This window comes from Sphingobium chungbukense, from assembly GCF_001005725.1.
Lineage (GTDB): Bacteria > Pseudomonadota > Alphaproteobacteria > Sphingomonadales > Sphingomonadaceae > Sphingobium > Sphingobium chungbukense.
In genome coordinates, this window is sequence record NZ_LBIC01000005.1 from 1 (window position 1) to 45,000 (window position 45,000).

At 66.1% G+C, this 45,000-nt stretch carries 40 protein-coding genes; 13 read left to right on the forward strand and 27 right to left on the reverse strand.

Annotated features, from left to right (window positions below):
- Window positions 1-893: 893 nt before the first annotated feature.
- Window positions 894-1,754 carry a MucR family transcriptional regulator gene (locus tag YP76_RS11150; protein ID WP_046763703.1) on the reverse strand — a complete coding sequence of 287 codons (861 nt, stop codon included), beginning with the start codon at window positions 1,752-1,754 and terminating at the stop codon, window positions 894-896.
- Window positions 1,755-2,294: 540 nt separating this feature from the next.
- Here YP76_RS11150 and YP76_RS27765 point away from each other — a divergent pair.
- A complete protein-coding gene (locus YP76_RS27765; RefSeq protein ID WP_157035755.1) occupies window positions 2,295-2,513 on the forward strand; it encodes a hypothetical protein in 219 nt (72 codons plus the stop codon).
- On the opposite strand, the gene YP76_RS11155 is transcribed toward YP76_RS27765, so the two are convergent.
- Window positions 2,510-2,785 (reverse strand): HU family DNA-binding protein, encoded by a 276-nt coding sequence (locus YP76_RS11155; protein ID WP_046763704.1) that lies wholly within the window; start codon window positions 2,783-2,785, stop codon window positions 2,510-2,512. The two genes, YP76_RS27765 and YP76_RS11155, sit on opposite strands and share 4 nt — an antisense overlap.
- A 260-nt stretch (window positions 2,786-3,045) precedes the next feature.
- Here YP76_RS11155 and YP76_RS11160 point away from each other — a divergent pair, with 260 nt between their 5' ends.
- Together YP76_RS11160 and YP76_RS11165 are read left to right on the forward strand one after the other, a co-directional pair.
- A complete protein-coding gene (locus tag YP76_RS11160; protein WP_232307515.1) occupies window positions 3,046-4,797 on the forward strand; it encodes a ShlB/FhaC/HecB family hemolysin secretion/activation protein in 1,752 nt (583 codons plus the stop codon).
- 51 nt (window positions 4,798-4,848) lie between these two features.
- The gene (locus YP76_RS11165) at window positions 4,849-5,409 is read left to right on the forward strand and encodes a 2OG-Fe(II) oxygenase (protein WP_046763705.1); all 561 of its coding nucleotides are present in this window, start codon (window positions 4,849-4,851) and stop codon (window positions 5,407-5,409) included.
- Between the two features lie 392 nt (window positions 5,410-5,801).
- On the opposite strand, the gene YP76_RS28240 is transcribed toward YP76_RS11165, so the two are convergent.
- Window positions 5,802-6,221, reverse strand: coding sequence for a hypothetical protein (locus YP76_RS28240; protein WP_198147466.1), 420 nt, complete (start codon window positions 6,219-6,221; stop codon window positions 5,802-5,804).
- A 25-nt stretch (window positions 6,222-6,246) separates the two neighbouring features.
- Between YP76_RS28240 and YP76_RS28245 the strand changes: the two genes are divergently transcribed.
- The 4 genes from YP76_RS28245 to YP76_RS11185 all read left to right on the forward strand — a co-directional run bounded on the left by YP76_RS28245 (window position 6,247) and on the right by YP76_RS11185 (window position 10,895).
- Window positions 6,247-7,269 (forward strand): hypothetical protein, encoded by a 1,023-nt coding sequence (locus tag YP76_RS28245; protein ID WP_198147467.1) that lies wholly within the window; start codon window positions 6,247-6,249, stop codon window positions 7,267-7,269.
- Between the two features lie 154 nt (window positions 7,270-7,423).
- The gene (locus YP76_RS11175) at window positions 7,424-8,542 is read left to right on the forward strand and encodes an EAL domain-containing protein (RefSeq protein WP_046763707.1); all 1,119 of its coding nucleotides are present in this window, start codon (window positions 7,424-7,426) and stop codon (window positions 8,540-8,542) included.
- 53 nt (window positions 8,543-8,595) lie between these two features.
- The gene (locus YP76_RS11180; RefSeq protein WP_046763708.1) at window positions 8,596-9,813 is read left to right on the forward strand and encodes an autotransporter outer membrane beta-barrel domain-containing protein; all 1,218 of its coding nucleotides are present in this window, start codon (window positions 8,596-8,598) and stop codon (window positions 9,811-9,813) included.
- A gap of 92 nt (window positions 9,814-9,905) precedes the next feature.
- Window positions 9,906-10,895 carry a ParB/RepB/Spo0J family partition protein gene (locus tag YP76_RS11185; protein WP_046763709.1) on the forward strand — a complete coding sequence of 330 codons (990 nt, stop codon included), beginning with the start codon at window positions 9,906-9,908 and terminating at the stop codon, window positions 10,893-10,895.
- A 6-nt stretch (window positions 10,896-10,901) separates the two neighbouring features.
- Here the strand turns inward: YP76_RS11185 and YP76_RS11190 are convergent, their stop codons facing one another.
- The 19 genes from YP76_RS11190 to hutI all read right to left on the reverse strand — a co-directional run bounded on the left by YP76_RS11190 (window position 10,902) and on the right by hutI (window position 29,741).
- Entirely contained in the window at window positions 10,902-11,318 is a 417-nt protein-coding gene (locus tag YP76_RS11190) for a hypothetical protein (protein ID WP_157035758.1), read from the reverse strand.
- Window positions 11,319-11,352: 34 nt separating this feature from the next.
- Window positions 11,353-11,775: a TadE/TadG family type IV pilus assembly protein gene (locus YP76_RS11195; protein ID WP_046763711.1), complete on the reverse strand. Its 423-nt coding sequence runs from the start codon at window positions 11,773-11,775 to the stop codon at window positions 11,353-11,355.
- Window positions 11,775-11,957 (reverse strand): Flp family type IVb pilin, encoded by a 183-nt coding sequence (locus YP76_RS11200; RefSeq protein ID WP_046763712.1) that lies wholly within the window; start codon window positions 11,955-11,957, stop codon window positions 11,775-11,777. Before YP76_RS11200 ends, YP76_RS11195 begins: the two co-directional genes overlap by 1 nt.
- A gap of 74 nt (window positions 11,958-12,031) precedes the next feature.
- Window positions 12,032-13,798: a TadG family pilus assembly protein gene (locus YP76_RS11205; RefSeq protein WP_046763713.1), complete on the reverse strand. Its 1,767-nt coding sequence runs from the start codon at window positions 13,796-13,798 to the stop codon at window positions 12,032-12,034.
- Window positions 13,795-14,007 carry a hypothetical protein gene (locus YP76_RS11210; protein ID WP_046763714.1) on the reverse strand — a complete coding sequence of 71 codons (213 nt, stop codon included), beginning with the start codon at window positions 14,005-14,007 and terminating at the stop codon, window positions 13,795-13,797. Before YP76_RS11210 ends, YP76_RS11205 begins: the two co-directional genes overlap by 4 nt.
- A gap of 3 nt (window positions 14,008-14,010) precedes the next feature.
- On the reverse strand, window positions 14,011-14,613 hold the full coding sequence (locus YP76_RS11215) for a tetratricopeptide repeat protein (protein WP_046764068.1): 603 nt from the start codon (window positions 14,611-14,613) through the stop codon (window positions 14,011-14,013).
- 8 nt (window positions 14,614-14,621) lie between these two features.
- The gene (locus YP76_RS11220; protein ID WP_046763715.1) at window positions 14,622-15,485 is read right to left on the reverse strand and encodes a type II secretion system F family protein; all 864 of its coding nucleotides are present in this window, start codon (window positions 15,483-15,485) and stop codon (window positions 14,622-14,624) included.
- A complete protein-coding gene (locus tag YP76_RS11225) occupies window positions 15,485-16,378 on the reverse strand; it encodes a type II secretion system F family protein (protein ID WP_046763716.1) in 894 nt (297 codons plus the stop codon). Before YP76_RS11225 ends, YP76_RS11220 begins: the two co-directional genes overlap by 1 nt.
- Window positions 16,372-17,700: a CpaF family protein gene (locus tag YP76_RS11230; protein ID WP_046763717.1), complete on the reverse strand. Its 1,329-nt coding sequence runs from the start codon at window positions 17,698-17,700 to the stop codon at window positions 16,372-16,374. The genes YP76_RS11225 and YP76_RS11230 overlap by 7 nt, the downstream gene beginning before the upstream one ends.
- Window positions 17,697-18,845 carry an AAA family ATPase gene (locus tag YP76_RS11235; RefSeq protein ID WP_046763718.1) on the reverse strand — a complete coding sequence of 383 codons (1,149 nt, stop codon included), beginning with the start codon at window positions 18,843-18,845 and terminating at the stop codon, window positions 17,697-17,699. The genes YP76_RS11230 and YP76_RS11235 overlap by 4 nt, the downstream gene beginning before the upstream one ends.
- Window positions 18,846-18,847: 2 nt before the next feature.
- The gene (locus tag YP76_RS11240) at window positions 18,848-19,978 is read right to left on the reverse strand and encodes a type II and III secretion system protein family protein (RefSeq protein ID WP_046764069.1); all 1,131 of its coding nucleotides are present in this window, start codon (window positions 19,976-19,978) and stop codon (window positions 18,848-18,850) included.
- Window positions 19,979-20,019: 41 nt separating this feature from the next.
- Window positions 20,020-20,925, reverse strand: a complete 906-nt coding sequence (cpaB, locus tag YP76_RS11245; RefSeq protein WP_046763719.1) for a Flp pilus assembly protein CpaB — start codon at window positions 20,923-20,925, stop codon at window positions 20,020-20,022.
- Window positions 20,926-21,246: 321 nt separating this feature from the next.
- Complete coding sequence (gene hppD / locus YP76_RS11250; protein ID WP_046763720.1) at window positions 21,247-22,284, reverse strand: 4-hydroxyphenylpyruvate dioxygenase; 1,038 nt, start codon at window positions 22,282-22,284, stop codon at window positions 21,247-21,249.
- Between the two features lie 17 nt (window positions 22,285-22,301).
- Window positions 22,302-23,486 carry an amino acid aminotransferase gene (locus YP76_RS11255; protein WP_052757382.1) on the reverse strand — a complete coding sequence of 395 codons (1,185 nt, stop codon included), beginning with the start codon at window positions 23,484-23,486 and terminating at the stop codon, window positions 22,302-22,304.
- Window positions 23,480-24,343, reverse strand: coding sequence for a phenylalanine 4-monooxygenase (gene phhA / locus YP76_RS11260; protein WP_046763721.1), 864 nt, complete (start codon window positions 24,341-24,343; stop codon window positions 23,480-23,482). The genes YP76_RS11255 and phhA overlap by 7 nt, the downstream gene beginning before the upstream one ends.
- A gap of 106 nt (window positions 24,344-24,449) precedes the next feature.
- Window positions 24,450-26,117 carry a urocanate hydratase gene (hutU, locus tag YP76_RS11265; protein WP_046763722.1) on the reverse strand — a complete coding sequence of 556 codons (1,668 nt, stop codon included), beginning with the start codon at window positions 26,115-26,117 and terminating at the stop codon, window positions 24,450-24,452.
- Window positions 26,118-26,209: 92 nt separating this feature from the next.
- On the reverse strand, window positions 26,210-27,028 hold the full coding sequence (gene hutG / locus YP76_RS11270; protein ID WP_046763723.1) for an N-formylglutamate deformylase: 819 nt from the start codon (window positions 27,026-27,028) through the stop codon (window positions 26,210-26,212).
- Entirely contained in the window at window positions 27,025-28,557 is a 1,533-nt protein-coding gene (hutH, locus tag YP76_RS11275; protein ID WP_046763724.1) for a histidine ammonia-lyase, read from the reverse strand. Before hutH ends, hutG begins: the two co-directional genes overlap by 4 nt.
- On the reverse strand, window positions 28,554-29,741 hold the full coding sequence (gene hutI / locus YP76_RS11280) for an imidazolonepropionase (protein WP_046763725.1): 1,188 nt from the start codon (window positions 29,739-29,741) through the stop codon (window positions 28,554-28,556). The genes hutH and hutI overlap by 4 nt, the downstream gene beginning before the upstream one ends.
- 79 nt (window positions 29,742-29,820) lie before the next feature.
- Here hutI and YP76_RS11285 point away from each other — a divergent pair, with 79 nt between their 5' ends.
- Together YP76_RS11285 and hutC are read left to right on the forward strand one after the other, a co-directional pair.
- Window positions 29,821-31,152, forward strand: coding sequence for a formimidoylglutamate deiminase (locus tag YP76_RS11285; RefSeq protein WP_046763726.1), 1,332 nt, complete (start codon window positions 29,821-29,823; stop codon window positions 31,150-31,152).
- Window positions 31,149-31,871 carry a histidine utilization repressor gene (gene hutC, locus YP76_RS11290; RefSeq protein ID WP_046763727.1) on the forward strand — a complete coding sequence of 241 codons (723 nt, stop codon included), beginning with the start codon at window positions 31,149-31,151 and terminating at the stop codon, window positions 31,869-31,871. The genes YP76_RS11285 and hutC overlap by 4 nt, the downstream gene beginning before the upstream one ends.
- Before the next feature lie 36 nt (window positions 31,872-31,907).
- Here hutC and YP76_RS11295 read toward each other — a convergent pair whose 3' ends face one another.
- A complete protein-coding gene (locus YP76_RS11295) occupies window positions 31,908-35,303 on the reverse strand; it encodes an acyl-[ACP]--phospholipid O-acyltransferase (protein WP_046763728.1) in 3,396 nt (1,131 codons plus the stop codon).
- A gap of 24 nt (window positions 35,304-35,327) precedes the next feature.
- The gene (locus tag YP76_RS11300; RefSeq protein ID WP_046763729.1) at window positions 35,328-38,282 is read right to left on the reverse strand and encodes a DUF2339 domain-containing protein; all 2,955 of its coding nucleotides are present in this window, start codon (window positions 38,280-38,282) and stop codon (window positions 35,328-35,330) included.
- A gap of 109 nt (window positions 38,283-38,391) precedes the next feature.
- Between YP76_RS11300 and YP76_RS11305 the strand changes: the two genes are divergently transcribed.
- Genes YP76_RS11305 through YP76_RS11320 form a run of 4 tightly spaced genes read left to right on the forward strand, consistent with a single transcriptional unit; the run spans window position 38,392 to window position 41,697 of the window.
- A complete protein-coding gene (locus tag YP76_RS11305) occupies window positions 38,392-39,003 on the forward strand; it encodes a TetR/AcrR family transcriptional regulator (protein ID WP_046763730.1) in 612 nt (203 codons plus the stop codon).
- A 26-nt stretch (window positions 39,004-39,029) separates the two neighbouring features.
- Entirely contained in the window at window positions 39,030-40,178 is a 1,149-nt protein-coding gene (locus YP76_RS11310; RefSeq protein WP_046763731.1) for a sterol desaturase family protein, read from the forward strand.
- Window positions 40,179-40,222: 44 nt separating this feature from the next.
- Window positions 40,223-40,858, forward strand: coding sequence for a DUF1326 domain-containing protein (locus tag YP76_RS11315; protein WP_046763732.1), 636 nt, complete (start codon window positions 40,223-40,225; stop codon window positions 40,856-40,858).
- Window positions 40,858-41,697, forward strand: a complete 840-nt coding sequence (locus YP76_RS11320) for a DUF2182 domain-containing protein (RefSeq protein WP_046763733.1) — start codon at window positions 40,858-40,860, stop codon at window positions 41,695-41,697. Before YP76_RS11315 ends, YP76_RS11320 begins: the two co-directional genes overlap by 1 nt.
- 14 nt (window positions 41,698-41,711) lie before the next feature.
- Here YP76_RS11320 and YP76_RS28250 read toward each other — a convergent pair whose 3' ends face one another.
- The 3 genes from YP76_RS28250 to YP76_RS11330 form a co-directional block, all read right to left on the reverse strand.
- Window positions 41,712-41,870: a hypothetical protein gene (locus tag YP76_RS28250; RefSeq protein WP_198147468.1), complete on the reverse strand. Its 159-nt coding sequence runs from the start codon at window positions 41,868-41,870 to the stop codon at window positions 41,712-41,714.
- 130 nt (window positions 41,871-42,000) lie between these two features.
- Window positions 42,001-44,220, reverse strand: a complete 2,220-nt coding sequence (gene katG / locus YP76_RS11325; protein WP_046763734.1) for a catalase/peroxidase HPI — start codon at window positions 44,218-44,220, stop codon at window positions 42,001-42,003.
- 148 nt (window positions 44,221-44,368) lie between these two features.
- Window positions 44,369-44,833: an aminoacyl-tRNA deacylase gene (locus tag YP76_RS11330; RefSeq protein WP_046764071.1), complete on the reverse strand. Its 465-nt coding sequence runs from the start codon at window positions 44,831-44,833 to the stop codon at window positions 44,369-44,371.
- Window positions 44,834-45,000: the final 167 nt, after the last annotated feature.

Below are 45,000 nucleotides of genomic sequence, written 5' to 3' on the forward strand. Positions count from 1 at the left end.
GTCCGGTCACAGCTGGTCGACAGCGGATGGATCGAAAAACGATCGGGTTTCGGAATATGTTGTTTCGGTCCTCCCTCCGGACAACAGGCACCAGCCTTTTGCGGACCATGGGGTCAGAAGAGAGAACAAAATGAGAATTGCAGCTATTTGCCGTTTTAAGGCCCAACAGCCCTCGATCGACTGTCCTGTATAGGATTGCTTGTCCCAGCCCTGTTTTGGTGCCCAGTGGCGCTACAGCGGTGCCTAATTTTTTGGCAGGCGAAGCCATATGGCCGGCTGGAAATCGTCGAAAGGGTAGGGGAGGGGCCCAGCAGAGACATGACCGTCCTCGCACCGCGCTCTTAGGGAAGGCAGCGGAGCGGATGGAACGGCCATGCATGGGACGGCTTCGGTGGGGACGAAGCAGGCCGAGGTTCGATTTGCTTGTTGCCATGATTGCCCGATCGTCAGCTCAGGTCCCTCAGATCGTGGAAATCCCCTCGATGACGGAGCTGGCAGGGGAGGGCGACAGATCGTCCTTACTGAAAGGCAGGGGACGGTGATCGGGCTCGTGCGAAACCCCTTCGCCTTACATCCGTTTGGAAACGACGGGCGCAGAAGGGGGGGATGGAGCGATCGCCGGCGCAATCGATTTTCCGAAATGGTCGGCAAAGTCCCCGGCGATCATTTCAAACCGTGAAGACAGCGTGACCCTTGGTTTGTGAATATATCGCCGGGTAATATCGGAAGGGGAAGATGATCCGGTGTCCTTCCCAGATCATGCAGATTACCTCTCGACGCCGAAAGTCGCCATGCCAAAGCCACGGACCGGCCATAGACATGACAACGCCCCGATCACGTCTACGGATCGGGGCGTAATCTCGATCACTCGGCCCCCCGAAAGGGCCGAAACTTTATGCAGCGGTTTCAGGCGTCGTCGTCTTGGCCGGAGGGGCCTTTGCAGCAGGCTTCTTCTTAAGAGCAACCTTGGCCGCAGGAGCCTTTGCAGGAGCTTTCGCCGCCACCGCAGGCTTGTCGGTCCCCTTGGCCGGAGCCGAGGGGGCATCCTTCTTCTCGGCCGTCGGCGTGGCGATGGACAGGCGCTTGCGAGAAGCCGCGGCCTTGGGCGCGGTAGCTTTTGCCGGGGCCTTGGCTTCCGCTGGCTTGGCAGCAGGTGCCTTTGCGGCGGGCGCTGCCTTGGCCACCTTGGCTTTTGGAGCTGGCGCCTTGGCTGCGGCCGGTTTCGGAGCGGCAGGTGTCTTGGCTTCGGCCGGCTTTGCCACAGGTGCGGTCTTTGCCGCAACAGGTGCAGTCTTGGCGGACACCGCAGGCGCGGCGACAGAGGCAGGTTGCGTTGCCGGCTTCTTGCTCACCGGTTTGCGGCCCAGGCCGAGCTTGGTGGCAACTGCGCGGCGCGCTTCGGAATAGTTGGGCGCGACCAGCGGATAGCTTTTGGGCAGGCCATAACGGTCGCGATATTCGGCGGGGGTCAGACCATGACTGGCCAGATGGCGCTTCAGGGTCTTGTACGGCTTGCCGTCGATCATGCTCAAAATATGTTCGGGCGACGACAGGCTCTTACGAACCGACACGGCGGGCGTAAAAGTCGGTGCTGCCGGTGCGGCCGCTTTCGCTGCCGGATCCTCAGTCAAGGCAGACCGCGTTGTTCGAATGAGATCGGCGAGACCTTCGCTTGGAACCGTATTGTTGGAGACGAACGCACTCACCAGTTGAACAGTGAGCGTCGTGATGTCAGGCTGATTATCTTCAGACATTGGCCCCGCTTCCCATATTATGACCGGTAGAAGCTGCCTTTTGCGCGGTTTTGATGCAAATGTAAATCCGAAACACCATTAAATCGGAACAATAGCCGCCATTTATCTGCATGGCGACTGATTTGCTGTACCGGGACGGCACAGGTCGAGCTTCCTTGGCCTGCCGTCCAGGCGGAATTTTCGATCTGGCGCAGCAAGGCCCCGCTCGAAATTTTCAGTTCATCATGTGACAGCGGCTACTGTATTCGGACGGAATTTCCTTTCATCAGGCAAATGGTTGCAGCAATCCAATCTGTCCTGTCGCATGGGCAGACATCACGCTTCTGTTATTGGAAGTGTTATTGGAAGAGATCGGTGCGGAATGAAAATCTATTACAGCGCCATATAAACCATATGGCTCAATGGTGCGACCACCGCATCTTTTCGCGCCCGGCAGTTGAGCTGCATGGGACGGATACCGGAAAAAAAAGGCCGGTCTTTCGACCGGCCTACTGAGTTTTAGGAGAGGATGCCTGAAAGGCACGGGCCAAATGCTCTGTCGTGGACGACATCGCAAATGCGAAACATGTGATCATGATTGCATCGGACGCAATCCATCCGACATCTTTACCGGCGGGGCATGAGGAGGCTCGTGCAGGCCGAACAGATAATGGCGCTCCTCCATCAGCGGAGGGGGCGCCATATAAAAAGATGCCGGGCATTTCGCGTCAGCGCAAATGCCCGGCCTTCCCTTATCGCATTTTTGAAAAAATGCCTTAGCCGTTCAACTGGTCCTTCACGGCCTTGGCCGGGGTGAAGGTCAGCTTCTTGGAAGCTGCGATCTGGATCACGGCACCGGTCGAAGGATTGCGGCCCTCGCGAGCAGGCTGATCCTTGACCTTGAACTTGCCAAAGCCGTTCAGCGAAACTTCGTCGCCCTTCGTCGCGGCACCGGCGATCGCGGCGAAGACGCTGTCGACATACTTACGCGCGTCGGCCTTGGTCAGACCATGATCGGTGGCCAGAGCTTCGGCGAGTTCAGCGTTGTTCATAATCATCTCCCTTTCGTGGACGGATGGTCTTAACCTGTCTGATCGCGCTCAACCAGCCCCTTTGCGACCGATAATCAGGGAAAAACAGCGATAAAATCGCGTTTTTTCGGCTTTTGCGGTCCAAATTCGGACGAACCCGCCGCGCTGGATGGCATTTGCCGCCACGGTCGGCTCATGCGGTTGGACCGAAATGGCTGCAATTGTCGCCGCGCTTTCCTCTTCAAAGCCCCAGTTTGTCCCCTCATGGCCTTTCCGAAAGCTTGCCGAATTCACCGATCCGGTCGCGGTTCCTGGTGAAGGCGCCGTCCTTTTCCCCCATCCTCATGCCGGATCGGGGATGGCATGGGACGATGGACGGTTTGTCGGGAATGGTGAAGGGCATCCTGCTGGCGGTGCTGCTGGGTTTCATGCCCCTCTCCCCGGCGGTGGCGCAGGACAGGCCCTCCGTCCCGGTCATCGATCGCGACCGGAGCGACCGGATCGAGCCGCAAATCGCGCCGCCGGCCACGTCGCCGCTGCCCCCCGCACCTTCGGTCCAACTCGTCCGGCCCAGTCCCGCCGCGGCGGCCGTGCTCCTGACGGCATTGCGTTATGCGGGGACCACGCTTTCCCAGGCACGACTGGATGCCGCGACCGCGCCTTTCATCGGCCGCCCCCTCACCGCCGACGCGATCCAGGATATCGCCGACGCCATCGGCGCGCTTTATGCCGGCAGCGACATCGCGTTCTATTCCGTCTCCATCCCCGCGCAGACGCCCCATGGCGGCGTGCTGACGGTCCGGCTGGTCGAGGGGCGGGTGCGCGACTATCGCGTCACCGGCCTTCCTCCCGGCATGCCCACCGGCCTCATCGCAGCGCATATGCGGCGGCTGATGCGTGATGCGCCACTCCGCAAGAGCAGGCTCGAACGGACGCTGTCCCTGCTCCGCGACATGCCCGGCCAGACGGTCGACGCACAGGTCCGTCAACTGGCCCAGCCGGGCGACCTGCTGATCGACCTGATCGTCAAACGCAAGCAGGTCCGGATCGGACTGCTGCTCGACAATAGCGGCGTCAATAATGTGGTGGACGGCATACAGGCGCAATTGTCGCTGACGATCAACGGTCTCGCGCGTGAGGGGGACAGCACCCGCCTGTCGGGCTATATGCCCTTCTATCCCGACCGCTACCAATATTATGCGTTCAGCCACAGCACGCCGATCCGCAGCAACGGCCTCACCCTTACGGCGCAGGCGGCCCATGTGCAGACCCGGTCGCGAGACAATCGGACACAGGGCGACGCGACGCTCGCCGGACTGTCGTTCAGCTATCCGCTGCTGCGTTCCTACAAGACCAACCTGACGGTCACGGCGTCGCTCGATGGGATCGACAGCCATAATTATTTCCTCGACACCCGGTTCGGCGATTATCGCTCGCGGGTCCTGCGCCTGGGCGCATCCTGGTCTCATGCCGACGCGACCAATGGTCAGGCGCTTTCCGTCGTCGTCAGCCAGGGATTGGACGCGCTGGGTGCCAGACCCTTTGCAGGCTTCTCCGAAACCGGCTTCACCAAAGTCAATCTTCAGGCAGTGGCGGTCAAGCGCCTGACCGGGAAACTGACACTCAAGGCAACGGCGAAAGGGCAATATTCGAAGGATAATCTGCCCGTGACGGAACGCTTCGCGCTGGGGGGCAGGGGAGCAGGCATGGCTTATTCTCTGGGCACCCTGACCGCGGAACAAGCGCTGGCGGGCAGCATCGAAATAGCCTGGTCTCTCCCCGCCCGGTCACCGCTGCTCAAGGAGGCGACGCTCTTCGCGGCGCTCGACGGTGCCCTGGCCCATGCCACGGCGCGTCCCGCCTATGGGCTCGCGGCGCAGGACCATCGACTGGCATCGGCGGGCGGCGGCCTGCGCCTGGGACTCGGCCCGAAATGGCATTTGAGCGCCGAAATCGCCGTTCCGGTCAAGCGGCCCGCACCGTCCTACAGACGCAAGACGCGTTTCTTCTTCGGGATCGGACGGGCGTTCTGATCGCCCTTTTGCGTATGCGCAAAAAGGATCGCAAGGCAGGGAAAACAAGAGATGAACAATATATGGGAGGTCTGGCCTTCGGCACTGACGGAGGCGGAATGCGATGCCATCATCAAACGCGCCGCACTGTACGAACAACAATCGGCGACGGTCGGCTTCGCTCAGGAACAGCGCAGCGATCATGGTTATCGATCGTCCACCATCAGTTGGCTGGACGTGCATCGCGACCGGGATATCGTCGATCGACTGATGCAGTTCGTCCATTCGTCGAACCGGACCAATTTCGGCGTCGACATCTTCGGCCCCTATGAACTGCAGTTCACCGAATATCATGGCCGCGCCCAGGGCAAATATGACTGGCATCAGGATGTCTGGCTGGAATCGGCGCGCCCGTTCGACCGGAAATTGTCGGTGGTGGCACAATTGTCCGATCCCGAAGACTATGAGGGCGGCTCCTTCGAATTTTTTGGCCTTCAGCAACCGGGCGTCAGCTTCGCCCCCAGGGGAAGCATGCTGATCTTCCCCTCCTTTCTCCAACATCGCGTCCTGCCCGTGACCAGAGGGATTCGGCGCAGCCTCGTCAGTTGGATCGAGGGGCCGCGCTGGCGCTGATCGTGCCATGGCCTGGGCTTGCGCTCCGGCGTCGCCCGTCAGTGCCTTTTTTGTTGCAAGGCGCGTCTCTGTTCGTCCATGCCGCGGCAGGAAAAAGCTCCGATCCGGATCAACCCTCCGCCGACCGGCTTTGCTTGATCTCCATGCGATATTGCGGGTCCAGGCCTCCATCAAAGCCGCACCGGCAGCCGATAATCGCGATTTCCCGCATAGCGAAACGCGTTTTGCGCAAACTCTGGTCCCCGTTTCCGGATCATCACGGCGGCAATATTTCCTTCCCGATGCATTGCAACCAGAGCGGTTTCTTCTTGACGAGGCGATAAGGAAGGTCGGGCTTACTCTGTCCCTGTTGCGATCTGTTCGCAGTCAAACAGGGAGTTTTCGATGCCACGTCATGGATCGGTCCGACCGGGTAAGCGCGCACTTCTATGCGCCACGGCGATACCTCTTCTTTTGCTCAGCGCCTGCGCCGATGGCGTCGGCTTCGACATTGGGGCAGGCGGCGGCCATTCGCCGTCGGGTCCTTCCGGCCCCAGCGGTCCTTCCAGTCCCGGCAGCCCCAGCGGCCCGACCGGTCCCAGCGGTCCCACGGGGCCGAGCGGCCCGTCAGGACCTTCCGGCCCGACCAGTCCCGGCGGACCCACTGGCCCTGCCGGTCCGAGCGGACCTGGCGGCCCTACGGGTCCTGCTGGCCCGACCGGCCCCGGCGGACCCAGCGGCCCTGCTGGTCCCAACAGCCCCACCGGTCCATCCGGCCCCGCGGGTCCCGGCGGCCCGACCGGTCCCACCGGCTCCAGCGGCGGTGCCGTCATTGGCGCCTCGGTTGGCAATGTCCCGTTGGTCGGCCCGACCGGGCCAGGATCGCTGGTCGGCGTCAACATCCTTCCCGGCACCAATCCCGCGATGGGCAGTGTGGTCAGGGCCGACTTGCTGACCGGCGACGGCACGGTGGCGCAGATTGCCCTGCCCGCCACGGCCGAAGGCGTCCAGCAAGGACTGGCGCCGGTCGGTGCGCTGGCCGGGACGCTGTTGGGCGCGCCTGTGGGCGGCACGGTGACGCAGCTCACCGACGGTCTCTCGCCCACGGTGGCGACGGTGACATCGGCGGTCGGCCAGATCGGCGCGCCGCTGCTCGATGGCGTGAACGGCGCCCTGTCGCCCGTTACAGGACCGCTGCTGGGCGATAGTGGTGTGCTCGCGCCTGTCACGGGATTGGTGGAAACTGTCGTGGGCGGTGTGACCGGCACATTGGGCAGCGTCGGGGCCGATCCTTCGGCGGCACTCGGCGGGCCGCTGATCGGCGCGAATGTCGGCGGCAATGCGCTGACCGGACCGTCGACCGGCAACACGCTGGTCGGGGTCAACCTGTTGCCGGCGGAGGGCACGGCCGCGTCCGGGCAGTTGGCGACGGTCAGTCTGCTCTCGCAAGGCAATCTGGCCGATGTCGCACTGCCGACCACGGCGACGGGCGTGGAGGCCGGTTTGCAGTCCGTCGGCAATCTGGCCGTCGGGATATTGGGACAGCAGGCGGAAACCGCCGTCAACCAGGTCATCGCTACTACCGCACCCGTGGCTGCCGCCGTCACAGGCGCAGTGGACAGTATCGCCGCGCCATTGCTCGATACCGTCAACAGCCTGGCGCCGACACTGCCGGGTGGAAACGCGAACGGTTCGCCGCTCGCGCCGGTCACAGGTGCGGTCAACGGACTGCTGGGGTCGGGGGCGGGGCAGGGGACCGGCGATGCGCTCGCCCCCGTCACGGGTCTGGTCAACGGCATATTGGCCCCGGCGGCCGGATCGGGAAATACGGCCGCGCCCGTCACCGGCCTGCTGGGCGGTCTGCTGAACGGCGGTAACTGATGCGGGTGCGCGGCTCGACATGGTCCTCATACATGCCGCGCCGCGCCCTGCTGGAGCCCATCCCCCTTGCCCCCGGGGGATGGACGGGGGGCGAGGAGGCAGTGGCGCACTGCCTCCTCAAACCGACCCCGCTTTTCATCTCGAAAGGGAAGTCATGCATCTGCCGATCGTTCGTCTGAACAACGCCCTGCCGGTTCGGACTGCCTATGGCGAACGGGCCTTCCAGGCCGCGCTGGACCATCTGCGCCAAAGGATGGATCGCCATTTCGGGACGGAGGGCTGCCGGGTCGACGGGACCGGGGTCGCGCTGTGCCCGCTTGCCGATCCCTTCGTCCACGCGCCGATGCTCGACAGTTTATGCCTCCTGCTGGAGGCGGAGCCATTCCGTTTCGAAGGGGACGAGATCCTGTTGTCGCTCTCGGCCGGCGCGGTCCACGACGCCATGTTGGACGATGTCGCGCTGCCCGCCGAATGCTACCGCGAGGACATGCAGCTTGCCGTGTCGCTGCTGAAGGCCGTGCGCAGCGGCACCACGCATCTTGCCTGGCGCCCCATTGCCTCTCCGCGCGATCCCGGCGCGATCCTTTATCATGAAGCCTGCTTGCGCCGCATCGGCGAGGACGGCGTGTCGATCGATTGCGCGGAGGCCCATGCCGCGCTCGATCGTCTCGGCCTGACCCATCGCTTCGACCGGCGACTCCTGTCCGACATGGTCGATGCGCTGGAGGCCGATCCTTTCGCCTGCCTTTCCGTCGCCCTCTCGGCGCAGGGCCTGTCGCGCGGTTTGCATGGCGGCGACGGCGGATGGAGCGATCTGCTCGCCCGCCTGAAGCGCGATCGCGGCCTCGCACGGCGGCTCGTGATCGAGATCATCGATCGCGACCGGATGCTCGCCATGCAGGATGTGCAAAGCTGTGTTCGACATCTTCAGGCGCTGGGCGTGCGCATCGCAATCGGGCGTTTCGGAACGGGCCAGGCTTCGGTCGGCGAGTTGATGGCGCTGGCGCCCGATATCGTGAAGCTGGACGGCGCCTTTCTACAAAGGGCGTATGGCGCGCGGATCGGGCATTTGATCGGCCTGGCGCGGACGATCGGTCCCACGGTGATCGTCGACGGCGTCGATTCCGGGCGTCACCTCCAGACCGCGCTCGAGGCGGAGGCGGAATGGGTGGCAGGCGAGCTTCTCGGTCGCTCCCGCTTCCGCCGCGCATCTCGCCCGCCATCGTCCGCGCCCGCCATCCAGACGCCGTCGGGCCTGTCGGCATTTGCCTGACTGACCGGCTTTGCGTGCACGCAAAAACAGAGTCCAAAAAAGGGGAATATCTCTTGTCGAAATGGCCTTTTCCGACCCTGACCGGGGCGATCCTGCTGCTGGGCGCCACGATGCAACCGGCCCATGCCGGTCCCTACACACCCTATGCGACGACCGCAGGCGAAGCGGCGGTCGGCGCGATGGTCGATGCCGGACCCGACTCCGGCAGCGCGTCCGTGGGCGACCGCGCCACCATGCTGGCGTCGATCGATGCCCTGCCAGGCGCCCCTGCTCGTGCCGATGCGCTAGGGCAATTGTCGCCGCGCAGCTACAGCCTGCTCCCCCGTCTCTCGATCCAGGCGATGGACGCCGGCGACCGGGAAATTCGCGCCATGCTGACGGAACGGCGCAGCATCGCCATCGACGCCCTGGCCGCTGTTCCCGCCAGCGGCGACCGGACCATCCACATGATGCTGACGGGCGGCATCCGGCAAGCAACCTATGAGGGGCGCCCCGACCGCCCCAAGACGGACTCCGACAGCCGCTCGCTTCGCTTCGCCATCGATGTCGCACCGGTGCGCGGCCTCATTCTGGGCGCGACATTGGGCATTGACGGCATCGATGCCCGCCTCGACCCGGCGCAGCGACCCCGCATCAGCTTGTTCACCACGAATATCGGTCCCTATGCCAGCTTCAACAACGGCCAATTCTATGCCGATGCGACGGCCTCCTACGCACTCTCCGAATATAAGCTGCGGCGGCAGGTGGGCTGGTCCGGCTTTTCCGACCGGATGGTGGCGCCGGTCGACGGCGATGGCTGGGCCGCATCGGGCGAAGCGGGCGCCATGGTGCGGGCAGGCGTGATCAGGCTTCAGCCCTTTGCCGGCCTTCACTATCGCTATGCCGATGTCAGCGGCTTTCGGGAAAATGGCGGTCCCGCCGCACTGGAAGTCGCCCGTTTCCGCACCCAATCGCTTCGCGGCGCGCTCGGCGCCCGTCTGTCCGCCAATGTGGCGCATGGCGGCTGGACGCTTCGCCCTTCCGTCGAGGCGCAATGGCAGCGCGAACTGCGCAGCCGCCCCGACAGCCGGATCGAGGCGCGCTTCGCCACCCGCGACCTCGCCGTCTTCACCCTCCGTCCGACCCGGCTGGCACGCGACGCCGGTCTTGTGAACGCGGGAATCAGTGCGACCTGGAACAGCCGCACGACCGTCCGCCTCGGCTATGCGGGCGAGTTCAGTTCCGACCGCCATATCCACGCGGCAACGCTGACGGTGGGTCGCCGCTTCTGAAAAGGGATTGCTCCGAAACGGACGTGCTTCCTCACCCCGGCCGTCTCCAAGCCGCTATTGCGTGGACCAGACCACGCAAAAAGGAGTGACCCATGGCCCGCTTCATCCGCGACATATTGGCTGCGCTATCCTATGAGCCGCCAGTCGACAAAGGCCCCGTCGATCAGGAATCGCTCAGCCGCCTCGACCAGCGCCTCGCCCCTTTCGCGGACAAGGGCGCGGGTCCCCGCTCGGCCATGGCGATCCAGCCGGGGGAATGTTCGGTGTGGGACGGCAATCCCCGCGACCAGCCCGGCCTGACGGCGGAAAACTGCCGCTCGCTGATCGATTCCATCGCCAGTGAAGGCGGTAACCGCATTCCCGTGCTGGTGCGCCTCAATCCGCCGGGGTCGGACCGGCCCTATCAGCTCCTGGTCGGCAGCCGCCGGCGCTTCGCGGTCGACTGGCTCAACCATCATGGCCGCCCGGACATGCGGCTGAGCGCGCTGGTCGTCGACCTGTCGGACGAGGAAGCCTTTCGCTTGGCCGACATCGAAAATCGCGAGAGGGCGGACATCAGCGAACTCGACCGGGCGCGCAGCTATCAAAATGCCGTGGACCGTTTCTATGGCGGCGTGCAGTCGCGCATGGCGGAGGCGCTCAACCTCTCCAACAGTCAGTTGAGTCGCCTGCTTGCGCTGGCGCAATTGCCCGAAGAGGTGGTGGGGGCGTTCGCCACCAGGGACGAGCTGCGCGTGCGCTATTCGGAATTGCTGACCCCGCTGCTCCGTCGTCCGGACCAGCGCGGGCGGATGGTCGCGGAAGCACGATTGATCGGCGAGCAACAGCAGACGCTGGCATTGCAGGGCGAACGCATGATCCCGCCCGCCACCGTGCTGGCCCGCCTGCGCGAAGCCGCTACGCCGCACGCGCCGGAGGATGCGCGCGACATCGCCATCATCGCCGGGGGCACGCGCATCGGCCGGGCGAAGGCCAGCCGCAGCGGCGGCCTGACGGTCGATCTCAGCATAGCGGAGGACGCCGATCTGGACGAATTACTGGCCCGCCTGCGCGAAACCATCGTGGCGGTGCGCGGCGTATAGGCCGTCTCATGCCATAAGCTGCGCCGAAAGCAGTGCGACGGCCGCGATCGCCGCCATGTCGGGCCGGGGATCGCCAGCTTTGCGTACACGCAAAAACAGCGCGGCCAGCAGGAAAAGCGCGATGGCCACCCCCAGCATCCGCAGCGCACCGCCAGGATCCAGCCAGGTCGCGCCTGCCGCCAACAGCTTGATATGCCCACCCGTCAACAGACGCAGCCGCCAGCGCAGCGTAATCACTGCGATGACCGACGACAGCAGCATCAGGCAGCCAAGACCGGCCAGCGCCGCTATCATCAAGCCCGGAAGACCCTGCACCAGCCCGGCAAAACCCAACCCGCTCAAGGCGATCAGCCCATAGAAGCGATCCGCCACCATGCGCTTTTCTGAATGCAGCACCAGCACCGGCAACAGCAGCAGGATCATCAGCGCACAGCCGATCAGATGGGATCCGTTCATCTCAATAGCTCCCATTGGTCACGACGATGCTCGCGCTGACGCTGGGCGAAGGCATGGGCACGAAGACGGCATAGCGCATCATCGGACTGCCGCTCATATTATAGCTGACCCGCACCCGGAACGTCCCCGTCGCATCCGGGCCCGCCGTGACGACCGGCCCGCCACCCGCCGCCAGCAACTTGCCATAGCCGTCGATCACCGCCCGCGCCCGGCCCTGCGCCAATGCCGTGCGCTCCGCGGTCGACAGCCCCGCCACGGCGGCGCGCGCACCCTCGACGGCGGCATGGCGCACCCCCATCAGTGCGGCGAAGTAGAAGGAATAGAGCACCACCGCGAAGACCAGCATCAATAGCGCGGGCGCCAGCAGCGCGAATTCCAGTGCCGCCAGCCCCCGCGTGCATGCCCACAGACGGCGCATCCGCATCAGCTCGACGGAATGCTGTTGAACATCGTCGTGAAGGCGGCGCCGAGCTGCGTCTTGAAATTGGCGCCCACCGCGACGATCGCGGCCACCACCACCGCGCCCAGCACCGCATATTCCACGGCGGTCAGGCCCTTTTCATCCCGCGCCAGTTTCGCGATCAGCGATCCCAGAAATTTATTCATGGTCGTTTCTCCCTTGGTCCCTCCTGCGAACATCCGGCGGCAAGCGGGGAGGGGGAACCGCCCGCCGCCCGATCTCACACCAGCACCGGCACCCCGCATCGCGCCCCAGTCGCCCAGAGCGTCGCATGGCCAAGCTGGATACCCAGCGCGGCGAGCAGATTGTCGAGCAACGGATCGGCCGTGCCGCCGACCAGCCCCGCCAACGGCGCAGTGATCCCGTTCAGCAATTGAGTCCGCACCGCCGCCTCCGTCGCATCGCAGACCAGCGGCAGGCACAGGCCCAATATCTTCACCTGCAATCCGTTGCCCGCCGCGATGCTGCTGAGCGATGTCAGAAGCGGCCCCGCCTGCGACCCGTTGCCGATGCTCGCCGCGCTGCCGGGCGCGCCGGGCCGCCCGACGCTGCCCTGCCCGCCGGGGCCGAAGACCAGATTGCCGCTTTTGCCCATCACCGGCTGCGCGACGGCGCGCGCATCGACCGTGATCAGCGACAGCAGATTGACGATCCGTGCCTGTCCGATGCTGGCGGCGGTGATCGGCGGCATCGGGCGCGTCATCGCATTGGCGGGCGCTGTGCCGATATAGGCGTTGACCAGCCCGGTATCGGCATGGACCGTGACCCGCGTATCGCGCGCCTGTTCGGCGGTGTCGGGACAATCGATCGCCGTCACCTGCGCCTGCGCGGCGGCGATGTCGATCAGCACGGGCAGGGAGTCGACCGACACCGCATTGCCCAGCACCGCAATATTGCCCAGCCCGATCAGCAGTTGCAGCCGCAGCGCGGAGGTGCCGACGCTGGTTTCCCCCGCCGGGCCGAAGGAAAAGCGCGGCCGGTCCATCGGTCCGCTCGCCATGGCGGCGATCTTCACCGTGCTGCCGCCTGCCACCACGCTCACCGCGTCGGACAGGTCGATCGTGCCGTTCCCGGCCTGCACCGCGAAGGCAAAGAGCTGATAGGCGTTGATCCCCGCGCGCAGCGCCGGTTTCTCATCGGCGCCGCCCACCGGCATCTTCCTCCATACGCCCAGGCCGAACAAACCATTGAGCGGCACGGCATAGCCGTTGCCCACCTGTCCCGCGATCAGGGTCAGCGTGGCGGCGCTCGACGCATTGTCGGCCGCGCTGGCGGCGGCGTACAGCAAATCCCGCAATCCCACCGTCCGGCTGGTCAGGTCGCCATAGGTTCCGCTTTCCCCGACCCGCTGCGCCAGCGCATCGAAGAACAGCCCCGCATCGATATTGCTGGTCATCAACGCCTCGACATCGGCGGTGGAGAGGCGCAACTTGATGCCCAGCAGGGCGCCCAGCAGGTCGTTGACGCTGTTCACCAGCCCGTTGCTGACGGTCAGGATGCCGGACGTGATGCCGACCCCCGCCTCATCGATGCGCGTCGCGGTGGCGCTGGCGGCCAGATCGGGCAGGGGATTGGCCGGCCCCAGCACCCGCATCAGATATTGCCGCGCAGGCTTTCCGGTGCGGATGCGTACCGCATTGACCCGCCCGTTGCCGGGGCACAGCGCCATGCTCGCATCGAAACGCTGCGCCGCGCCCAGCCCCGCATCGGCGCAATAGCGGCCCGTCTCCACCGATCGGAGAATGGCCGGATCATAGCCGTTGCGGATCAGGCTGTCCCGCGCCCGCGCCACCGCCTGCGCCGGGTTCATCGCGGCGGCCATCGCGGCGGCATCGGTCGCGGCGCGCAGATTGCGCTCGCCCACATAATAAAGCCCCGCATCCAGCGCAAAGCCCGCCGCCCCGATCAACACCGTGCCCAAAGCCGCGACCATCGGCGCGACAGCGGCCGACCGGTCGTGCCGGAGAGAGGAAAACAGCCGCATCATGGCTCGTCCGCCACCCGCTCGACCCGCCGCCCGATGGATTCCAGATAAAGCTGCCGGACGCGCGCCGCCTCTTCCGCCGAAAGCCCGGCATCGCTCCGGGGCTGCGCCTTCAACTGCCACTCGATCACACGTCGCGCTGCATTTTCCACTGGCGGCACAGGAAGAGGAAGAGGGAGAGGGGAGGCCAGCATCAGCCACAGCATCATCATCCTTCAGCCTCCCTTCCCGATCCGGGCCGCTTCCGCCGCCAGCTTGCCCCGCAGCGCCTCGTCCCCGATCCGCCGCAAACCCGCCTCGGCCTCCGCCCGCCGCCCGCCGACCATCAGCGCCAGCAGCAGATTGTTGCGGATGACCGCGATTTGCGGCGCCAGATCGCGCGCCCCGCGCAATGCCTCGATCGCCGCCCCGGCTTGCCCGGCGCGCAACAGCGCATAGCCCCAGGCATTGCGCAGCAGCGCATCCGCCGGGCTGGCGCGGCTTGCATCGGCATAACAGGCCGCCGCCTCGCTCCAGCGCCCCCGCGCCGCCAGCAAATGCCCGCGCACCGCGAAGACGCCGCCATCGGCCGTCGCGGCGGGCAGCGGCACGGCCTCCGCCGCGTCGATCTGGCCGAGGTCGATCAGGCTGTTGACCCGCAGCAGCCCCGCCTCGCCATCGCCGGGATAACGCCGCTCGAAATCGTCGAGATAGGCGAGCGCCGCCCTGGGCCGTCCATCGCTGCGCGCCTGACGGATGAGTTGCAGATAAAGCCCGCGCATATCCGGTGCCTCCTCCGCATGCACGGGCGCGGCGCTCATCAATAGCGCAGCGATCATCACCCGCCTCATTGCGACACCCCCCGCAACGTATCGAAGATCGCCACGATCGGTGGCCCGCCCAGCACCACGAACAAAGCAGGCATGAAGAAGAGGATCATCAGCACCACCATCCGCACGGTGATGCCGCCCATCGCCTCCCGCGCCCGCATGACGCGCCTCTGGGTGAACTCGCGCACGAATTCGCGCAGGGCAGGGGCCAGCTCGACGCCCTGGAACAATGCCTGCCGGAACAAAGCCGCCAGCTCCTTCGCGCCGCTGACCGCGACCCGCGCCGCCCAGCGATCCAGCGCCAGATCATAGCGCATCCCCCGGTCCAGATCGGCCACCAGCATCGCGATCAGCCGCGCATGCTGCGGCACCGCCACGCCCTCGTCCCGCGCAATGGAACGGAAGCACTGGTCAAGCGAAATCCCGCTCTCCAGCATCATCAGCATCAGGTCGAGCAGGAAGGGAAATTCCGCCGTGATCGCCCGCGCCCGCCGCGCTGCCAGCAGCAGGATCGCCTGCTTCGCGCCCACATAGGTCAGGCCCGTGGCGATCACGATCAGCAGCGGCTGGGCCAGAAACCCGCCCCACAGGGCCCGCGAAACCAGCATCACCGCCAGCGCCACGCCGACGGTCGCCGCCATCCGCGCCCAAGCGAACCGGTCCGCCGCCTTCGCATCCTGAAAGCCCGCCAGCATCAGCTTGCCCGCGATTTCCGACCGGTCCCGCCCCCGCGCCGCAAGGGCCAGCGGCAACCGCAAGGCGGGCCGCTCCCCGGCCATCCCCAGCCGCGCTTCCAGCCGCCCGTCGGCCAGCCACATCCGCACCCCGGCGAAGGCGCAGGCCACCCCCAGGGCAGCGCAGACAAGAAACAGCGCGCCCATCAAAAGGCGAGCCTCATCACCCGCCGCATCACCAGCATGCCCATCGCTTGCAGCACCACCGCCACCACGCCAAGCTGGTGCCCGCGCGGGTCCTTCACGAAGAAATCGACATAGCCTGGGTTCATCGCCACCAGCGCCGCCATCGCCACCAGCGGCATGACGATCAGCACCCGCCCGCTGATCCTGGCTTCGGAAACGGCGGCCTTCAGCTCGCGCTTGATGCGAATCCGCTCGCGCAGGATGTTGGACAGGTTCAGCAGCACCGCCGAAATCGACCCGCCATAGCGCATATTGGTGCGGATCGCGGCGGCCAGCATCGATATTTCAGGAACGCGCAGCCGCTCCGCCAGCATCTGCATCGCGTCCGCCACCGGCGCGCCCAGCTCCAGCCGCCGCGCCACCGGCGCGATGAAATCCTGCACGATGAGGGGCGCATCGGCCAGCGCCCGCTCCAGCGCCTGCGCTAGCGAATTGCCGACCGCCTGCATCTGCCGCACCGCGTCGATATAATAAGGCAGCGCCTCGATCAGCGCCTCGATCCGCCGCTGCGCCCGCCGCCGGACCCAGCCGAGCACTCCCACCGGCAAGCCCAGAACCACGGCCAATGCCGCCACCGGCCCCGCTGCCAGCAAGGCGAACAGCGCCGCCAGCCCCAGCGTGCCGCCGAACATCCCCAGCGCCCGCGCCGTCACCTCGATCTGCGCCTGCGCCAGCAGGGGCGCCACCATCTCCGGCACCGCCATCGCCACCCGCCGCCGCGCCACCGTCCCTGAAGCCAGCCCCAGCCGCCGGTCGATCTCCGCCCGCTGCCGCGCCCGTTCCACCAGCAGCGCCCAGCCGATCCCCGCCACGATCAGCAGCGAGAGCGTAAGAAAGGCCGCCCCGCTCAACACGGCCGCCCGCCCCGATAATCCCGCAGCCGCCCCGCAAAAAACGGCCGCAACGACAAAGTGCGAAATTCCCCCAGCCCCGACAACGCAGGCTGCTCCTCAAATACGAACAGCTCGTTCAGCGAATAAGCATCCCCCTCCAGCCCCGTCACCTCGCTGACCGACATCACCCGCCGGCTGCCGTTGGAAAGCCGCTGCAACTGCACCACCACATGCACGCTGTTGGCGATGAAGCGCCGGATCGCCCGCACATCGCTCTGCACCCCGGCAAAACCCAGCAGCATCTCCAGCCGCGCAAAGGCGTCCCTTGGGCTATTGCCGTGCAGCGTCGCCATCGACCCGTCATGCCCGGTCGACATGGCCTGCAACATCTCGACGGCCTCCACGCCGCGCACCTCGCCCAATATGATCCGGTCCGGCCGCATCCGCAGCGCATTGCGCACCAATTCGCGCGAACTCACCTCGCGGCTGCCGTCCACCGTAGGCGGCCGCGTCTCCAGCCGCACCACATGGCTCTGCCGCAATTGCAGCTCCGCCGCATCCTCGATGGTGATCAGCCGCTCCCGATCCCCGATAAAGGTCGACAGCATGTTGAGCAAAGTCGTCTTGCCCGCCCCGGTCCCGCCGCAAATCAGGATATTGAGCCGGGACCGCACCGCCGCGCTCAGATAAGCCGCCATGTCCGCGCTCATGACGTGACCCGCAACGCAATCCTCGATGGTCATGCTCTGCAACCGGAACTTGCGGATCGAAAGCGTCGGCCCGTCCAGAGCTACCGGCGGGATCACGATATTCACCCGCGACCCGTCGGCCAGCCGCGCATCGACATAGGGACTGGCCTCATCCACCCGCCGCCCGATCGGCCCCACGATCCGCTGGATGATGTTCATGAGGTGCGCATCGTCGCGAAAGCGCGTCTCGACCTTCTCCAACAGCCCGCCGCGCTCGGCATAGATATGCCCCGGCCCATTGACGATGATGTCGTCGACCCCGGCATCGCGCAGCAGCGGCGCCAGCGGCCCCATGCCCGCCACCTCATCCTCGACATCCTCGATCAGCAGCAGCCGTTCCGCGCTGTTGAGCGCCAGTTGCCCGCGCCGGCTGCGGGCGGCGATCACCTGCTCGATCTCCTCGCGCAGCGTCCTTGGCCCCAAAGTCTCCGCCGTCTCCCCGCGCGCCTCCAACTGCTCGATCAACTGCGCGCAGGTCTGCGCCTTGGCGATCTGATAGCTGTCGCTCATCCGCTGCGTCGCGGGCTGGGCGACCGGCGCGATCCGCACCTCCCGCGCAGGCACGAAGCCCTCCTCTCCGGTCAGCAAACTCACGACGCTTTCTCCACGACCTTCAGCATCGCCCGCCGCAACCGATCGATCCCGCCCGTCTTCGCTGCCACCCCGCAAGCCCGCCGGATCGCCGCCATATAGGCCCCGCCATCAGCTTCCATCGCCATCGGCCGCCCGGCATTCAGCGCATTGCGCATCCGCGCCCGGTCCACCGGCAGCGCCAGCACGGAGCCGACGCCCAAAGCATCCGCCATCCGCCGCCCGTCCAGCAGCACGCCGGGCAGATGATCCCACACCAGCAGCCGCATCGCCGCCACCCGCTCGCGCTCCGCCCCGATCCGGTCGAGCAATCTTCGGCACGCCTCGATCTCCCGGATCGACTGGCCGCAGAGCAGCTCCACCCGATCCGCCTCCGCCACCACCTCGCGCAGCAGCCCGCCATGGCGCAGGCTCCCCGCATTCAGCACCACATCGCTGCAACAGGTCCGCAGCAGCCGGATCAGCGCCGCCAGATCGCCGGGCGTCAGCCCCACCGGCTCCGCCCCGGTCCCCCCGTCGAGGGTCAACAGCATCAGCCCGCTCGGCCCATGCCGCGCCGCCGTGCTGGTGAGCAAGCTGGCGTCCAGCCGTTCCCGGTCGCCCACCGCCGAAGCCAGCCCATAATCGACGCCAAGGTCGAGATAGCTCGCCGCCGCGCTGGTCGGCAAAGTGCAGTCGATCAGCAAGGTGGACCCGCCTCCACCCGCAATCGCCATATCCGTCGCCACCATGGCGCAGGCATCCCGGTCCGCGCCCAGCACCAGCGTCAACCGTCCCCGGCTTGCCCGGTCCGCCGCCGCATCGTTCAGCAGCCGCGCCAGCACCGCCGCAATCTCCGTCCCTTCTCCGTCACGCGGGATGACATCATCCACCCCGGCCCTGATGGCGCGCAGCAACGGCTCCGCCTCCATCTCCTGCGTCGCCAGCACGACCGGCCGCCCGTTCGCGCTTTCCACCACGGTTGCGATCGCAGCGGACAAGGCCCGCTCCGGCGGAATCGCCGCCCGGTCGATCACGATCAGGCAAGGCCCGGCCAAATCCTCCCGCTCGATCGCCTGCACCAGCTCGACGGTCGCCCGCCCGCTCATCGCCCCGTCGATCCGCTGCGCCAGCATCCGATCGACCGACAGCAGGAATATCGTCGCCATGGTCAAGGCCGCACCACGCCGAAGGGCGTGCTCGACTGGTCCAGCCCGTCCGTACCCAAAATCATGTCACCGATCGAAGGATCGACCCCCGCCGTCGCCGCGCCGCGCAAGGGCGGCATCTCCTCCGCCTTCACCGGTCCCACCAGCCGGGGCGTGGCGACGATGATCAGCTCCTGCTTCTCCTTCTGGTTCTGCTGCCGCTTGAAGAAGGCGCCCAGCACCGGAATATCGCCCAGAAAAGGGGTGCGCTCCTTCGTCACCGTCTGGCTCGAATAGCTGAGGCCCGCGATCACGAAACTCTGTCCGCTGCCTAGCTCCACCGTCGTCTCGGCCGACCGCCGCCGCAGCCCCGGCACGACATAACCCTGCAACTGCACGCCGTTATTATAGTCGAGCTCGCTGACCTCCGGCGCGATCTTCAGGACGATATGCTCCTTCGACAGCACGAAGGGCGTGACCGACAAGCGCACACCGAATTCCTTATACTGGATGGACAGCGTATTGCCGGACCCCGAAAGCTGCGGCACCGGCACCGGAAACTCGCCCCCCGCCAGGAAACTCGCCTGCTCGCCGGACCGCACCAGCAAGGTCGGCTGTGCCAGCAACTGCGACAACCCATTGGAGGACAGCGCACTCAACACCGCCCCGATCCCCCGATGGGGCGCGGAGAGGAACAGATTGAAGGCATTCTGGATCGGCGCGCTCGCCTCCAGCGACAGGCCGCCGGGATCGAACGAAGCGCTTCCCAAAGTACTGGGCGAAACGATCGCCCCCTGAATATCGCCGCTCAATTTGGAGAAATTGAACCCCAACGCCTTGAGCGTCGTGGCAGAGACGGCGGCGAACTGCACATCGACCGCCACCACCTGCTCGCCCGCCCGGACGACCGGCGCGCTCGCCGCCGCATCGGGCGTGACGCTGACCGGCTCCCGCGCGATCAACCCGCCATCGCCGCCAAAGACGCTGACGACCGCCTCGCCTTCGCCGATCGCGGACAGCCGCAACGACCGGGCCGAAGGCGCGGCGATGGACAGCACGCCCTCCCGGTCCACCTCGACCCGCCCGATGGCGCGGGGGTAGGAAAGGGTGCGCTGCTCCTTCACATGCAGCGCCGTCTGCGCGCCTGCGCCCATGGGCAGGGCCAGCGTGATCAGGCCAAGGATCGACAGGCTTCTCAACGGCCGGCACTCCCCGAATAGATGGTCTCGCGCCGGTCCCCCACGACCAGTTCGATGGCATGGGGGGCGGGACGGGGCGCGACACGCGGCACGGGCGCCGCCGCCGCAGGAGGCGGTACGGGAACCGCCACCGGTTCAGGTCCGGCAGAAGAAGCGATGGCCAGCTTCACCTGCGCGCTGTCGGCCGGATTGCGCAGCGACAGCGTCAACGCGCCCGTGCTTTTCGCCAGCGACAGCGTCGACACCTGCTCCGGCGTCAGCGCCAGCGTCACCGTCCGCGCAGGCGGGGGAGGGGAGGACAGCGCTCCATCCACCCCTGACGGTTGCTGCGTGCCGACGACCAACTCGCCTACCGCCAGCACCTGCACCATTTGGAGCAAGGCCTGCGCCCGGCTGCGCCCGGTCCCGCGCGCGCCGCTGATGGCATCGGCGCCCGGATAGACCACCTGCACGTCCACCCGGTCGCCGGGCCGGACCAGCCCGGCCACGGCGATCTCCGCGGTCGTGTCGATGCTGACGGCGCGCATCCCCATGGGCACGCGAATGGCGAGCTTGCTTTCCATCCCCACCGCATCGCGGGCGATCAGCGCGCGCATCGGAATGTCCCGCGTCGCGACCTTCCCCACCACTTCGGCGGAGGTCGCGGCAGCAGGGAAGCGCGCCGGATCGCCTGCCGCATTGCGGATCATCGCGGCGGTAATGGTCTCCCCCGTGCGGATCGCGCGGGCTGCCTGCACCAGCAGCACGGCCGGAACCGGGGCCTTTGCCGACAGGAGAGGTGGGACAGCGTTGCGCGCCATGGCGGCGCCCTCGCGCATCGCCCGAATGCCCAGCAGCAGAAAGGCGCAAGCGGCGGCCAGCCCGACGGCTATGGTCAGCTTGGCTTTCAACCCCAGGCGCATGACTTCCCCCTTTTTTGGAGCACCTTGCGGGAACGCAAAGCGCTTCAACCGGGAAAATTCATAGCCTTGGGGCCATTGTCAGGGCATGAAAGAAGGAACCGGAACGGCGCAAAGCCATGCCATCCCCAAAATCCCTTTTTGCGTGCCGGCCGCAGGGTTTTGCGCCCGCCAATCACGCAAAAACGGACAAGGTCGATCCGAAACGGTTCCGATTGCCCCATAACCTACCGTGCTCCTGCGAAGGCAGGAGCCCAGTTCTGTCGTTCGATCTGGGTTCCTGCCTACGCAGGAACATGGTGTATGTGAGGGGAAGGAAACTCCTCACGCGTCGACGGTAATCACCCCGCGCCTGATCTGGTCCAGCTCGATACTTTCGAACAGCGCCTGGAAATTGCCGTTGCCAAAGCCTTCATTGCCCTTGCGCTGGATGATCTCGAAGAAGATCGGCCCGAACATATTCTCGGTGAAGATCTGGAGCAAAATCCCCTCATCCCCGACATTGCCGTCGATCAGGATGCGGTTCTTGCGCAATCGCTCCAGATCCTCGCCATGGCCCGGCACGCGCTTGTCGACCAGCTCATAATAGGTCTCGATCGTGTCCTGCAACCTGACGCCACGCGCCCGCAGCTTTTCCACCGTCTCGTAGATATTGGCGGTGGTCAGCGCCAGATGCTGGATGCCTTCGCCATGATATTGGCGGATGAACTCCTCGATCTGGCTCTTATCGTCCTGGCTTTCGTTCAGCGGAATGCGAATGGCCTTGTCCGGCGCGATCATCGCCTGGCTGAACAGGCCCGTCGCCTGTCCCTTGATATCGAAATATTTCTGCTCCTCGAAGCCGAAGAGCGTGCGGTAGAACTGGCTCCACACCCGCATCTGCCCGCGCCGGACATTGTGGGTCAGATGGTCGAGCAGGTCGAGCCCGACATTGTTCTTCGCCTCGGCCTCGCGCCAGCCGGGAAATTCCGCCCAGTCGGCATAAAGGTCCTCGCCGTCCCTGATGAAATAGAGATAGGAGCCGCCAATCCCCTGGATCACGGTATCGTCCTCATCGGTCGGCTTGGCGCCATGCTCCAGCGCCCAGGCCATCGCCGCCTCCGGATCGGCCACGCGGAATGCCATGGCGCTGGCCGACGGCCCATGCTCGCCGCGGAAGGCCGCCACCCGCCCGGCATCGTCGCGGTTCAGCATCAGGTTGATGCGCCCCTGCTTGTAGCGGGTGATATTCTTGGTCGGATGCCGGTGGCTGGCCACGAAACCCAGTTGTTCGAACTGCCGCCCCATGGCTTCGGGATCGGGAGAGGTGAATTCGACGAATTCGAAGCCATTGAGGCCCAGCGGATTGATGATGTCAGCCATGAAGGCGATCCTCTCGATTATGATAGATAAGGCGCAACACCCGCGACAAAGGCCGGAATCGTGTCCAGCGTCAGCCCGGCAATATTGATGCGGCCATTGCCCGCCATATAGATGCCATGCTCGCGGCGCAGCGCCTCCACCGCCTCGGGCCCCAGCGGCAACAGCGCGAACATGCCCCGCTGCCCGCCGATCGCCGCCAGCCGCGCGTGACTTGCCGCCAGTGCCGCGCGCAGCCCGTTGATCCGCGCCCGCATCGCGTCCAGCTCCGCCGTCCAGTCGGCCCGCAGCGCTGCATACTCCAGCACCAGCCGCACCACCGCCGCGCCATGATCGGGCGGCATCGACCAGAGCGACCGCGCCAGCGCCAGCAGATTGCCGCGCACCAGCTCGCTTGCCTCAGACTGCACCCACAGCGCGCCCACGCGCTCCCGGTACAGCCCGAAATTCTTGTCGCAGCTATAGGCGATCACCGCCTCGGGCAGCGCGTCCATCAGCCCGCGCATCGCCGCCGCGTCGGCCTCCAGTCCATCGCCCAGCCCCTGATAGGCAAGGTCGATGAACGGCAACAGGCCCCGCGCCGCGCACAGCCGCCCGATCTCCAACCACTGCGCGCCCGTAAAGCCCGCCCCGGTCGGATTATGGCAGCATCCATGCAGCAACAGCACGTCGCCCGCCCGCGCCTCGCCCAGATCCTCGATCATCCCGTCGAAATCGACCGCCGCGCTCGCCACGTCGAAGAAGCGATGCGTCTGGATGGCCAGCCCCGCATCGCGAAAGATCGGCGCATGATTGGGCCAGGTCGGCGTTCCGATCCAAACCGTCGCGCCCGGCCGGCTGCGCGTGATCAGCTCCGCGCCCAACCGCAGCGCCCCGGTCCCGCCGGGCGTCTGCACGCCTGCCAGCCGATCCGGTCCGGCCCCGAAGGCCACCTCCGCCAGCAGTTCGGCAAAGCGGACATCGCCCTCCGCCCCCAGATAGGATTTCGTCTCCTGATCGCGCAGCAGCATCGCTTCGGCCGCCTTCACCGCCCGCATCACCGGCGTATGGCCGAAATCGTCGCGGAACACCCCAACGCCCAGGTCGATCTTCCCCGGCCGCGTATCGGCCCGGTACAGGCCGATCAGCCCCAGCAACGCATCGGCCGGCTGCACCGCCAACCCATCGAAAAATCCACGCTCCCTGACCAGTTCCCGCGTCAGCATGCCATTTTCGCCCGTGCATAAGCCTGGGTGCCGCGATGATAGACCCGGTCCTCCGGCGCCACCGCATCGGGCGCCAGATCGGTGCTCCCTTCCAGCTCATGATAGATCGGACCGAAATCCACATCGGACGTCTTGCGCAAAAGATCCTCGAAACTGTCGATGACGAAATAGCTCTGCTGATAGTCGTCGATGCGATATTGCGTCCGCATCAGCCGCTTGAGGTCGAACCCGATCCGATTGGGCGACGCATCGTCCAGCGCGAAGACCGACTCCCCATAGGATGAAACGATCCCCGCCCCGTAAAGCTGCATCCGGCCCTCCCGCCGCATCAGCCCGAACTCGACCGTATACCAGTAAAGCCGCGCCAGATGATCGATCGCCCCCATATGGTCGGCGCGCATCCCGCCCTCGCCATAGGCCTGCATATAGTCGGCAAAGGCCGGATGGGTCAGCAGCGGCACATGGCCGAACACATCGTGAAAGACGTCCGGCTCCTGCAAATAATCGATCTGCTCAGGCTTGCGGATGAAGCGCCCGGCGACAAAGCGCCGATTGGCGAGATGCTCGAAAAACACGCGATCCGGCACCAGCCCCGGCACCGCCACCACCTGCCATCCGGTCGCCCGCATCAGCCGCTCGGACAGCTCGGCAAAGTCGGGAATGCCGGGCTTGGTCATCCGCAGGATATCCAGCCCTTCCATGAATTCCGGCACGACCCGCCCCGGCAGCATCGCCGCCTGCCGCTCGAACAGCCGGTCCCACATCGCATGCTCGCCCGTCGTATAGGACGCCCAGTCCTGCGGAACCGTCCAGTCCGCAGCCGCGCCCTCGGGAAGTGTCAGTTCAGCCTGTGCCATGCGAAGCCTTATCGCACGCCCCGGCGGAAATCGGGTTTCAATTTCGCGCCGATCCCGCCCATCGATGAAACAGAATGATCACATCACTCGTAAATATGAAACCATCTCATCCCAATATACCGGGCAGATCCAGCCCCTTCGCCCGCGCGCAATCCCGCGCAATGTCATAGCCCGCATCCGCATGCCGCATCACCCCGGTCGCCGGATCGTTCCACAGCACCCGTTCCAGCCGCCGCGCCGCCGCCTCCGTCCCGTCCGCGACGATCACCATGCCGCTATGCTGGGAATAGCCCATGCCCACCCCCCCGCCATGATGCAGCGACACCCATGTCGCCCCCGAAGCGGTATTCAACAGCGCATTGAGCAACGGCCAGTCGGACACCGCATCCGACCCATCCATCATCGCCTCCGTCTCCCGATTGGGCGAAGCGACCGACCCTGAATCCAGATGATCGCGCCCGATCACCACCGGCGCCTTCAATTCCCCCTTCGCCACCATCTCGTTGAAGGCCAGCCCCAGCCGATGCCGGTCCCCCAGCCCCACCCAGCAGATCCGCGCCGGCAGCCCCTGAAACCGAATCCGCTCCCGCGCCATGTCGAGCCAGTGATGCAGATGCGCGTCATCGGGCAGCAACTCCTTCACCCTGGCGTCGGTGCGATAAATATCCTCCGGATCGCCCGACAAAGCCGCCCAGCGGAACGGCCCGATCCCCCGGCAAAACAGGGGCCGAATATAGGCCGGCACGAAGCCCGGAAAATCAAAGGCGTTCTCCACGCCCTCATCCTTCGCCATCTGCCGGATATTATTGCCATAGTCGGTGGTCGGCACGCCCGCCGCCTGAAAATCCAGCATCGCCCGCACATGCACCGCCATGCTCGCCTTCGCGGCCCTGGCGACCGCTTCCGGCTCCCGCTCCCGCCGCTCGATCCACTCGGCCACGGTCCAGCCGATCGGGAGGTATCCGTTCACCGGATCATGCGCGCTGGTCTGGTCGGTCAAAAGGTCCGGCCGCACCCCCCGCCGGTAGAGTTCCGGCAGAACCTCCGCCGCATTGCCCAGCAGGCCGACCGAAACCGGCTTTCGCTCCGCACAGCTCTTCCCGATGACCGCCAGGGCCTCGTCCACCGACGAAGCCGCCACATCCAGATAGCCCGTCCGCAACCGCATCTCGATCCGGCTCGGCTGACACTCCACCGCCAGACAGGACGCCCCCGCCATCACGGCGGCCAGAGGCTGCGCTCCGCCCATGCCGCCCAGCCCCGCCGTCAGCAGCCATTTGCCCGAAAGGTCGCCGCCATGATGCTGCCGCCCCATCTCGACGAAGGTTTCGTACGTCCCCTGCACGATCCCCTGCGTGCCGATATAGATCCACGATCCCGCCGTCATCTGCCCGTACATGGCGAGGCCACGCTTATCGAGTTCGTTGAAATGCTCCCAGGTCGCCCAATGCGGCACCAGGTTCGAATTGGCGATCAACACCCGCGGCGCATCGACATGCGTGCGGAACACCCCCACGGGCTTTCCCGACTGCACCAGCAGCGTCTGGTCCTCCTCCAGCCGCCTCAGCGTCTCGACGATCCGGTCATAGCTTTCCCAGTCCCGCGCCGCCCGCCCGATCCCGCCATAGACGACCAACTCCTCGGGCCGTTCCGCCACATCGGGATGCAGATTGTTCATCAACATCCGCAGCGGCGCCTCGGTCAGCCAGCTTTTCGCGCTCAGTTCCGTGCCGGTGGCAGGCCGAATGACGCGGCTATTATCGATACGGGTCATGGGATTTCCTCCTGATTCCCTCTCCCACCGGGAGAGGGAGGGAGCCGCGCGAGCGCGGCGGAAGGGTGAGGCGCCATCGCACCGGAAAGATTTCACCCGCTGCTCTCGGCAAACCGGATGCAGCAATCCAGAACATCGCGCAGCACCGCGACCATCGCCGCCGCCCGCGCATCATCGTAAACCGGCGGCCAATGCGCCTCGTCCAGCGCATCGGGCCCATCCGGCTCGTCCAGATAGCCCCGCATCGCCAATTCCATCTGGATCGCATGGACGCCCTTGTCCGGCTCGCCATAATTGCGCGTCGTCCACCCGCCCTTGAAGCGCCCGTTCAGCACATGGCTCTGCCCGGTGCCCGCGCAAATCCCCTGCACCGCCGTGGAGAGCGCGGGCGAACAGCTCACCCCGCCGAAGGTGCCGATATTGAAAACCGGCAATTCCCCGTCGAACAGCCGGGGCACATGGCTGCGGATCGAATGCGCGTCATACAGCACCACCCGCCGGTGTCGCACCCGCAGCCGCGCAATTTCCCCGGCCAGCGCCGCATGATAGGGCACGAACCAGCGATCGACCCGCCGGATGATCTCCGCCTCATCCGGCCCCGCGCCCGGATAGAGCGGCTCCCCGTCGAAGGTCGCCGTCGGGCAAAGCTCCGTCGTCACCTGACCCGGATAGAGCGAAGCGCCCGACGGATCGCGGTTCACATCGACGACGCTGCGCGAAATCGTCGTCCGCACCACCGTCGCGCCCAGATCATGGGCAAAGCCATAGAGCCGGTCCACCCACCAGTCCGCATCCCGCCGCGCCAGCGCGGGCGAACGGAAATCATGCGCCACATCGGCCAGATCGGTCCCCGTATGCGGCAGGGCCAGCACCAGGGGCGCCTCGCCCCGAATGATCTTCAACCAGCTCATGACAGAACACCCGGCAGGGCCAGCCCGGCCGCCTCCATGATCGCGCCTTCCCGCACCAGCCCGTTGGCGATTTCCATGTCCGGATGGAAATGCCGGTCCTCCTCCAGATGCGGCACCTGCGCGCGCAGCCGCGCCCGCACCCGCTCCAACGCTTCGGAAGAGGTCAGGGGGGCATGGAAATCGCACCCCTGCGCCGCCGCCAGCAACTCGATGCCGATCACGGCCAGCGCATTCTCCACCATCTCCGCCAATCGCCGCGCGCCATGCGCCGCCATCGACACATGATCCTCCTGATTGGCGGAGGTCGGGATGGAATCGACGCTGGCCGGAAAGGCCCGCTGCTTGTTCTCGCTCACCAGCGCCGCCGCCGTCACCTGCGGGATCATGAAGCCCGAATTCAACCCCGGCCGGGGCGTCAGGAAGGCCGGCAGCCCCGACAAGGCCGGATCGACCAACATCGCGATCCGCCGCTCGGCGATCGACCCGATCTCGCAGACCGCCATGGCGATCATGTCGGCGGCAAAGGCCACCGGCTCTGCATGGAAATTGCCGCCCGACAAAGCCTCGTCCGTCTCCGCGAAGATCAGCGGATTGTCCGAAACCCCATTGGCCTCCGTCTCCAGCATCGCGGCGGCGGCGCGCATCACGTCCAGCGCCGCGCCCATCACCTGCGGCTGGCAACGCAGGCAATAGGGGTCCTGCACCCGCGGATCGTCCGCCCGGTGCGAGGCGCGAATGGCCGATCCCGCCATCAGGCTGGCCAGCGCTTCCCCGACCGCGATCTGCCCGGCATGCCGCCGCAGCCTGTGAATGCGCGGATCGAAGGGGGCGTCGGTCCCCTTGGCGGCCTCGGTCGACAGCGCCCCCGTGACCAAAGCCGTGCGGAACAGCCGATCCGCCCCGAACAACCCCGCCAGCGCATGCGCGGTCGAAAACTGCGTGCCGTTGAGCAGCGCCAGCCCTTCCTTCGGCCCCAGCACCGCCGGTTCCAGCCCGGCCCGCGCCAGGACGTCCATGGCGGGCAGGCGCTCTTCGCCCACCAATATCTCGCCCACCCCGATCATCGCGGCGGTCATATGCGCCAACGGCGCCAGATCGCCGCTCGCCCCCACTGAACCCTGCGCGGGCACCACCGGGGTCAGCCCGCGCGCCAGCATCGCCTCCAGCAACGCGACGGTCTGCGGCCGGATGCCCGATGCCCCCTGCGCCAGGCTGGCCAGCTTCAGCGCCATCATCAACCGCACCACCGGCACGGGGGAGGGGGCGCCGGTCCCCGCCGCGTGGCTCAGCACGATATTACGCTGCAGCGTCGCCAGATCGTCGTCGCCGATCTTCACGCTCGCCAGCTTCCCGAAGCCGGTATTGATGCCGTAGACCGGCTCATGCCGCGCCAATATGCGCTCGACCGCCGCCGCCCCTGCCGCGATGCGGGGCGCGCATGCCGGGTCCAGCCGCATGCAGGCGCCCGCATGGATCGCCTGCCACTGGCCCAGCGAAACCTCGCCCGGAACGAGCGTCACTTCCGTCATTGTCCTCTCCACACGCGCGCATGGAGCGGGTTCAGCCCCATGCGATAGACCAGTTCGGCGGGCCGCTCGATGTCCCAGATCGCCAGGTCGCAGCTCTTGCCCACCTCCAGCGTGCCCAGCCGGTCACTCAGCCCCAGCGCCCGCGCCGCCTGCCGCGTCACGCCCGCCAGACATTCCTCGACCGTCAGCCCGAACAGCGTCGCCGCCATGTTCATCGCCAGCAGCAACGACGTGAGCGGCGACGTCCCCGGATTGCAGTCGGTCGCGACTGCCATCGGCACCCCGGCGCGCCGCAGCGCCTCGACCGGCGGCACATGTTTGTCGCGCATGAAATAGAAGGCGCCCGGCAACAGCACCGCCACCGTGCCCGCGCCTGCCATGGCGGCGACGCCCGCCTCGTCCAGATGCTCCAGATGATCCGCCGACAGCGCCCCATGCCGCGCCGCCAGTTCCGCGCCATGCAGGTTGGACAATTGCTCGGCATGCAGCTTCACCGGCAGCCCCAGCCGCCGCGCCGCCGCGAACAGCCGCCCGATCTGTGCCGGGGAAAAGCCGATCCCCTCGCAAAAGCCGTCCACCGCATCGGCCAGCGGCGCCATTTCGGGCAGGGCCTCGATCAGCATATCGACATAGCCGTCCGCATCCCCGGCAAATTCCGGCGGCAACGCATGGGCGCCCAGAAAAGTCGCTGCCACCGACACCGCCCGCTCTTCCCCCAGCCGCCGCGCCGCCCGCAGCATCTTCATCTCCTGGGCCGGGTCCAGCCCATAGCCCGACTTCACCTCGACCGTGGTGACGCCCTCCGCGATCAGCGCGTCCAGCCGGGGCAGGGCGCTCGCGACCAGTTCATCCTCGCTCGCCGCCCGCGTCGCCCGCATGGTGGAAAGGATGCCGCCGCCAGCCCGCGCTATCTCCTCGTAACTCGCCCCGGCCAGCCGCATTTCGAACTCGGCCGCCCGGTCGCCGCCATGGACCAGATGGCTATGGCAATCGATCAGCCCCGGCGTGATCCACCGCCCGCCGCAATCGATCACCTCCGCCGCATCGGGCGCGTCCCCGGCCTCCCCGACAAAGCGGATGACGCCGCCCGACGACCCCACTGCGCCATGCTCGATCACGCGCAGGTCGCCCCGCATCGTCGCGATCCGCGCATGGGTCCAAACTCTGTCGCAGGTCAGGCTCATCCTATTTCCCACTGGCATCGACTCAATAATGTATATACTTAAATGCAGCCCATCGCCATTGTCCAGAGAGGGAAGTTGAATGGCACTCTGGTTCGAACAGGCCCTCCTCCCCGAAGGCTGGCGCTCCGGCGTGCGCCTGATTCTGAAAGGCCGTTCAATTGACGGGATCGTTCATGGAGTCGCCCCCGAACCCGAGGACGAACGCCACGGCCCCGCCTTCGCCGGCCTGCCCAATGTCCACAGCCACGCCTTCCAGCGCGCCATGGCGGGCCTCACCGAACGGGCAGGGCAGGGCAAGGACAGCTTCTGGACCTGGCGCGAGGCGATGTACCGCTTCGTCGACCGCCTCGACCCCGAAGGGCTGCACGCCATCGCCGCGCTCGCCTATGCCGAAATGCTGGAAGGTGGCTTCACCAGCGTCGGGGAGTTCCACTATCTCCACCACGACCCCAGCGGCGCGCCCTATGCCGATCCCGCCGCCATGGCGCAGGCCATAATCCAGGCCGCCCACGACACCGGCATCGCCCTGACCCTGCTCCCGGTCTTCTATGCCCATGCGAATTTCGGCGGCGCATCCCCGACGCCAGGCCAGCGCCGTTTCCTCCACAGCCCCGACAGCTTCGCCCGCCTGATGGAGGCCCTGACACCCCTCGACGCGACCCTGGGCGTCGCCCCCCACAGCCTGCGCGCCGTCACGCCGGAGGAACTGGCCTCCATCACCGGCCTTGCCCCCCATGGCCCGATCCACATCCACATCGCCGAACAAATCCCGGAAGTCGAAGCCTGCCTCGCCTGGAGCGGCCAGCGCCCGGTCGACTGGCTCATGACCCATGCGCCGGTCGACGACCGCTGGTGCCTCGTCCACGCCACCCACGTCACCGACAGCGAACTGACCGCCATCGCGAAATGCGGTGCCACGGTCGGCCTCTGCCCCATCACCGAAGCCAATCTGGGCGACGGCCTCTTCCCCGCCCGCGCGTTTCTGGCGCAAGGCGGCCGGATCGGCATAGGCACGGACTCCAACGTCGAAATCAATGCCGCCGCCGAACTGCGCCTCCTCGAATATGGCCAGCGCCTCATCCATAAGGGCCGCAACCTTCTGGCGTCAGGCCCCGATCAGTCGACCGGCGCCAGCCTCACCCGCGCCGCGCAACAGGGCGCCCAGTCTCTCGGCCATCCCCCGGCGGCGCTTGCGAAGGGTGCCCGCGCCGACATCGTCACTCTCCGCCGCGACCATCCCGCCATCGCCGCCCGCTGCGGCGACAGCCTGCTCGATAGCTGGATCTTCGCCCGCGCCCCCATCGATACGGTCTGGTGCGCGGGCGTGAAGCGCGTTAGCGCGGGCCTCCACCACGCCCGCCCGGTCATAGAGGCGCGCTATGTCAAACTGCTGAAAGCCCTGCTCGCTTGACCCGCCCGATCTCCGACGCCCTCCACGCCCGCATCCGCCGCGACATCGAAAGCCGCATCATGTCGGGCCAATGGCGCCCCGGCCACCGCATCCCCTATGAACATGAGTGGATGGAGGCTTATGGCTGCTCGCGCATGACAGTGAACAAGGCGCTGCGCTCGCTGGTGCAATCGGGCCTGCTGGAAAGCCGCAAGCGCGCGGGCACCTTCGTCGCCGCCCCGCGCTTCCACCGCGCCGCGCTCGAAATCCCCGACATCCGCGCCGAAGTGGAGGGCCAGGGACTCACCTACCGCCTCGACCTTCTTAGCCGCGACCGCCGCAAGGCCACAGAAGCGGACAAGGCGCTGCTCCGCGTCTCGTCCGGCGACCTGCTCGCCATCGAATGCCGCCATTTCGCGGATGATCTGCCCTATGCGCTGGAACACCGCCTCATCAACCTCGCCGCCGTCCCCGAAGCGGCGGAGGTCGATTTCTCCACGCAGCCGCCCGGTTCCTGGCTGCTCGCCCATGTCCCCTGGACCGAGGCGGAACACCGCATCACCGCGATCAACGCCGACCCGGCGACGGCGCAAAGCCTCCACGTCCCGGAAAACGCCGCCTGCGTTGCTCTGGAACGCTGGACCTGGATCGGCGCGGGGCGTGACGACGAGCGCATCACCTATGCACGCCAACTCTACCCCGGCGACCGCTACGCGCTGACCGCCCATTTCCATGCGTGACGGGAGAGGATGGAAGGGCGGCCCTTCGCCGTCACCCTAACCCGCCGCCATCTGCGTCATCGACGCATAGTCCGTCTTCCCTGTCCCCAGCAACGGCAGCGCATCCAGCACCCTGATCTCGCGCGGCAGGGCCAGTTCCGCCACCCCATGGGCCTTGCCCCAAGCCTGCAATGCCGCCGCCTTCGCGTCCCTTGCGGTCGTGAACAGCACCAGTTGTTCCCCCTTGCGCGCATCGGGTCGCGTCACCACCGCATGTTCGGCGTCCGGCCAGACCGCCGAGGCATAGCCCTCCACCGCGGGCAGGGAGATCATCTCGCCGCCGATCTTGGCAAAGCGCTTCGCCCGCCCCCGGATCGTCACGAAGCCCTGCTCGTCGATGGTCACGATATCGCCGGTATCGTGCCAGCCCCCCTCCGGCGGTTGCAACACGCCCGGCGCATCGGCCTTCATATAGCCCGCCATGATATTCGGCCCCCGGATGGAAAGCCGCCCGCCCTCGCTGATCCCCGGTACATCGTCCAGCCGCGCCTCGATCCCCGGCAGCAGCCGTCCGACCGAACCCGCCTTGAAATGCATCGGGGTGTTGACCGCGATGACCGGCCCCGCCTCGGTCGCGCCATAGCCCTCCAGGATGCGGAGCCCGAACTTCTCGGCATAGAGTTTGCGCGTTTCGTCCCGCACCCGCTCGGCCCCGGCGAAGATGTAGCGCAGCGAATAGAAATCGTAGCCATGCGCCATCCGCGCATAGCCTGACAGGAAGGTGTCGGTCCCAAACAGGATCGTCGCATTGGCGTCATAGGCGAGCGCGGGCACGATCCGGTAATGGAGCGGGCTGGGATAGAGCAGCGTCCGCACCCCATGGAAGATCGGCAGCAAAGTCCCGCCCGTCAGCCCGAAGCTATGGAACACGGGCAGGGCATTCAGCACCACGTCGGCGGAATTGAAGTCGATCCGCGCCGCCAACTGCCGGCAATTGGAGAGGAGGTTGCGATGCGTCAGCACCACCCCCTTGGGCAGTCCTTCCGACCCCGAGGTGAAGAGGATGACCGCCGCATCATCCGGCGAAACCTTAAGCTTCCCATGGGTCCGCCCGGCCCATCGGCTTGCGATCAGGCCGCGCAGCTTTGCACGGGTCCCGATGCCCGCCGCTATATCCTCGAGCCAGAGGAAAGCGATACCCTCCGTCTCCAGCCCAGCGACGACATCGCCAAGCTTCCCCTGATCGACAAACGCCCGCGCGGTCACGATGGTCCTGATCTCCGCCGCCGCGCAGGCGGCCTTGAGATTGGCCAGCCCCGCCGTGAAGTTCAGCATCGCCGGGACGCGTCCACCCGCGTGAAGCGCGAAGAAGGTCACAGCCACTCCCGCGACATTGGGAAGCAGCACGCCAACCGCCTCGCCCTGCCGCGTCGCGTGTCCCAGTGCGCGCCCCAGCACCAGCGCGCCCGTCACCAGCCGCCCGTAACTCAGCGGCTCGCGCTTTACATCCTCGACCACCAGCGCGTCCGCGCCATGGATATGTCGCGCTTCGAGCAGCGCCTCGAACAGGGTCCGGTCCGTGTCCGACGTGGCGAACATCATCTGGCTCATTTCGTCATAGAGCCGCCGCCCGGCGATCGCCCGCCGCGCCCGCGCCGTCATTTCGCCCTCTATCGTAAAGCGGCGCGGCTCCAGCACAGTGAGCGTGATCTTGGGAAAACGCCGCAACCGCACCTTGCCCTTGAGGCGGGAGAAGGGGGTGAACTGCGCGCCGTCGATGCGCACGGGAATGATCGGCGCGTCGGCCTTGTCCGCGACCATGCCGGGGCCGTCGAACACCTTCATCAGCGCGCCGGTCACAGTGATCCGCCCTTCGGGAAAGATCACCAGCGTCCGTCCCTCGCGCACCGCCTTCACCATGGCCTTGGCCGACAGCGGATTGGTCGGATCGACCGGGAATGCGTCGAACAGCGGCAGGAACGGCTTCACCCACCAGGCTCTGGCGATCCGCGTGTGCACCGCGAAGGTCGGCTTGCCCGGCAGGAACGCCGCCAGCAGCAGCCCGTCCAGGAACGACACATGGTTCACCACCACGACCGCCGGTTCGCCGACGCCGGGCATGTTCTCGCTCCCATGCACCTCCACCCGGTAGCAGAGCTTCAGCAGGCCGCGCACGATCGCCTTGATCACCGTCTCGGGCAGCAGCCAGCAACTGATCAAGGCCACTGCCAGGGTCGCAAAGCCCATCGCGCCGATCACGCCCGGCACGCCGGTCCCCTGCGCCAGCATCGCCGTCACCGCGCTCACCACCGCGACGGCGACCGCCGCATTGACGATATTGTTGGCGGCGATGGTGCGGGATCGTTCCTCGCGCGGGCTGTGGGTCTGGAGGATCGCATAAAGCGGCACCACGAACATCCCACCCGCAAAGGCGATGCCGGTAAGATCGAGCATGATCCGCCAGCTTCCCGGCGAGCCGATGAATTCCGCTATGCCCGCGCCTTGATGCACTGGCGCATAGAGGCTGGTCGACAGCCACAGGTCGATCATGAACCCCGACAGCGCCAGCGCCGACACCGGTACGAAGCGCGCGGACACATGGCCGCCGAGCAGCCGGTTCACCAGCATCGACCCCAGCGCCACGCTGATCGAGAAGATCAGCAGGAACAGCGTCGCGACCTCCTGTTTCGCCTTCAATACCCCGCTCACCAGCGGCGCGAACTCGGCCAGCAGCACGGCGCCCACGGCAAAGAACCAACTGATCCCCAGTATCGACAGCCACACCCCGCGCCCATGCCGCGCGGCTTTCAGGATATGCCAGGTGCTCCTGAACACATTGCGCTCGATCCTGAGGCCCGGCACCACAGTGGGCGCGGACGGCACGGCCAGGCTGGAGAGGAAGCCGAGCGTCGCCAACCCCACCGCCACCAGCCCCGCTTCCCAGGGTGGGATCACGCCCGCCAGCAACTGCCCGCTCAGGATCGCCAGGAAAGTTCCCGCCTCGATCAGTCCGGTCCCGCCCATGATCTCCTCCGGCCGCAGATGCTGCGGCAGGATGGAGAATTTGACCGGCCCGAAGATCGTCGAATGCAGCCCCATCAGGAACAGGCAGGACAGCAGCACCGGCACCGATGCCAGCCAGAAACCCGTGACGGCAAGCACCATGATGACGACCTCCGCCGCCTTCACCGCCCGCACCAGCTTTGCTTTGTCCCACGCATCGGCCAACTGGCCCGCCAGCGCGGAAAAGAGGAAATAGGGCAGGATGAAGAGGCCCGTGGCGATCGTCGCCAGCATCTCCGCCTTGTCCGGTTCGGCCCGATAGAGACCGAAATTGGCGAGGAACAGCAGCGCGAACTTCAACAGATTGTCGTTGAACGCGCCCAGGAACTGCACCACGAACAGCGGCGCGAAACGGCGTTTACCCAGCAGAGACAGATCAGGTGCGGACATATTCTTACCCCCGTCCTTCACGCATTATGCAGCAATCGTCGCGGAGTTGTTAACCGGTTCCCGCAACACGCGATTGTAAAGCCATCCGATCCCGATCAGGCTGAACCCCAATGCCAGGAAAGAGGCGATCCGAAGCAAGCCGGTGAGGCCGGAGGCATCGAACAGAAACACCTTGGCTACTGCCGCGAGCATCAACAGCAGCGAGGCGATCCGCCAATCCCGCGCCCGTTTGCGAATGCCCCAGAGCAGGAAGCCGATCGCGAGGCCTAGCGCCAGCACCGACCGCAATATATCCTCCGCCTGGCCAAGCCCGGGCACGGTCAGCAAGGACCCGACGAATATCTGCCGCAGCATCGCCAGTCCGAACCAGGCGATCAGTCCCATGCGGAGCATATCCGCGGGTCGCTTTGCCCATTGCCAGCTCTGCTCCATCACCAGGAGCGCGACAAAGGCCAAACCGAAGGCAGGCGGCAACAGATTGGCCAGCGGCAGGCTTCCGACCTGTTGCGGGAACCATAGCGGATCGTGCAGCACCACCGTATAGACCAGCATATGCGCCAGTCCCGTGGTGACGGCTGCAAGTCCCTGAGGCTGCCATGTCGCCAGCGGGAAGGGGAGGCGAAGGCCCTGTTGATCCCACCGCTGGAACGCGAGCCCCGCTCCGATCAGCAAAGCCTCCCAAACCGTCCGCTCCGCCAGGGCGAGGCGCGTTACGTCGGCAGGCCCCGTCAGGCCGAAAAGCTGCTTATAGCCGATATGCACGGCGACACCGGCCATGACGCCCGCCATGATCCAGCCACCCCGCCGGGCCCATGGCCCGACCGTTTCACCGGCACGCCACAGGGCAAGGCCCAGCAACAGCGCTGGCAGGGCCAGCCGCTGCAATACCGCTCCCGGCGCGGGCAAATCCCGGACCAGCATGGGCTCTGCCGTCAGCGAAAGCAGCGCGCGGCCCAGCCACATCCCCAGCGGCCAGCAGGCCCACAGCAGCACGAGCAACGCTGCCACCGCCAGCCCCGGCAGCATCCGCCCGACCGCCAACCGCCGCGCACCCTCCGCCAGAGCGGCCAGTCCCAGGGCGGCCGCGACCGCCAACCAAAGTCCGGGCACGACCTGCGCCGCCGCGCCATAGGCCAGCAGCACGGCCACGCCCTGCGCGACCATCCGACCTTCGGCAAATTTCGCTCGCCATGCAAACAGCGCCGCCATCGCCGCCACCGCACCCCAGCGCAGAACGCCCTGCGCTGGTAGATTCGTACTCGTCTGGCCCCACAGCCGCGCCATCTCCACCGATCCGGCGAGCAGCACGACCGCCGCAAAGGCAAAGGCCCAGCCGCTCCATTCGACACGCGGGTCCTGCGCCCGTTCCGCGAGGACGAGCAGCCCCGCCGTCACCGCCGCGACTACGACCGGCAACATCCAGTCGGCCAGCCCCAAACCACCCGCGATGACCAGCAACAATGCCCCGGCGCTTGCCAGTGTCACGAAGCGGGCATTGTTCCGTCGCCCTTCGCAACGCCATCCCAAAGCCATCGCCACCCCCGGCAATGCCGCCGCCGCCAGCGCCAGCAGGGCAAATTCCCCGTCCAGTCCGGCGCGCCAGAAATGCCCCAGTCCCAGGAAGAACCCGCCGAGAGCCAGTCCGGCGATCTGCCCGGCCTCGACCAGCCCGCCCACGCGCCAGACCCGCCAGATCGCCGCTCCGCCATAGATCGCCACCATTCCCAGCAGGACGAGCGTGAAGCGCCCCATTTCCGGATCGGGCCACACCGCCGCCAGCAACAAGGCGACGCCCGCGCCGACCGCTGCCAGAGGTCGCAAAGCCGCCTCCCGGCCCAGCCAGACCAGCGCCACCGAAAGCAATCCGAACAATCCCCATTGCAGCAGGCCAAAGCCCCCGGTCGCCACCAGCGCCGCCATCTGCGCCGCCGCCACGATTGCCGCGCCGACCCGCAGCAACGTGCCCCGCGTTTCCGAAAAGGCGAATAGCGGCAGGCCCACGCCCAACATCAGCACCAGCAGCCCGACTGATAGCGACGAGGCCCAATCCAGCGCGCCCATGGCGAGCATGATCGCGCCCCAACCGGCCCCGCCGATCAGCGCGCTCACGCCCAGCCACATCCACCGCTGCGTCCGCGACAGCACGGTAAGGCCGCCTACCGCCAGAGCCAGATAGCAACTGAGCAGCGGCACATTGGGTTGCCCCGCCTCGACCAGCGCGGGCGCGGCCAAACCGCCGACCAGCCCCAGCAGCGCGCTCGGCGCTCCGAAGCGCAGTGACAGCGCCATGGCGAGCCCGGTCACGCCCGCCAGCCCGACAAACGCGATACCCGGTCCGATCAGGCCGTATAGCGTATGCGCCGCCAGGATGCTGACATAGAGCGTCGCCAGTCCTGCTCCGGAAAGCGCCTGCCGCACGCGCGGATCGCGTACTCGTTCTTCCTGGCGCAGCGCCAGTTCCGCGCCGCCGATCAGGGCACCGCCGAACAACAGGCCCATCACGATCCGCACCAGCGGCGACAGCAGCCCCGCATCGATCGAATATTTGACCAGCAGCACGCCCGCGACCGCCAGTGTCGCGCCACCCGCCCAGATCGGCAGGCGGCGGCCGAACAGATCTTCGAAGCTGAAAGAGGGGTGACGGGGCGCTTCGATCCGTTCCGCCGGTTCGGCCATGGGCTCGTCGATCGGCGCCGCGGGGGGAGGGGGTTCGAGGCCGACGGCCCGTCGCTCCACGATCGCCGCGGACCGCAATGCGCGCGCCTCCGCAGCATCGCTGCCATCATCCTTTCGCCCCTCGTCCCAGGGGGTAGGCCGAGATGGTCGAACCTCGCCATCGAACGGCTGCGGTGCAAGGGCAGCACGGGCAAGCGCCGCGCCGCCCTCCAGCACCGCCAATCGCTGCTCGGCGGCCTTCAACCGTCCGCGCATATCGAACAGCAGCACCCCGAAAACCAGCAGAACAAGCGCCATGAACATGAGTCGCACCCCTGAATCCCTGCGGAACGATCCATCGCCTACCGCAAAATTATACACTGTTCAATAAAATAATTAGACAGCGTTCAATTCGCGTCCTATCGCTTCTCCCATGGGAAGACGCTCCGACCATAGCCGCGAAGAACTGGAGGCATTGATCATCGCTGAAGGGCACCGCCACATGGCGGAAGCCGGCTTCGCCAAATTCTCCTCGCGCGAAGTGGCCAAGCGGATCGGTTATTCGGTGGGCACGCTCTATAACATATTCGGCAGCTACGACCGGCTGATCATCGCCATCAACACCCGCACCTTCCGTCTCTGGGCGGCCTGGCTGGAGGAGGGTCTTGCCGGCAATCCGCAAGATCGCCCCCAAGACCGTATCGCCGCGCTGGTGGAGGGCTATTTCAGTTTTGCCCAGGAAAACACCCATATCTGGATGGCGATCTACGACCACCGCCTGCCGCCCGGCATTCCCATGCCGCAGGATTATGCCGGGCAGCGCGCGGGCCTGACCGAAATCGTCGTGCGCGAGGTCGCCGCCGTCCTGCCCTGCGAAACGAGGGACATCGCTCCGCGCCTTGCCCGCTCGCTGGTGGCGACGGTTCACGGCCATTGCACCTTCGCGCTCAACGGCAGCTTCGCCCTGCTGGGGGAAACCGACCCGCTCGAAATGGCCACGGCCCGCGTCAAGGAAAGCTTGAGGGCTGCGGGGGCAAAGCTGTAATAAGGGCGCTTACAGGGGAAAACATCATGGCAAGCTGGTTCGAAAGCCTGGAACGCGACCTGCAATCGCCGCTTGCGGTGCGGCGTCTGGGCAGTGGATGGTTCTCCGGCTTTTTCGCGCTGCTGTTGAGCGTCACCGGGCTCTGCCTGGTGATGGCGTTGCGCTGGCCGGACTGGTTCGCGACGCCCGAGCTGGCGGCGTTGCACCAATGGGGCGGCCTGCGTCCGCTGGTCCACGCACTGCTGATCGGCGGCTATGGGCTGGCGCTCCTGAGTTTGTTGCTTCGCCCGCGCAAGGCGATCGGCGTCACCGCGCTCATCATCGCCTTGCTCGCCACGCTGCTGGGCGGGGCGGAGGTCCAGCCCAGCGAAACCCATGATTGGGGCGTGTTCTTCGGCGTCGATTTCTTCGCCGTCAACATGGTCGCCACCGGCCTCATGTTCGCGCCGATCGAGCGCCTCTTCCCCCATAGGGCGCAGCAGCGCCTGTTCCGCCAGGAATGGCGCGAGGATCTCTTCTATTACCTCATCAGTTCGATGATGGTACAGTTCATCACCTTCCTCGCGCTGGCGCCGTCGGGCTATATCAACGCGGTCACCACCAGCCTCGCGGGCATCCGCGCCCTAGTCGCCAGCCAGCCCTGGCCGCTCCAGTTCCTGGAAGTGGTGCTGCTGACCGATCTTGTCCAATATTGGTTCCACCGCGCCTTCCACCGCGTACCGTTCCTCTGGGGGTTCCACGCGGTACATCATTCGGCAAAGGCGATGGACTGGCTGGCGGGCGCGCGCATGCATTTCTTCGAGATCATCGCGCTGCGCGGCGTGACGTCGCTGCCGCTGCTCACCTTCGGTTTCTCGCCCCTGGTGATGCAGGCCTATATCGGCTTCGTCTATATCTATTCCTCACTGCTTCACGCCAATCTGCGCGGCGATTTCAACCGCCTGGGCGCCATCGTCGCGACCCCGCGCTTCCACCATTGGCATCATGCGATAGAGGATGTCGCGGTCGACAAGAATTTCGCGATCCACTTCCCCTTTCTGGACCGCCTGTTCGGGACTCATCACCTGCCCGACGGCCAGTGGCCCGGCGGCTATGGCGTGCCCGAACAGGTGCCCCAGGGCTATCGCGCGCAATTCCTCTATCCCTTCCGTCGAAAGCAGGACGCTGCCCTTTGAATCTGCTATGATCGCGTCACACCCATGCAAGGGGGACTCGCGCCATGGTCTACTGGAAACTCAAGGGCCGGGAATTTGCCAACTGCAATTGCGAATATGGCTGCAACTGCCAGTTCGGCGGTTTGCCGGACAAGGGGCATTGCCAGGCCGCCGTCGGCATCGCCATCGATGAAGGCCATCATGGCGACACCGACCTGTCGGGCCTCAACATAGCGGGCGTCTTCCGCTGGCCGGGGCCGATCCATGAAGGACAGGGCGAATGCGTGGCCTTCGTCGACGAACGGGCCACCCAAGCGCAGCGTAACGCCCTGCTGACCATCATGACCGGGGGCGATACCGATCCCTTTGCCACGGTGTTCGCGGTCTTCGCCTCCACCATCACCACCATGCACGAACCGCTGTTCGTGCCGGTGGATTTCGAGGTCGACATCGAAGGCCGCAAAGGCAGGTTGCGTATAGCCGGTCATCTGGAAATGGACGGCGAACCGATCCGCAGCCCCGTGAATGGTGCCGAAATCCGCGCCCAAATCCGCTTGCCCGACGGTTTCGAATATGAAGTGGCGGAGGTCGGATCGGGCGCCAGCCGGTCGATCGACCCGATGCAGCTCGCCCATCGGTCGAGCTACGGCCAGTTCGCCTATCTCCATCTCGACAGCCATGGCGTCGTCAAGGGCGGGTAATGTCTGAGGTGGAGGCGATGCTTGCCCGGCATCGCATCCTGTCCATCGTGGCGCTCGCCACGCTGATCCTGCTGGCCTGGGGTTGGTTGTTGCTGGGCGCGGGCATGGACATGGCGCCGACCGCATCGATCATGCCCTCCGGCCTAGCGCCGCAAGATTCGATGCCCGACCCGATGCCGAACCCGATGATGGCGATGACCATGTCGGCCGATGTCCCCTGGTCGGCAGGCCGGTTCGCGCTGACGCTGGTCATGTGGTGGGTGATGATGGTGGCGATGATGCTGCCGTCCGCCGCGCCGATGATCCTTCTCTACGCTCGCGTCGTCGCACATCGCGATCCGGCCCGGCGTCCGGCGACCGAGAGCTTCCTGGCGGGTTATCTGCTGGCCTGGGGGCTGTTCTCCCTGCTCGTGACGATGGCGCAATGGCGCCTGAGCGCAGCCGCCATGTTCGCCCCGATGGCGATGGCCTCGTCCAGCCGCTGGCTGTCGGCCGGATTGCTGGTGGCGGCGGGCCTCTATCAGCTCAGTCCCTGGAAGGACGCCTGCCTGCGCCAGTGCCGCAACCCCGCGCTATTTCTCAGCCGCCATTATCGGACGGGCCGGATGGGTGCGCTGCGCATGGGAATGATTCACGGCGCCTGGTGCGTGGGTTGCTGCTGGATGCTCATGGCGCTGCTGTTCGTGGGCGGTATCATGAACCTTGCGTGGATCGCACTGCTGACGGTGCTGGTGGCGCTGGAAAAGCTGTTGCCATGGGGACGGCTGGTTGCGCTGACGGCAGGCCTGGCATGCATGCTGCTGGGGGTGCTTCTCGTGGCCCGCGGCGGGATCGGATAGCGGCCGCGGAAAAATCACCGTGCCGGCTGCAAATGCCGCCGTTCCATTTCATCCAGCACGGCCTGTTCGAAGTCGGTCGGATTGGCCGGATCGCGCATATCGCGGTTGATTGCGCGAAGCTCATCGTCCGAAAGGGACGCTGCATCCGCTGCATCCTTCAGATAATCGTGCATGGCGAGTCTCCGCAGAGCGACGATCGCATTGTCGCATGAATGGAGCCACGCCTCAATTCACCGGAAAGATTATGCCGAAAAGACGGAGGCCGCTCCCAGAAAGAGCGGCCTCCTTCATCACCGCGCAGCTTCAGGCCGCGAGGTCGAAGCGGTCGGCGTTCATCACCTTCGTCCAGGCGGCGACGAAGTCGTGCACGAACTTGTCGCCCGCGTCGGCGGCGGCATAGACCTCCGCCAAAGCGCGAAGCTGCGAATTCGATCCGAATATCAGATCGACGCGCGTGCCGGTCCATTTCTGTTCATTGGTCTTGCGGTCGGTGGCGGTGAACAGGTCCTTCTGTCCTTCGACTTCCTTCCATGCCGTGCCCATGTCGAGCAGGTTGACGAAGAAATCGTTGCTGAGCGTGCCCGGCTTGTCGGTGAACACGCCATGCCGCGATCCGCCATGATTGGCGCCCAGCACACGCAGGCCGCCGACCAGAACCGTCATTTCCGGCGCGCTCAGGTTAAGCAACTGGGCGCGGTCGATCAGCAGTTCCTCGACCGGCACGCTGAACGGCACGGGCAGATAGTTGCGGAAACCGTCGACCTTCGGTTCCAGCCATTCGAAATTCTGGATGTCCGTCTGCTCCTGCGAGGCGTCGGTGCGGCCGGGGATGAAGGGCACCTCTATGGCATGCCCGCGGTCCTGCGCTGCCTTTTCGATCGCCGCCGATCCGGCCAGTACGATCAGGTCGGCCAGCGAGATCTTCTTCGCGCCCGCGCCGTCGAACTCGGCCTTGATCCGTTCCAGCGCCGACAGGACGCGGGAAAGCTGCTCCGGCTGGTTCACGTCCCAGTCCTTTTGCGGGGCGAGGCGGATGCGCCCGCCATTGGCGCCGCCGCGATGGTCCGACCCGCGATAGGTCGAGGCCGACGCCCAGGCCGTCGTCACCAGCTCCGCCACGCTGAGGCCCGACGCCCCTATCTTCTGCTTGAGCGAGGCGACGTCCGCCGCATCGACCAGAGCATGATCGACAGCCGGAATCGGGTCCTGCCAGATCAGGTCTTCGGCCGGGACTTCGGGGCCGAGATAGCGCGCCTTGGGCCCCATGTCGCGATGGCACAGCTTGAACCATGCGCGGGCGAAGGCGTCCTCGAACGCCGCCGGATCGGCCCGGAACCGCTCGGATATCTTGCGATATTCCGGGTCCATCTTGAACGCCATGTCCGCGGTGGTCATCATCGTCGGCACGCGCCGGTCCGGGCTGTGTGCGCCCGGCGCCATATCCTCGGGCTTCTGGTTCACCGGCTGCCATTGCTTGGCGCCGGCAGGACTTTTCACCAGCTCATATTCATAATCGAGCAGCATGTGGAAGAAGCTGTGGTCCCATGTCCGGGGCGTTGGCGTCCACGCGCCCTCGATGCCGCTGGTGATGGTATGATCGCCCACGCCGCTTTCATAACCGCTTTGCCAGCCCAGCCCTTGTTGCGCGATGTCAGCGCCCTCGGGCTCCTTGCCGACCTTCGACGCGTCGCCGGCGCCATGCGCCTTGCCGAAGGTGTGGCCGCCGGCGGTCAGCGCAACGGTCTCCTCATCGTTCATGCCCATGCGCAGGAAGGTTTCGCGAATGTCGCGCGCCGATTGCAGCGGGTCGGGATTGCCGCCCGGCCCTTCGGGATTGACGTAGATCAGGCCCATCTGGATCGCGGCCAGCGGGCTTTCCAGCACCATGTTCTTTTCGGGCTGGATGCGGGTCTCATTGCCTTCCTGGCCGACCCAGAATTCCTCGGTGCCCCAATAGACGTCCTTTTCCGGCTCGAACACGTCGGCGCGGCCGCCGCCGAAGCCGAAGACCGGTCCGCCCATGGATTCGATGGCGACATTGCCCGCCAGGATCATCAGGTCAGCCCAGCTCAGCTTCTGGCCATATTTCTGCTTGATCGGCCACAGCAAGCGCCGTGCCTTGTCCAGATTGGCATTGTCCGGCCAACTGTTGAGCGGGGCGAAGCGCTGCGAACCGGAAGAGGCGCCGCCGCGGCCATCGCCCGTGCGATAGGTGCCTGCCGAATGCCAGGCCATGCGGATGAAGAAGGGGCCATAATGCCCGTAATCCGCCGGCCACCACGGCTGGCTGTCGGTCATGAGCGCCGTCAGGTCCTGCTTCAGCGCGTCATAGTCAATCGACTTGAACGCGGCGGCATAATCGAAATCGTCGCCCAGCGGATTGCCGGACAGGCCATTTTGCTGGAGGATGTCGAGCGAGAGCTGATTGGGCCACCAATCGCGATTGGTCCGCCCCAGCAGGGATCGCAACGCGGCCGGCTCCTTCATCGGACAGCCCAGGGGATCACTAGTCTTTGCGTCCATTGCCTATTTCCTTTCGGCTTCTCCTACGACGATGATAGACGATGCCCGCCAGGGCGTGAACACTCCGGGCCATGTTATTTTTCCGATAACAGTGTGGAATTTATTGCATGAAACGGCCTGCTCGCGCGGACCGCTTCATGCCCTTTCGTCAGATCGCAAAGGCGAAGTGCCCCGCCCCTTTTTGCAGGCGCCGCCAATTGTCGGCATCCATGTGAATGAGCGTGTTGTGGTCGCCCCCTTCGAACCAGACATCCCCGTCGCTCAGCATATCGTCGTCGAGGATGGTCTTGAGGCCATAGGCCGCGCCGACCGGAGGAATAGCGCCCAGCTCGCAATCGGGGAAGAGTGCGGCGGTGGTGTGCTCCTCGGCCAGCGATACGTCGCGCGCAAGCCATTGCTGAAGGAAATTGAAGCTTACATGCTTGGAGGCAGGCAGCACGGCCAGCATATATTGGTCGCCCGCCTGCACCAGCACCGCCTTGGCCACCCGCTTGCCCGGAATGTGGGCGGCCTGCGCCACCCGCGCCATTTCGGCCGCGGGTTCGTGCATCAACTCGTCAAATCTCGTGCCGCAGCGGTCCATATAGCTGCGCAATTTTCCGGAAATCGCCATGACATCCTCCATCCACACGCCGCTTTTGGGGGCATGGGCGGCCGGACGTCTGGCGGGGTGCCGGTCAAGGGGCCGACACGCGGGCGGGCGGGCGGATCTGGCCAATGCCATCCAATGATCAAGGGATAGCAGATTCCAACCCGATAACCAATGCGGAAGGGGGCATT

Coding starts and splice junctions, on each gene's coding strand:
- YP76_RS11215 (WP_046764068.1), bottom strand. CDS start 14,613: ATGATCGCTGCGCTATTGATGAGCGCCGCGCCCGTGCATGCGGAGGAG.
- katG (WP_046763734.1), bottom strand. CDS start 44,220: ATGGACGCAAAGACTAGTGATCCCCTGGGCTGTCCGATGAAGGAGCCG.
- hppD (WP_046763720.1), bottom strand. CDS start 22,284: ATGGCTGACATCATCAATCCGCTGGGCCTCAATGGCTTCGAATTCGTC.
- YP76_RS11295 (WP_046763728.1), bottom strand. CDS start 35,303: ATGTCCGCACCTGATCTGTCTCTGCTGGGTAAACGCCGTTTCGCGCCG.
- YP76_RS11195 (WP_046763711.1), bottom strand. CDS start 11,775: ATGCGGATGCGCCGTCTGTGGGCATGCACGCGGGGGCTGGCGGCACTG.
- cpaB (WP_046763719.1), bottom strand. CDS start 20,925: ATGCGCCTGGGGTTGAAAGCCAAGCTGACCATAGCCGTCGGGCTGGCC.
- YP76_RS11285 (WP_046763726.1), top strand. CDS start 29,821: ATGGCACTCTGGTTCGAACAGGCCCTCCTCCCCGAAGGCTGGCGCTCC.
- YP76_RS11185 (WP_046763709.1), top strand. CDS start 9,906: ATGGCCCGCTTCATCCGCGACATATTGGCTGCGCTATCCTATGAGCCG.
- YP76_RS11150 (WP_046763703.1), bottom strand. CDS start 1,754: ATGTCTGAAGATAATCAGCCTGACATCACGACGCTCACTGTTCAACTG.
- YP76_RS11205 (WP_046763713.1), bottom strand. CDS start 13,798: ATGATGCGGCTGTTTTCCTCTCTCCGGCACGACCGGTCGGCCGCTGTC.
- YP76_RS11220 (WP_046763715.1), bottom strand. CDS start 15,485: ATGGGCGCGCTGTTTCTTGTCTGCGCTGCCCTGGGGGTGGCCTGCGCC.
- YP76_RS28250 (WP_198147468.1), bottom strand. CDS start 41,870: ATGCACGATTATCTGAAGGATGCAGCGGATGCAGCGTCCCTTTCGGAC.
- YP76_RS11235 (WP_046763718.1), bottom strand. CDS start 18,845: ATGGCGACGATATTCCTGCTGTCGGTCGATCGGATGCTGGCGCAGCGG.
- hutH (WP_046763724.1), bottom strand. CDS start 28,557: ATGACGGAAGTGACGCTCGTTCCGGGCGAGGTTTCGCTGGGCCAGTGG.
- YP76_RS11200 (WP_046763712.1), bottom strand. CDS start 11,957: ATGAATAAATTTCTGGGATCGCTGATCGCGAAACTGGCGCGGGATGAA.
- YP76_RS11305 (WP_046763730.1), top strand. CDS start 38,392: ATGGGAAGACGCTCCGACCATAGCCGCGAAGAACTGGAGGCATTGATC.
- YP76_RS11175 (WP_046763707.1), top strand. CDS start 7,424: ATGCATCTGCCGATCGTTCGTCTGAACAACGCCCTGCCGGTTCGGACT.
- YP76_RS11190 (WP_157035758.1), bottom strand. CDS start 11,318: ATGATCCTGCTGCTGTTGCCGGTGCTGGTGCTGCATTCAGAAAAGCGC.
- YP76_RS11210 (WP_046763714.1), bottom strand. CDS start 14,007: ATGATGATGCTGTGGCTGATGCTGGCCTCCCCTCTCCCTCTTCCTCTT.
- YP76_RS28240 (WP_198147466.1), bottom strand. CDS start 6,221: ATGACGGCACCGCCGCTGGAGCCGGTGGGACCGGTCGGGCCGCCGGGA.
- YP76_RS11330 (WP_046764071.1), bottom strand. CDS start 44,833: ATGGCGATTTCCGGAAAATTGCGCAGCTATATGGACCGCTGCGGCACG.
- hutI (WP_046763725.1), bottom strand. CDS start 29,741: ATGAGCCTGACCTGCGACAGAGTTTGGACCCATGCGCGGATCGCGACG.
- YP76_RS11155 (WP_046763704.1), bottom strand. CDS start 2,785: ATGAACAACGCTGAACTCGCCGAAGCTCTGGCCACCGATCATGGTCTG.
- YP76_RS11315 (WP_046763732.1), top strand. CDS start 40,223: ATGGTCTACTGGAAACTCAAGGGCCGGGAATTTGCCAACTGCAATTGC.
- YP76_RS11255 (WP_052757382.1), bottom strand. CDS start 23,486: ATGCTGACGCGGGAACTGGTCAGGGAGCGTGGATTTTTCGATGGGTTG.
- hutU (WP_046763722.1), bottom strand. CDS start 26,117: ATGACCCGTATCGATAATAGCCGCGTCATTCGGCCTGCCACCGGCACG.
- phhA (WP_046763721.1), bottom strand. CDS start 24,343: ATGGCACAGGCTGAACTGACACTTCCCGAGGGCGCGGCTGCGGACTGG.
- YP76_RS11165 (WP_046763705.1), top strand. CDS start 4,849: ATGAACAATATATGGGAGGTCTGGCCTTCGGCACTGACGGAGGCGGAA.
- YP76_RS11310 (WP_046763731.1), top strand. CDS start 39,030: ATGGCAAGCTGGTTCGAAAGCCTGGAACGCGACCTGCAATCGCCGCTT.
- YP76_RS11300 (WP_046763729.1), bottom strand. CDS start 38,282: ATGTTCATGGCGCTTGTTCTGCTGGTTTTCGGGGTGCTGCTGTTCGAT.
- hutG (WP_046763723.1), bottom strand. CDS start 27,028: ATGAGCTGGTTGAAGATCATTCGGGGCGAGGCGCCCCTGGTGCTGGCC.
- YP76_RS11240 (WP_046764069.1), bottom strand. CDS start 19,978: ATGGGCGCAGGCGCGCAGACGGCGCTGCATGTGAAGGAGCAGCGCACC.
- YP76_RS11320 (WP_046763733.1), top strand. CDS start 40,858: ATGTCTGAGGTGGAGGCGATGCTTGCCCGGCATCGCATCCTGTCCATC.